The organism is Rhodocytophaga aerolata (assembly GCF_030503435.1).
GTDB lineage: Bacteria > Bacteroidota > Bacteroidia > Cytophagales > 172606-1 > Rhodocytophaga > Rhodocytophaga aerolata.
The window spans coordinates 1-44,857 of the sequence record NZ_JAUKPO010000040.1 but is presented as its reverse complement, the minus strand read 5'-3'; the positions used below and the strand labels follow the sequence as shown (position 1 = coordinate 44,857).

The 44,857-nt window shown below is 37.5% G+C and carries 42 protein-coding genes and 1 pseudogene; 5 read left to right on the top strand and 38 right to left on the bottom strand.

Annotation, left to right across the window (positions count from 1 at the left end; translation table 11 throughout):
• From Q0590_RS32425 to Q0590_RS32300, 26 genes are all read right to left on the bottom strand, one after another.
• Positions 1–291: hypothetical protein (locus tag Q0590_RS32425; RefSeq protein WP_302041826.1), on the bottom strand; the 291-nt coding region annotated here is incomplete at its 3' end.
• Between the two features lie 285 nt (positions 292–576).
• The gene (locus tag Q0590_RS32420) at positions 577–1,497 is read right to left on the bottom strand and encodes a nucleotide-diphospho-sugar transferase (RefSeq protein ID WP_302041825.1); all 921 of its coding nucleotides are present in this window, start codon (positions 1,495–1,497) and stop codon (positions 577–579) included.
• Between the two features lie 40 nt (positions 1,498–1,537).
• Positions 1,538–2,473, bottom strand: coding sequence for a glycosyltransferase (locus Q0590_RS32415; protein ID WP_302041824.1), 936 nt, complete (start codon positions 2,471–2,473; stop codon positions 1,538–1,540).
• Positions 2,474–2,532: 59 nt separating this feature from the next.
• The gene (locus tag Q0590_RS32410; protein WP_302041823.1) at positions 2,533–3,408 is read right to left on the bottom strand and encodes an alpha-1,2-fucosyltransferase; all 876 of its coding nucleotides are present in this window, start codon (positions 3,406–3,408) and stop codon (positions 2,533–2,535) included.
• Positions 3,405–4,151: a class I SAM-dependent methyltransferase gene (locus Q0590_RS32405; RefSeq protein WP_302041822.1), complete on the bottom strand. Its 747-nt coding sequence runs from the start codon at positions 4,149–4,151 to the stop codon at positions 3,405–3,407. The genes Q0590_RS32410 and Q0590_RS32405 overlap by 4 nt, the downstream gene beginning before the upstream one ends.
• 18 nt (positions 4,152–4,169) lie before the next feature.
• A complete protein-coding gene (locus tag Q0590_RS32400; protein WP_302041821.1) occupies positions 4,170–5,117 on the bottom strand; it encodes a glycosyltransferase family 2 protein in 948 nt (315 codons plus the stop codon).
• A gap of 26 nt (positions 5,118–5,143) precedes the next feature.
• Entirely contained in the window at positions 5,144–6,094 is a 951-nt protein-coding gene (locus tag Q0590_RS32395) for a glycosyltransferase family 2 protein (protein ID WP_302041820.1), read from the bottom strand.
• A gap of 53 nt (positions 6,095–6,147) precedes the next feature.
• Positions 6,148–7,185, bottom strand: coding sequence for a glycosyltransferase family 2 protein (locus tag Q0590_RS32390; RefSeq protein ID WP_302041819.1), 1,038 nt, complete (start codon positions 7,183–7,185; stop codon positions 6,148–6,150).
• Complete coding sequence (locus Q0590_RS32385) at positions 7,167–8,213, bottom strand: glycosyltransferase family 2 protein (RefSeq protein WP_302041818.1); 1,047 nt, start codon at positions 8,211–8,213, stop codon at positions 7,167–7,169. The genes Q0590_RS32390 and Q0590_RS32385 overlap by 19 nt, the downstream gene beginning before the upstream one ends.
• Positions 8,214–8,527: 314 nt before the next feature.
• Positions 8,528–9,469: a glycosyltransferase family 2 protein gene (locus tag Q0590_RS32380; protein WP_302041817.1), complete on the bottom strand. Its 942-nt coding sequence runs from the start codon at positions 9,467–9,469 to the stop codon at positions 8,528–8,530.
• A gap of 176 nt (positions 9,470–9,645) precedes the next feature.
• Complete coding sequence (locus Q0590_RS32375; protein WP_302041816.1) at positions 9,646–10,548, bottom strand: glycosyltransferase; 903 nt, start codon at positions 10,546–10,548, stop codon at positions 9,646–9,648.
• Between the two features lie 163 nt (positions 10,549–10,711).
• Entirely contained in the window at positions 10,712–11,584 is an 873-nt protein-coding gene (locus tag Q0590_RS32370; RefSeq protein WP_302041815.1) for a class I SAM-dependent methyltransferase, read from the bottom strand.
• A 153-nt stretch (positions 11,585–11,737) separates the two neighbouring features.
• Positions 11,738–12,706 (bottom strand): hypothetical protein, encoded by a 969-nt coding sequence (locus tag Q0590_RS32365; RefSeq protein ID WP_302041814.1) that lies wholly within the window; start codon positions 12,704–12,706, stop codon positions 11,738–11,740.
• A 63-nt stretch (positions 12,707–12,769) separates the two neighbouring features.
• On the bottom strand, positions 12,770–13,924 hold the full coding sequence (locus tag Q0590_RS32360) for a glycosyltransferase family 4 protein (protein WP_302041813.1): 1,155 nt from the start codon (positions 13,922–13,924) through the stop codon (positions 12,770–12,772).
• A gap of 145 nt (positions 13,925–14,069) precedes the next feature.
• Complete coding sequence (locus tag Q0590_RS32355; RefSeq protein ID WP_302041812.1) at positions 14,070–14,939, bottom strand: glycosyltransferase family 2 protein; 870 nt, start codon at positions 14,937–14,939, stop codon at positions 14,070–14,072.
• A gap of 135 nt (positions 14,940–15,074) precedes the next feature.
• Entirely contained in the window at positions 15,075–15,920 is an 846-nt protein-coding gene (locus Q0590_RS32350; RefSeq protein ID WP_302041811.1) for a DUF5672 family protein, read from the bottom strand.
• Complete coding sequence (locus Q0590_RS32345; RefSeq protein WP_302041810.1) at positions 15,920–16,822, bottom strand: FkbM family methyltransferase; 903 nt, start codon at positions 16,820–16,822, stop codon at positions 15,920–15,922. Before Q0590_RS32345 ends, Q0590_RS32350 begins: the two co-directional genes overlap by 1 nt.
• On the bottom strand, positions 16,809–17,774 hold the full coding sequence (locus Q0590_RS32340) for a glycosyltransferase family 2 protein (protein ID WP_302041809.1): 966 nt from the start codon (positions 17,772–17,774) through the stop codon (positions 16,809–16,811). The genes Q0590_RS32345 and Q0590_RS32340 overlap by 14 nt, the downstream gene beginning before the upstream one ends.
• A gap of 1 nt (position 17,775) precedes the next feature.
• Positions 17,776–18,957 carry a glycosyltransferase family 4 protein gene (locus Q0590_RS32335; protein WP_302041808.1) on the bottom strand — a complete coding sequence of 394 codons (1,182 nt, stop codon included), beginning with the start codon at positions 18,955–18,957 and terminating at the stop codon, positions 17,776–17,778.
• The gene (locus tag Q0590_RS32330) at positions 18,954–19,700 is read right to left on the bottom strand and encodes a class I SAM-dependent methyltransferase (RefSeq protein ID WP_302041807.1); all 747 of its coding nucleotides are present in this window, start codon (positions 19,698–19,700) and stop codon (positions 18,954–18,956) included. Before Q0590_RS32330 ends, Q0590_RS32335 begins: the two co-directional genes overlap by 4 nt.
• The gene (locus Q0590_RS32325; RefSeq protein ID WP_302041806.1) at positions 19,675–20,493 is read right to left on the bottom strand and encodes a class I SAM-dependent methyltransferase; all 819 of its coding nucleotides are present in this window, start codon (positions 20,491–20,493) and stop codon (positions 19,675–19,677) included. The genes Q0590_RS32330 and Q0590_RS32325 overlap by 26 nt, the downstream gene beginning before the upstream one ends.
• A gap of 21 nt (positions 20,494–20,514) precedes the next feature.
• Positions 20,515–21,789: an ABC transporter ATP-binding protein gene (locus Q0590_RS32320; RefSeq protein ID WP_302041805.1), complete on the bottom strand. Its 1,275-nt coding sequence runs from the start codon at positions 21,787–21,789 to the stop codon at positions 20,515–20,517.
• A gap of 3 nt (positions 21,790–21,792) precedes the next feature.
• Positions 21,793–22,719 carry an ABC transporter permease gene (locus Q0590_RS32315; RefSeq protein WP_302041804.1) on the bottom strand — a complete coding sequence of 309 codons (927 nt, stop codon included), beginning with the start codon at positions 22,717–22,719 and terminating at the stop codon, positions 21,793–21,795.
• Entirely contained in the window at positions 22,697–23,689 is a 993-nt protein-coding gene (locus tag Q0590_RS32310; RefSeq protein WP_302041803.1) for a KpsF/GutQ family sugar-phosphate isomerase, read from the bottom strand. Before Q0590_RS32310 ends, Q0590_RS32315 begins: the two co-directional genes overlap by 23 nt.
• A gap of 52 nt (positions 23,690–23,741) precedes the next feature.
• Positions 23,742–25,238: an N-acetylneuraminate synthase family protein gene (locus Q0590_RS32305; RefSeq protein ID WP_302041802.1), complete on the bottom strand. Its 1,497-nt coding sequence runs from the start codon at positions 25,236–25,238 to the stop codon at positions 23,742–23,744.
• A 4-nt stretch (positions 25,239–25,242) separates the two neighbouring features.
• Complete coding sequence (locus Q0590_RS32300) at positions 25,243–26,298, bottom strand: acylneuraminate cytidylyltransferase family protein (RefSeq protein ID WP_302041801.1); 1,056 nt, start codon at positions 26,296–26,298, stop codon at positions 25,243–25,245.
• A 287-nt stretch (positions 26,299–26,585) separates the two neighbouring features.
• Here Q0590_RS32300 and Q0590_RS32295 point away from each other — a divergent pair, with 287 nt between their 5' ends.
• The 4 genes from Q0590_RS32295 to Q0590_RS32280 all read left to right on the top strand — a co-directional run bounded on the left by Q0590_RS32295 (position 26,586) and on the right by Q0590_RS32280 (position 32,389).
• A complete protein-coding gene (locus Q0590_RS32295; RefSeq protein WP_302041800.1) occupies positions 26,586–27,929 on the top strand; it encodes a methylmalonyl-CoA mutase family protein in 1,344 nt (447 codons plus the stop codon).
• A 117-nt stretch (positions 27,930–28,046) separates the two neighbouring features.
• Complete coding sequence (gene scpA / locus Q0590_RS32290) at positions 28,047–30,191, top strand: methylmalonyl-CoA mutase (protein WP_302041799.1); 2,145 nt, start codon at positions 28,047–28,049, stop codon at positions 30,189–30,191.
• Positions 30,192–30,211: 20 nt separating this feature from the next.
• Entirely contained in the window at positions 30,212–30,790 is a 579-nt protein-coding gene (locus Q0590_RS32285) for a hypothetical protein (protein WP_302041798.1), read from the top strand.
• Positions 30,791–31,246: 456 nt separating this feature from the next.
• On the top strand, positions 31,247–32,389 hold the full coding sequence (locus Q0590_RS32280) for a hypothetical protein (RefSeq protein WP_302041797.1): 1,143 nt from the start codon (positions 31,247–31,249) through the stop codon (positions 32,387–32,389).
• 29 nt (positions 32,390–32,418) lie between these two features.
• Here the strand turns inward: Q0590_RS32280 and Q0590_RS32275 are convergent, their stop codons facing one another.
• The 6 genes and pseudogenes from Q0590_RS32275 to Q0590_RS32255 all read right to left on the bottom strand — a co-directional run bounded on the left by Q0590_RS32275 (position 32,419) and on the right by Q0590_RS32255 (position 40,813).
• The gene (locus tag Q0590_RS32275; RefSeq protein ID WP_302041796.1) at positions 32,419–32,928 is read right to left on the bottom strand and encodes an MOSC domain-containing protein; all 510 of its coding nucleotides are present in this window, start codon (positions 32,926–32,928) and stop codon (positions 32,419–32,421) included.
• 119 nt (positions 32,929–33,047) lie between these two features.
• Positions 33,048–33,860, bottom strand: coding sequence for an enoyl-ACP reductase FabI (locus Q0590_RS32270; RefSeq protein ID WP_302041795.1), 813 nt, complete (start codon positions 33,858–33,860; stop codon positions 33,048–33,050).
• Positions 33,861–34,563: 703 nt separating this feature from the next.
• A complete protein-coding gene (locus Q0590_RS32265; protein WP_302041794.1) occupies positions 34,564–34,884 on the bottom strand; it encodes a transposase in 321 nt (106 codons plus the stop codon).
• Positions 34,885–35,193: 309 nt separating this feature from the next.
• Positions 35,194–36,372 (bottom strand): IS110 family RNA-guided transposase, encoded by a 1,179-nt coding sequence (locus tag Q0590_RS32260; protein ID WP_302041793.1) that lies wholly within the window; start codon positions 36,370–36,372, stop codon positions 35,194–35,196.
• 392 nt (positions 36,373–36,764) lie between these two features.
• A pseudogene (locus Q0590_RS37800) lies at positions 36,765–36,952 on the bottom strand (IS3-like element ISLbl1 family transposase); the annotation flags it as partial.
• A 1,446-nt stretch (positions 36,953–38,398) separates the two neighbouring features.
• Positions 38,399–40,813, bottom strand: coding sequence for an ABC transporter permease (locus Q0590_RS32255; protein ID WP_302041792.1), 2,415 nt, complete (start codon positions 40,811–40,813; stop codon positions 38,399–38,401).
• Between the two features lie 570 nt (positions 40,814–41,383).
• Between Q0590_RS32255 and Q0590_RS32250 the strand changes: the two genes are divergently transcribed.
• Entirely contained in the window at positions 41,384–41,803 is a 420-nt protein-coding gene (locus Q0590_RS32250; RefSeq protein WP_302041791.1) for a BLUF domain-containing protein, read from the top strand.
• Between the two features lie 120 nt (positions 41,804–41,923).
• On the opposite strand, the gene Q0590_RS32245 is transcribed toward Q0590_RS32250, so the two are convergent.
• The 6 genes from Q0590_RS32245 to Q0590_RS32220 all read right to left on the bottom strand — a co-directional run bounded on the left by Q0590_RS32245 (position 41,924) and on the right by Q0590_RS32220 (position 44,565).
• On the bottom strand, positions 41,924–42,070 hold the full coding sequence (locus Q0590_RS32245; protein ID WP_302041790.1) for a hypothetical protein: 147 nt from the start codon (positions 42,068–42,070) through the stop codon (positions 41,924–41,926).
• Positions 42,057–42,431 carry a hypothetical protein gene (locus Q0590_RS32240; RefSeq protein WP_302041789.1) on the bottom strand — a complete coding sequence of 125 codons (375 nt, stop codon included), beginning with the start codon at positions 42,429–42,431 and terminating at the stop codon, positions 42,057–42,059. The genes Q0590_RS32245 and Q0590_RS32240 overlap by 14 nt, the downstream gene beginning before the upstream one ends.
• Before the next feature lie 63 nt (positions 42,432–42,494).
• On the bottom strand, positions 42,495–42,761 hold the full coding sequence (locus Q0590_RS32235; protein ID WP_302041788.1) for a hypothetical protein: 267 nt from the start codon (positions 42,759–42,761) through the stop codon (positions 42,495–42,497).
• 378 nt (positions 42,762–43,139) lie between these two features.
• Complete coding sequence (locus Q0590_RS32230) at positions 43,140–43,724, bottom strand: transposase (protein ID WP_302041787.1); 585 nt, start codon at positions 43,722–43,724, stop codon at positions 43,140–43,142.
• Between the two features lie 36 nt (positions 43,725–43,760).
• Complete coding sequence (locus Q0590_RS32225; protein WP_302041786.1) at positions 43,761–44,099, bottom strand: IS110 family transposase; 339 nt, start codon at positions 44,097–44,099, stop codon at positions 43,761–43,763.
• Between the two features lie 256 nt (positions 44,100–44,355).
• Positions 44,356–44,565, bottom strand: a complete 210-nt coding sequence (locus tag Q0590_RS32220; protein WP_302041785.1) for a hypothetical protein — start codon at positions 44,563–44,565, stop codon at positions 44,356–44,358.
• Between the last annotated feature and the right edge of the window lie 292 nt (positions 44,566–44,857).

Here is a 44,857-nt window from a genome sequence, read left to right as displayed (position 1 = left end):
GGCATTAAACGCTCTGGCTTGTATTTCATATTGGGTACCTCCCAAAAGACCACTAGGCGTGAAAGTATAAGGGCCGGTACCGGACTGCTGCAACACAGTGAAGACACTACCTGAATTGGCTACCCGGTATTCCAGCCACATAGAAGTTGCAGTAGGATAAGCTGCTACGGAAACATTGAATGTTGATGGCACTGTAGCTCCGCTACCAGGCGAAGTAATCTGCGGAGCTTGCGCTTGTGCAAACAAGGTTTGAAACCATAGTAAGCAAAAAATTTGTAAAACTTTATTCATCTAAAAAGTTATTAAGTAATATTTTCTAAATTCATTGACATTAATTGACTAATGTATTATAAAAGTAATTATTATAATAAACAAAAAATTAGATTAAAATAAATGGATTGTATATCTCCGTTACTAAATATAAATTTTATCACTTATCTATCTTGTATAACAACACTTTAATGGATTTTAAGTAAAGAGATTCTCTATATCTGTAGATTTTTTTTAGATTTCTTACTTAATGAAAACAATAGCATTGTATGTAGTGTTTCTACATCTAAATATACTAAACAATATTTAAATTTTCGAAATTAATAACCTTATATTCTCTGGAAGTACACTTTTTATCTTCCATCTGATTTTATCAATTAATGAAGGTAAAAAAAATGCCCCTGATTTAAAGAAAGTATAAAAGTCTGCTTGTTCATTAGCTTCCACTTTTTGAGCATGCACAATAGTACCTATTTCATAAACAGTCAGATTGGCTACTTTAAGATCTATATTCACAGTGTGTGTTGCTTCACTACCAAAACCAATATTGGAAATCAAATTAACATTAGATACAGCTGATAATCCATTCATATTCCAGCAAGCAAACATCCACTGGTAATCCCACATATCTTTACGCTTTCCCCCACTAAGCATTTCTAACTTACGATGCCAGAAAGCAACTTCTGATTTGTGTCTACACTTTTTTTCAATAAGCATTGTTCTCTTATACTCTTCTGCTTTGGATAGATAGAAGTCATAATACTGCCACCTGCTACGCCATGTAGCCCACCCACAAATATGTGTGTATTTAGAAAAATAATATGAAGCTTTTCCTCTTGTTTGCCCGTGCTGAAAATTATCTCCGGATATTTGGAAAACTTTTAAATTATCTCTGTAATGCGAAAGCAAATTCTCGCAAAATCCAAAAAAGCTTGGATGGGGCACACAATCATCTTCTAATATTATACCTTCTTCTACATGCGTAAAAAACCATGTAATATTTTCTGCAGGAGCAAGACCACAGCCCATATTTTTATCTCGAAACAAAGTTTTTACTTGGCAAGGCCAATCAATTTGTGTAGCTACCCTTCGCGTTTGTTCACATCTCTCTATTTCTCCCTGTCGGTCTGCTCTAGGACCATCAGCAGCTATGAATAAGTATTTTGGTTTTACTTTACGTATCTCTTCAAATACTTTAGCTGTAGTATCAGGCCTATTAAAAATCATAAATAGAATAGGTGTATAAAACATATTCAAAAATTGACTATTAATTTTTAGCAATATGATTAAATAATGAATAAAGATAGCCTATTCTAGCATGCACGATGCATTTGAACCAAAACTTTTGGGGGTTGGCTGGCGTATAGAATGGATATGCCAGATGAGCGGGATTGCGAATAAACCCATACAAATAAAAGCCAATTTTTTTTAGGCGTAACCTATAATTAGGCTTACTCAGTTTATACCACATGAGCGCTTCTGAATATCCACCCCAATAATACCTTTTAATAAACCATTTATGGGTAAGTCTATTTGCTGAAACATAGTGATCTACAGCAATATCCGGATGGTAATAAACACCCAAATTTAGTTTTTTTACACTTTCAATAGCGGCTGTATCTCCACCCGACAATAACTTATCACCAATTCTATCCAACCCATCAATAAAGCCTCCTATACTTACTAAAGCAGTTTTCAAAAAAGCCATATTGGCTCCTACAAGAAACTCCCGTCCTTGTAAAAATCTACTTTCTCCACCATAATTAATCATTGAAATAGCTGGCTCAAATTTAGGGATAAGCCAAGTAGGTTTCTCTCCTACCCAAACTGGAACAGTAGGTCCTCCGACTACTCCTGGTTGTGGTTTCACACTGGCAAATACTTCAATAATTTTTTTAGCCCAGTGCTCGTATGGAACTGCATCATCGTCTAAATATGCAATATATTCTCCTCGTGCTTGACAAAGGCCAGTATTTCGGGCATAATTTAAGCCTTGTTTAGGCTCATAGATATAAATCAGATTTTCTATAGATGTACTATAGCCTAATACTACTTCTTTCGTATTGTCGGTAGACTTATTATCCACTATAATAATTTCAAAGCAAGATTTATCTAACGACTGCTGCTCTAATCCCTTAAGTACTTTAGTTAAATAAAAAACTCTGTTATATGTTGGAATAACCACAGAAAGAGTTATACTCATAAATTATTGCTTCTTTGAAGAGTTTAAGGAGTTAATCATAATGCATGATAGTTAACAGATTACAATTTGCACCAGCCTTCCGGGAGAAGGTCTTTTGTTTCTATAGTTGTATCGTGATACCAGTTTATGGGTGCAACTACAATTTTTTCAGAATTAGAGTTTAACCAGGCTCCCCACCAACTAAAAGTACTATTGGCTATTATATTATGTTTACATAAACTCATTAACTGCATATCTTTATAGCTATTATTACCAGTATTGTGATTGATATAAACACATGGTTGAAAAAATTTAATACGCTCTTGTACCCATTGTATATCATCTGAAAAAATAAAATAATAAGGTTCTTCAAATTTTTTCTCAAATAAAGTATATGCTCTATGATAATAATCCACACTACAAGCACCATATTTTTTTGCATACTCTGGATCAGATACATAATCTCCTCGCCGAATGTGTACACTTACCGCATTACAGACTTTTATTTTATCACTCAAGCCTTTGTTTTTATGGTCAAGTTCGTATCTAAAAGTAAAATCTCTTCGGATTTGTTCTTCTATATTCACAAAATACTTTTCACTTTGCCAGTACCCTTTTACGTAAATATCACTTTTAGATTTAAATATATTTCTATCAAATGAGTTAGTTTTTTCTTCTACAATACTTCTTTTGTAGTAAGGCAAAAGAGGTTCAACTATACTCCGCTGAAATCTATTTATTAGAGAGGTAGTCATGTTAGAGGTAAAGCTTATCTCCTCCTCTGTTGCAATAGTTTCATTTATATTAAAATACTTCAATTCATAATTTCTGATACCTTTTTCGAACCAACGTATATCTAATTTAAGCTGCGTTTTGTGTAGATGAGCCAGGTGCTTTCCTAAAGCATATTGGAATAGTTGGTTTCCTAACCCCCCATTTAATCTTACAATTATCATCTCTTTCTTGCTAATACATGATATCCATAACACAATAATTCACTAGAATTAGTGTCGGCTTTACTTAGCTTATCCAGCATTAGCATTAGAGAGTTGATATATATTTTCTCTTCATAGTTTAATTTAACCTTGGCATACTTGGAAGCCACACCTGGTAAAAATTTTAATTCTTGAGCAAGGTATTCAAAAAAATTACCATTACTTTCTATTTCAATAATATCAAAATCTAAATCAGACAAATGTTTTTCATAAAAAAATCTATTAAACCCAGTGCTATAATGATATGGAGCAAAATGTGTTATACTGCAAAAAGGTGCAGTTATAATGAGTAAACCTTTTCTTTTAAGCAACCTACTAAGTTCACATATGGCTTTGACAGGATCAGGTACATGCTCTATCACTTCTGTACATAAAACAGCATCAAACGAACTATCTGGCTCTGGTATGTTTATTATATCGGAAACAATATCTATATTACCATAAGTCCAAGTTTCTTTTTGTATACCAACGCCCGAATTATTAGGATTATATTGTGAAAAGTCTTGTGAAACATAGCTTAAATGTGTGCAAAATTTTTTAAAAGGTTGTTCTCCTGCTCCTGCATCCAATATTCTATTTCCATCAGGTATATTTTGCAATACTTTTTCAATCCATTTGTGTCTATTTTCTTCATTGTTCCTGCCTACTGAAGAAGCTTGATTTGTTAAAATGAATTTTAAAATAACTTTTTTAAATAAATTCATAATCATAGTATCAAGAGATTATAATGTAAACCTTTGCAATAATCTCTTTATTAAACCTTTTAAGCTTTTCTTATTTGCCTTTTTCTTTATCTGAATAAATTCTACACTAGGGGTACCTTTCATTCCACTTTTCAAACGTATTGGTCTTTTTTGCAACTCATCTACCCAATGATATCGCCCTTCTTTACTTAAAATATACTCTACATCATCGTCTTCAATCAAGTCAAGAAAAGGAATAATAGCATACAACCCAGCTATAGAAACATTTCCTTTTTTAATTTCTCTTTCCCAATGTGAATTCGCAACACGTCTATGCAAATAATATGTTTCTTTCAATTTCACTAACTTAGTGCCTGTACCTAATTGATAAATTGTAAAAGTCCAGGAATCTAAAGTCTGATTAATCAAAAATGGCTCGAAGTATCTTCCTGCTTTTAGCCAACTTTTTTTTGTGAATAAATAGTTACCGCTGTGTCCAATACTATAATATGTACTTAGAGCATCAGCAAGTGTGAACTCACCACTTTTGAAGACGGTCTTATATACAATTTCCTTTATTTGTTCTGAGACAGTTGTAAAAAAATGAATTTCTCCGAATGCTGCTGCATCAGCATTAGTACTTAGCATATACTGTTTTAATAAATTTATGCTACCAGATACTAATACATTATCTGAATCGAGACAAAAAATCAAATCATTCTGTGCATTTTCTATACCTGTGTTTCGAGCCGCTGCCGCTGTTCCTTTATTAATCTTGTGCTTAAGGATTTTTATGGCAGGGAACTTACTTTGCAACTCTTTAGCAATTTCAAGAGTATTATCTGAAGAAGCATCATTCACTATGATTACTTCGTCTCCTTCCATAAAATTTCCATCGCATATTGAATTTACCGTTTCTGCTAAGGTTTGCTGGCAATTATAAGCTGGTATAATAAAGGAAATTGGATGCTTTTGATCTGAAAACATTATGTAGAAGAAAATAGTCAGCTAAATTAAGGGATCATTCCGACTTTAAATAGTTTCTTCCGGAGAAATAAATAAATCACTCTTTTTATAAACAGTTTATTTGCTTTAAATCCTTGCCAAAGAATTTTTGCTGCGACTTTAGCTGGCAGGGGGGCTTCTTCAGTCTGATCTGACTGCGAACAGATAAACGTATTCGCATAGTTTTTTGTTTTATTTGTATATATTTCTTTCGGAAGGTTGGCTTTTTGTCTGAGTAATTTAAGAATATGTAAACCCTCTATGATACCTAATCCATTCTTAATGGCAGATACGGTTACTTTATTTCTATGTAAGCGAAAGTAATTCATTTCTTCACATATATGAATTATATCTGACTTTAACAGCAATTCACACCAAAACCACCAGTCTCCAGAAAATTTGAATTGAGTATAAGTGCTATCTATCTGTTTGGCTATTTCTTTTCTGAATAGTACCGCACTAGCATTTGGTATTAAATTGGCACCTACCATATAATTCAATACAACGTCTCTTCCATTGAATACTTTTCCACAAGCTATGCTAGGATACAAATCTTTGCATGAGCATATTACTGTGTTATGTTCATCTACACGAAAAGATTGACAGTAAGCAATTCCTACCTGAGGATATTGTTCTAATCGAGCTACAAGAGTTTCTAAAAATAATTCATCTGCATAATCATCGCTTTCTGCAATCCATATATATTCTCCTTCAGCTACATCTATCCCCTTTTGCCATTGCAGAAAAGTACTACCACTATTAATAGTATTAAACAAAACCTTACATACTTTTGGATGATGTAAATATTGGTTTAATACTTCTCTGCTCTTGTCAGTAGAAAAGTCATCCATTAAAATGATTTCAAAATCTTGGTAAGTTTGATGTAATATACTTTCAATGCGTTTATTTAAATAAGCTGCGTGATTATAATTTGGTAGGATTATAGTTACTTTACTCATGCATACACTTTATAGAAAAGTTTGTAAGATTACCACATCTTAGTATATCTTTCTCATTTAATTGCTAAAGTATCTCCTTTTAATTTGTTAGTAATAAGTTTAACCAAAGCATGTGAATGAGTTAAATAATAAAACAGTATGACCAGCCTTTTAGGCATGTGTTTTACTAATTCACTGTTAATTAGAAATTGAATTTGATTATAATGCCTGAATAAAGTTTTAAACTTATCAGATCCTTGAATCGACTTTCCCTGAATGCTATCGTTCCAGGCATATCTACTCAATGATTTCTTAATTCTTTTCAGAATAGAAAGATTAAGCTTCAAAAGTTCTGGGTCATGCAGATGCTTACCCATTTTCTCCCTAAGCTGAAGTTCTGCGTAATGCATTTTCCATTTATCTTTACTCATGCTACTGGTATGAACTCTGTATAAAGCGTCCGTTTGTTCTGCAGGTAAATACTGAAAATTTATTCCTTGAAAAGAACATCTCCACCAGAAATCCCAATCTTCGAGAGATTTAAAGTTTACATCAAACGTCTTTACTTTTAAGAATATTTTTTTTCTAAGTATGGGAGCATGCACAGCTGTTATATTACTACATACTAGTTCTTTAACTAAACTTTTGCCACCACCTGAAAAACCTGAAACTTTGTATTCTTCTTTGATGAGAATTTTATCCGGATAAATTAGATCAAAATATCTTACCCTGCCATAAACAACATCAATGTCTGAATTCAATTGAAGAAATTCAATCTGAAATTTCAGCTTATTGGTTTCTAACAAATCATCGGCATCCAAGAACTGTATATATTCTCCAATACTACAAGATACACCTGTATTCCTGGCAGCAGACAAGCCTTGATTAGTTTGATAAAAATACTTAAACCGTATGTCTTTTTGTATATACTGCTCTGCTATTTGTCTGGTATTATCGGTTGATCCATCATCTACTATTATTCCCTCCCAATTTTGATAAGACTGATTAAGTAAACTATTTAACGTTAGTGGCAGAAAATGGGCATAGTTAAAACAAGGAATGATCACTGAGATCAAGGGAAGGTTACTATTATTTATACTCTTGCTTTCCATCCTATCAAACATTTCAGAACAAATTTAATTTGATAGCCTACCTCAAACCACCTATATGGCTGTGTAGCCGATGTATAAAATTCATGTAATAAGAACAGATTATAAATTTTCTGATTTCTAAATTTTTTTTTGCGGTATATGCTGTATACTTCTTGTTTGCATGTATCAAGCATCAATGAAAAATGTGGTTCTGCGAATATCCTATTTTTTTTATTTGCAACTTTTAATCTCTTTATCCAGCTAGGTATGCCTTGAATGACCACCTTATCCGCATTAAGGTAATTATTAATTAATACTTTGTGGATTGCTTCCTCTTCAACAGCAGGTACGATGTTTAAATATTGTAGCTGTAAAAGCTGTATCGTATATTTTTCATTATCCACTACATCTCCATACGTTTCCGTCATTTGATTATTGTGTAAGCGGTAGAGCACCAGCACTTCACTTATGTTAGCCAACCGGAAAAAAGCATAGCATCTAACCCATAATTCATAATCCTGTGCATAACGATAATCTATATTGTAAAGTAGTCCAAAATTTTTGAGAAAGGATTTTCGCATCATTACCGTAGAATGCCCAAATGCATTATTGCATAACAAGTGCAGCTTAATATCCTCAAAAGAGTTCGGGCGCTCAATTATTTGATTAGTATTAATTATCTTAAACCAAGTTCCACAAACTCCTATATCAGGATTCTGATCCAGAAATGTTACTTGCTTTGCCAGCCGTTCCTCTAAGCTTACATCATCTGCGTCCATCCGGGCAATGTATTCACCTTTAGCTAGATCAATTCCCTTATTAAGTGTTGCTGTTAAACCAATATTTTGATCATTATGTATAAGCCGTATTCTTTTATCTTTAAATGATTCAATAATACGAACGCTAGCATCAGTTGAGCCATCATTGATGATAATGAATTCAAAATCAATAAAAGTTTGATATAAAATACTAGTGATGGCTTCTTTAATATAGCTTTCTCCATTATACACTGGCATCACCACGCTAACTTTTAGAGGGCTTGTCTCCATTCAATAAATGGTCAAAGTATATACTTAATATAATAATTGATTTTAAAAAATGACCTTTCACTGCTCTTATTCATACTCTTTTTCTTATTCGATTCACTGAGATAGTATTGCTTAATTATATGACAAACATTTCTAGTGAAAAAATATATAATATTAAGTTGTTTCTCAAAAGGTCAATTATCCATAATATCCATTAGAATAGCTGTTGTCATATAATTTGGCAGGGAATTTTTATTGATTAGAATTCTCCTTTATATGTTTATCTAATTATCTATGCACAATTATGTAAAAGAAGTAAAAGTAATATACTATACTTATAATAAACTCTTGTTCATGCGTATATTTTTTAAACAAGATTTTAATCTATCTGTATACCCTATTATATAAACAATGAATGAAATTTTATATATTTTATAAAGACCAATTTGCTTTTCATTTTCTAAACATTTTTTTCTGTATAAAAGCATTTTGTGTTTTGCTTTCGTTCTCACTGTTGAATCCAAATGCTTTTGCTTGTAAACAAAGTACATTATTTTAAAGTATTCATAATATTGAATCTTCTTTGTTTTGGAGCGTACATTATTATTATGAAATCTAAAAAAATTTAAAGGTGGATAGGAAAAGCAGATAGGGCTATGTAAGCCAAACTTTAGCCACATAAGCCAGTCTCCTGCCTGTATATAGCTTTCATCCGCCCTACCTATTTGTTCAAAAACACTTTTTTTAAACAGCACAGCACTGGCATTTGGAATAAAATTATAATCCATAAACAAACTTGCAATAACGCTTTTTGACTCTAAAGTAAAATCTCTTTGCCATGGAAAATAAGGGCTTATATTATTCATTACTTCTGTAAGAATACCTAAATTGTTAGAATATTCATCAACCATATATGATTGACTAAATACTAACGCAGCCTTAGGGTGTGCATCTAGCTTTTTTACAAGTACTTCTAAAAAATTTCTATCAGCATAATCATCACTTTCCGCCAACCAGATATACTTACCTTTAGATAATCTTACGCCTTTGTTCCATTGCTTAAAGGTACTACCGCTGTTAGTAGGATTGAATATAAGTTTGATTCTTTTATCTTTTTGCGCGTACGTCTCTATTATCTCACGGCTGTCATCGGTTGAACAATCATCCATTATGATAACTTCAAAATCTGTAAAAGTTTGGTTTAGAACACTCTCAATTCGTTTTTGTAGAAACTTGGCATGATTGTAATTAGGTATGATAACAGAAACTTTATGCATTACTTTTTATCATTTTGTATAATTGTGGATTATTAGAAATGCTAAAAGTTAAGACTTAAACATAGATCGCATTTTGGCTTGACAACATTTCTAATTATGCAACACTTTATCACAATGAAACTGTTAAATCTTCTGCTTTTGTATACTTTGAATTTTAAAAAAAAATTGTCAAAATCTCATGCTTCTCTGCCCAATAATTTCTTTTGGATGTTTACTGGCAGAACCCCTTTTATATAGTCTTTTATCAATTTGCTAAAGGTATATCCATTGGAATTGTAGATGAAGTATTTTGCTAAGTATATAAATAATACTCTTCCTTTGATATTTTCACTCAGTAATATAGTTAGAAATTGTTTGCAAGCCTCATATTCAAATTTCCTTCTTTTATTAGTATGATATTTTTCTATCGACTGTGGTAAGTTACGGCTCCATTTTTTTGAAAACTTAATACAATTTCTTATCCAGGATTTATTCATGCTTCCTGTAGATAAATGCTCTATAAAAATATTATATACTACTAGCACTTTATATCCTTGCATGTGAATTTGCATAGAAAAATCTAAATCATAGAAATGAAATTCATTAAAAGTGACTTGATCAAATTTATTTTGTTCCCAAACTTCTTTACGGCAGCAGAACCATACGCCATCTACTGTAATAACAGCACTTTGTACCTCATTTTTAGGGTTATTGTATTCATGAACTTTATTACCATTCCAAGTGTGTTGTAAAATATTAACCCGGTTGTAATCACTCGCATAAACAAACCAACTTGATGGGTTTTTAGGTTTCACTGTTCCCCCGGCAACACCAATCAAACCTACATTCATATCTTCAAGAAATTTGCATACTTTACTTCCCCATTCTTGGGTATGAAACAATATATCTTCATGCATAAAACATAAATACGGATACTGACTTTTTGAAGCACCTATATTATAGGCTTCACATATTCCATACTTGCCTTCGTTATTATTTATGGCTATTATTTCATAAGTTATACCTATAGTTGACGCTATACTTGCTGAAACTTCATTTAGAAGATTTTCACTTCTTGAACAAATAATTATCGATAACATACCAATTTACAAACAGTACCATAATTCATGAAAACATAATATTACCCAAAAAGATATAAAAATTTCTTAAGTGGGTGCATTACAATTACAAATCATTTCACTCCTTTTTGCCGCATAACTGTTAGAAAGTAATTTTTTTAACTTATTTCTTGCTAATTTAAAGCTATTCTTTAACTGGATTATAAGTTTGATATTTTGCGAGAAATGGGCTATTATCTGCCTTATTTTTTTGTTTTATGCCTATTACAATAATGTGACAGGGTTTTACTAAATCCATTGCTTTTATTTGGATATTACAATAAGAGTATAAATCTATAACTAACCCTGCATCAAATACATGATGATGTAAACACCTGTTTTCAAAATTTTGATACGACCGTTTTTCAAAATTTGAGAAACTTCCTGCCTGCGGATCTCTAGCTAGATCATGTAACTGAAGTATTTCAGGTAAATGCGTAAGATCATGTTCATCTACATTATTATTAAAATCTTCAATTAAGTGATGCAAAGTTGTAACTGGACGCTTATGGTCAAAAGTATATTCTTTATTTGGAACAACCATAAGTAAAGCTCCACCTTCCTTTAACGCCCTTAGCCAATTGGTTATAGCTTTTAATGGATTGGCTATATGTTCAATGCTATGTGAGGATAATACAAAGTCATAGGTTTCAGAAGGAATCGTGCTTAATTCAGATGCCTCACAAATAAATTGGTAGCCAGGCTTATTTTTGTTATAGTAAAGATAGGTATGGCCTTGTTTAATTTCGCCTTCCCAGACAGTTTTAGCGCTGAAATTACATCCATCCAGCTGTTTAATAATTGGATAAATAGGTAATTCATTCTTTCTTCTAAATATATCGCTTGGCCCTCCTATTTCTAAGCCCTTTTTTCCTACTAAAAGTTTATGATAAATTTTAAAATTTTGAATGTTTGGGGGCTGTGCTACAGGAATTCTGTTGGGAAAGATTTTGTAATAGATAATTTTAAGAATACTTCTAAAAGTATTCTGTTGTATAGCTTTTACTATATTTACCATTTAAAGTATTTTTTATTGCGAGTGTACGATTGAAATAGAGAGAACTCAATTTATTAGAATAAGTATATCATTTTAACTTTATATTGATATATCTTAATATTTTTATTTAGACCTAATTAGCGGCGCGTATCCAAAATTTGTATTACAAATACACTAAAGCATTTTTACTTTATTTAATCCTTCTGCTATAAGTTGTTGTGTATGGGTAAGTTCAGATGGATTCCATAATTTATAATTGAACGTTGACATTGCATCTGAGGCTTTTTTGAAATCTTTTAGATGAATGTAGGCCATTACTTTTGCCAGATATACATTACCCTTATTCTCATCTGTTACTAAGCCTAAAGAGTAATCAAAGGCATCATCAATGTCCTTCTCAGTAAAATCAGAAAAGGAGTAAGTATATGCTATTAGATGGTCAGGTATTCTCTTAGTATATTTAAAAACCGTACTCCCACTACTAGGCACATCGTATATCAACGTAAAATATTCCCGGAACTTATATTGAATCAAATGTATCCAGGGAGTATAATAATGTGCAAAATCTTGGTGTAAAATGTAACTTTTATTTTCTATTAGACAAGGGAAGAAATCGTTTACTATGCAGTTAGCCAAATCCCACGATTTCATGGCATCAATTAGCAGAAACTCAATATTATCTCCTCTCCAGCTGAGCTTACAGAGATCGCCATCATTCACAGATATGTACTCAGAATAGTTTGCTGTTCGCCTGATGAATTCATCAACAAAGCTATCCCCTGGCTTATACTTACCGTCAATATCCGTATTGGCTACATTCATCCATGATTCCCATATAAAAATATCATAGGCATGAATTTTTTTTCTTGATTTAACGAAGCGTTTATTTTGAATCAAGCCTTCCAGAAGAGGTATGGTAGTTGAACCAAGCCAACATCCCAAATCCACTATTTCTCCATATCCTGCATAAATATTTTTTCCATAATATTCAAAATAATCTCTCTCCTGGTTTGTAGTCATCCCCAGCAAGTATGCATGCTTACTAGTAGAAGTATTATTTTTTTTCTTTTTGCCCTTTATCTTAACGTACAGGCCTACAATAATTTTGCTTTTCTTTAAGTATTGCTTTATACTACTTATCATAATTCATGTATTTAATTATTCTGCAATGCTATATCTTCAATACATATTAACACACTGGTTGCCTTATACTAAAAGCTTATGGCTCATCAACTCTTCCCATTTCTTTACCTGTACGAGTATATCAAATTCTTTAGCCCGGTTAATTGATATGGACGAATCTAAAAATACCTCTCTATTCATTATCATTAACATTGCTTTACTCAATGACTCAATATCTTCAGAATCTATGACTATACCCATCCCCTCTTTTACAAATTCCTTTACACCTCCTGAATTAAACGATACAATTGGTTTTCCTGTAGAAGCCCCTTCTATCATGGCTAAAGGAAATGGATCTTCTCTGGAAGTTAGTACGAATCCATCTGCTAACATTAAATAATCATAGTAATCTTCTTGCCGGAAACCCGTTATAATTACATTACCTAAGGAATAATGCTGCAGTTCTTGTTCAATAAAATAGCCATACCCTGAATTAGCTGTTCCCAGACAGATTATTGTAACTTTATTACCCAGCAACCGGGCTAAAGCAGGAATTCTATCTATTCCCTTTCTATAATCTATGGCACCGGGCATAATCCATACAAAAGACTCCGGATCAATATTGAGCGTTTGTTTAAGGATGTTAATTTTTTCCACATTTCTGCCAGGCAAGTTGGTATTGGTGCATTCGTATTGTAAAGCTACATTTTTTCCTCCCATTATAGTAAGCTTATCACACACACATTGTGCACAACCAATTAACAAGGTAGCTGTATTGATTATTGCCCGGAGGTCCTGATAACTAATAAACTGATACAGGTACAGCATATCGTGAAAATGTACTACATAGGGAATATTCAACTCTACAGCCATACTGGCAGCAGAACTCATATAGATAGTGTTGATATACCAGATATCCGGTTTAAAATCTTCATGTACTTGCTCCAGATAACTTTTAGGTTTTTGCTGTGTTATAGCCCTTTTATTAAATAAATAGTTAATTAATCTACGTTTTATTTTTCGAGTTATAGTTAATTTATGGCTCACCTCAGGGCTCACCGACTTTTTTTTCGGATAGTAGCATGGAATATGACTTGGTAATTCGCTAAGTAAAGGGCCTTCTTGTGGGCAGTATAATGCAACTGTAAACTTATCAGGATTAATATGACTGATCAGGTAAAACAGCAACTTTTCAGCTCCATTTCTTTCAGCAAAAGGAGTACAGAATAAAATTCTCATTCAATAATTAATGTAAAATAAAAGTAAAATCTTAGTCAATTGCCTTTATCCGAAAGGCAATATGTAAATAGCTAGATTTGTTACTGAATTTGGGTTTAGATTGCATTTTATTAGACACAGGTATGCATACTAAAAGCCCCGCTTATTATAATCTATCAAAAAAACGTTCATTAAAATACCTGTAAAACTTGTTAGGATGAAGCAAATAGTATTTACAAGTATTAAAAAAATATATAATTTTTCTTGTTCCAGGCTTGGCCATGAATATGGATCCACCTTTTGTCAAGGTAAAATACTGCAATTGCAATCTTTCGGTAAGGGACAAGTTTTTTCTGTATTTTTCTAATATTGCTTGCTGTCTTCCCACTGTATTTCCTGCTTTGGCATCTTCAAAAGATTTAGCTCCGGGAATAACTCTATAATTTCCAAAGTCTATATCGATGTATTTAAGATAAGCCCGTTGCACTACCCGCATAATGAAATCAAAATCCATTACATAATGGTCTTGTTCATCGTACATTCCAACAAGTTTATGCAAAGAGGCGTGATAGAAATAAGCCGAGGGATTGTGCGGAAAATTAGTAAGATCTTTATATATGTTGTATAAACTGATATTTACAGGCTTATTAACAAATAATATTTCATTTTTTTCTGACCACACCTTACAATTACCCACCAAGAAACTATTCTTTGGCAAGTTTTTAAAAATTTCTATTACTGTATTCAATGTAGTTGGCTCATAGTAATCATCTACATTGAGGAAACCAATAATACTGCCTTTGGCCATCTGTATTCCTTTATTCATGGCATGTGATTGCCCATTATCCTTTTCAGAAATCCATCTGATGTGCGGATAGCGCACTGCATAATGTTTGATCACATCCAATGTTTTATCCGAAGATCCTCCGTCTACAATTATGTGCTCAACTAATGAGCAACGCTGGTTAATCACATCTAAAATGCAAGATTCAATATATTTTTCGTTATTAAAAACAGGGGTTATCACACTGATCATTACAGATAATTTTTAAGAATATTGCATTTTTCTATTCGTATACCACTTACTGTTTAGCAATTATCTTTTTAACATACTTTAAATTTGTTGTAGCTTACTCTCTAAAGCAACCATGCTTAATACAGTAAACATCTTTTAACTCTTGTACTTAATTATTCGTTGCCAGAAATCAGGTTCGTACTTCTCCCAGGCATGACATCCAAAAGGCAATTGATGATTAAGAAGATTATAACAAGCATGTGGCTGTGTTTCTATGGAAAAAGCCATTGCTTTATTTTCTTCAGCAACTTTATAAAAAGGAAAATAATTGGGTACAGCAATTGACCAGAATAAATCCTCATAATACTTCCACTGCTTTACATATTGCCTGCACAAATATAGTATGGCCAAAGCTGTCTGGATATTTCTTAAAGAAAGGCCTCCATTGCCTACCCGCTTTAATGGATACCTGTACAACTTACGTAAGCAAATCTCATATATATTGCCGCTTTGTGTTATTTCTTTCTTTATTTCGTTATCTAACTCTGCAGGATTAAAAATATGCTTATCCATCCAGATTGCACCAATATAATCATAGCGTTGATTGCACCAGTAGGTTAGTTCATCCTTAAAAATAAATGCATCTAACTGGCAGATAAGCATATACTTATACTGTTTAAATCTTTTAAAAAATAAGGTGGATAGCAGTAAACGGTTATATCCGTTAATATTTGCAAAGTACCAATCAGCAAATTTCTCTATCTGTACATGTAGAGCTCTCTCATTAAAAAAATTTTGATACCAGCTAACATTAAGACTATCAGGAATAATGACAGTAATGGGATACTTTTTCAATACGGTTACTGACTGCGTTAGGGAAATAAGTTCTAAAGGGGTTGGTTCCGGTTTATAAATAGGTATAACCACCGTTACCAAATGCCTGGGAGGAGATACAACTAACTGAGCGATTGCTTTTAATGTATTAAAATTCAGTTGAAGCATTAGATTCTGTAGCCAAATATATCTAACTGTAAATCCATCCCTAGCATTAATTCGCGCTGTACAAATGGTTTTTGCTGCGTATATGCTTCATGAATATGATACCTAAAACCATTATTGGTAAGAATAGTTAATATTTCATTCAGCGTTTGCTTTTGCGTAATATGTGAATGGTACTCAATAAAAATATTCTTTACATTCTGCAAAGTATCGGAACAATCTTTTAGTACTTCATATTCAGCCCCTTCTATATCTATTTTGAGAAAATCTACTGGCTTATTTAATAAATCTTTGAGGCGGCGGGCTTTTACCCGGACAATATTGCCCTCTTCTTCGTTTATAGGTATCCGGCCTGAAAAGCCGCCTTCTTGCTGAAAAGTTATCTCCCCATCCGCTTTCCAGATCGCCTCCTGGTGTACTTCCACATGGCTTAGTTCATAAGTGCGTACATTTTTTTTTAATGTGTTACAAATCTGTTCATCTGGCTCAAAGGCCATTACTCTGGCATCAGGATATTTATATTTAAAGTATAGTACACTCAGGCCAATGTTGGCTCCGCAATCAATAATGTAGGGCTGCTCATTATCTGCCTGGAAATCATAAATTTCCTTCACCCATATTTCATGGTTGCCTCCCAGAAAGGTACAGGCATCTGCTAACTGTAAATCCCTATCCCGAAATGGCGTGGTCGTTGGAGTGTATCTGGGTAGTTTCAGCAGTCTATTTTGTTCAGCAATCTGCAATTCTTCGGCAGTCGGTTCTGGGTCTTTCTGTGTAACCGGTTCTGGAACGATTACTGGCTGAGGTTTATACGGTTTAAGTACTCTTTTGATGCTATTAAGTATACCCATTCCCTTTAATAGAAGTAGAGGTTTATTTTTATTTGTTCCATTAAAAATAAACATTTAACAAAGTTTTAATTTGCTGCAATTTACGTTTTATTTTCTTCAGCATATTTATATTCTTACCATTTGCCAAGCTATTATGAAATTCTTTACTGCCGGATTCATAATACTCTTTCATCCTTTGAATAATTAAATCTAATTTGACTATGGGTATTTTTCTCACCTGTATTTGTGCGGCCAAAAGCTGGTATGTAAGCCTTTCATTTACATCACAGTTTTCTCCTGTATTGTCATGCCCTATGTTTCGGACTAATGAATAGCGTGGATGCAAGCAATAGCCTTTTTTCAAATACATGCTTGTATGCCATTTTATGGCCCAAGTATACAATTTACCTTCCAGGTTATCCACTAGTTGCTGATAAAATGCATTTCCCTGACCTCCATTAAAATCTAGTGTATTAAAATCTGCTTGCTTAGATAAATTATTTAACAACTCTCTGGTGTTTCCATTATAATATTTCCATGCTCTTTGCCAAGTTGCCCATCCCCAGCAGGAATTTACATTATAGAAAAAAGTTTCGGGTAAGCCTTTTGTTTTTATAGGATAAATAAATCCGGATATTTGCATTACCTTTTCCTCATCCACATACAACTTCAATGCATCATTCATATACTTTAAGAAGCCCTTAGAAGTAACTATATCATCTTCTAATACTATTATTTTTTCATACCTGTTTACTATATTAGTAACACCATTAACAATCGAATCTGCCAGCCCTTTATTAGTATCAGATTCGATAATATGTACTTCTTTACACCACTGTTTTTCTCTGATTGTTTGGCGAGTTTCTTTTATTTTTTCCAAATCCTCTATGGATGGATTAACTTTTGGACCATCAGCATAAATATACAAGATGGATTTATCAGCTAATATATTCTTAGATAAAGCTTCTAGAGTTTGTTTAGCATGCCAGGGGCGGTTATATACAAAAAGTACGATGGGTGCTAGCATCTTATGTTATATTTATCAAACTCAATAACGAATCTCGTTCTTTTTCCCAGCTAAAACACTGTTCTAATCTTATTCTTCCTTTTTTACCCATGTGTTGAGTTAGCTTTATATCAGTTGCCAGCTTTACAATTTTTTCAGCCATTAAAACAGAATTACCTTCAGGGACTAATAATCCTGTTTGACCATCTATAACAGCTTCAGGTATACCAGAATGTAACGTTGAAATAACTGGTAATTCATGTGCCATAGCTTCAAGTATCGCTACTGGAAACCCCTCCTGGTCACCAGTATCAAAGCAGGTAACAGAGTGTTGCAAAAATATATCTGCTTGTTGCATAAATTGCAATACATTCCCATTATCCAAAGCACCATATAAAGTGACTTTATCATGTAAATTAAAAGCTTGTATATATTGCTTGACTGCAGGCAACAAATCGCCTGCACCCACATAATCTAAATGCATGTCTGGATATACTTCTACTGCCCTCCTGAACGAATCCATTAAAAGAATAGGTGCTTTTTTGGCAACCATTCTACCAACTGCCAGGCATTTTACTTGTGAACCTTTTTTTAAATATTCTTTTTTTTTAGGAACAAGTACACCATATGGAATGGTATGTAACTTTTCTTCTTTAATGCCTATTTTTATTAAAGCTTGTCTACTATACTCATTCATCATAATAATACCATCAATTTCATTCAATGCCAGGTACTTTTTCCTCCATTCCTCATTTTTTAATCTAAGTGATACATCATAGCCATGTGCATGGGCATAGAATGGAATATTAAGTTTTTGTGCGATATGGATGTAATCCAGACTATGATCTAAATACTCACTTAAAATAGCGCCAACGTTATGCTTGACTAAAAAATATTCAATTGCATCGTCTACAGCATTTCTTTTAACTTGCCTAACAGGTTTTCGAAACCCTATTTTATATAAAGCAGCTTGATAGATTTGCTTCTTTAAACTTACTTTTGTTTGCGAGACAACTTTATCTCTTGCAACAATATCTTGTATAATGAGCGTTGGACTATCTACTTTCCAATACCCGCAATATGGAGGTTTGTCGGATAAAGCAATAACCACCGTTCGGCCAGGAAGTAGGTCCTCCATATGGCGCTGAATAAATATTTCTGACCGGGCACCTAAGTTTGGTGCAATTACAGCTAAATTTTTCATTTAACTGCTACTCCTTGAATACCAGTAATCATGGTACTTTCCTGAAACTTTACAGGTTTAACATCTTTATTGATAAGATACTTAATTAATGGTTTGGCTATCCTTGATACTACTTTTCTTTTAAAATCAGACATTTTTCTTCTTCTTACCCAAAGACCCAACATTTGTGCAAGACTTGCATCCCAGCCACCCAAAGCAGTTAACTTTATAGCCTTGAATTGGGCATTTTTGAGAAGCCTTTCTAAGGCAAAGGGTGTATACCTAAATTCATCGTAAGGCACCTCATGCAGAGGCCATAAAAAGGGAACTGTAAAAAACAACATTCCTCCTGGCTTGAGCACTCGATTTATTTCATTCAGCACGATTGAAAGATCAGGGCAATGTTCAAAAACTTCAGTAGCAATAACACAATCTACACTTGCATCGGCAAGTGGCATTATTTTACCATCCCACCATATATCCGCTTTGGATGTATCATGAATTTTACTCACTTCTAAATCCAGTCCTATATATTTTTCCACCTGTTTACTCTCAAGTATCAAAGACCGATAAGGCATTTGGCCACAACCTACATCCAACAATGTTCCTTTAAAGGTAGGAATGTTTTCCTTAAGAGCTTGAAGGATAGAACTTCGAACATAATATCTATCAAGAGTTTCAAAATTTAAAGGAATATTTATAAAAGTATTTAACACACAATTTGATTTAGAAATAATATTATCTATTGTTCTTAACTTGATCAAGCCAGCTTTCACCTAATTTCTCATTAATGAGTTTAAGCCTTTCTTCAATTTGAAAGTTGGGTGAAGTTGATTTTTTTTTAAGTTTCTCTTTTAACTTACTTTTCAATTGTTCTCTAAGTGTAGGCAGGCGCCCTCCTCTAATTCTGTCACTTTCAGGCTTCCATCCTATTCGGCTACCTAATACTGCATGAGCATAGTCTCCTGCATGCCAAACACTTAGCTCTTTATACAATATTACTTCCTTATTTATTTCTTGAGCAAATTTTGAGATAGTTATGACATCTATATCTTCATCAATTGGCTGAATATTAGACATATCATGCATCCGTAACCAAGCCAGATGTCTAGGTGTAGGAAAAGAAAGGATTACTTTACCCTCCTCGGTGATTAATTCTTTGATTGTTTTATGTAAAGTTGCACGTTCTGAAATGGCAATATGTTCATATACATCTATAAGAAGTATAAGATCAAATTTACCTGATAACTTTCCTTTATCAAGAGTACCTTCAATAAATTTTAGTTTTGAGGATGCAAATAATTTTGTAGCCATTTCTATAGATCTACTACTAATATCTAACCCTACAATTTCAGCATCGGGCCACCATCTACTCATTCTCCAGCTTATATCTCCTATCCCGCAGCCGATTTCAAGAATTCGTACCGGATTTTTTCCATAGTCAACAATTGTTAACCAGGCTCTTTCTACACGCTCATTAGTATAAACAAAACCTTTTAATTTGTTGATAGTATGATCATCATAATACTTTTTCACTTCCTCTAAAGAAGGATCCATAATTTTATATCTTAATATTAATTACACTTTTGAGTATTGATCCATACAAACTACTGACCAATCGCAATCCTCTACATACATCGCATTTCCAGTTCCCCAATAATAATCCCTTATCTCACCATAAACTCCTACTTCAAAGGGGCAAATCCGTTCTATAGTTTGATATTTTTGCTTTGAGAACCTATCAGCAAAATGTACTTTTAGGGTATAGTTACCTGGATAAAGTCTAACCTTAGGTATATGACATTGTAATTCAAATAAACCTGACTTACGAGCTATAGGTATTTCAGAATCCATTACAAGCAAGTGGGTTACTGGTTGATCCATTGAATTCATAACCTGAAAAGATAAAGCTGCACTTTTTATAGGAGATGGAGTTGATATATTAAATAGAATTGTCATGGGTTTGCCATATGCCTGAGAATTAGAAGACTCTGAAGATTCTATTTCGACTTTTGTAACTTTGGGCTCAAGGTTTGAAGGACTATCTATATATATTAACTGTTCTAAAGCAGATGGATCTGACTGTAAATATCCTTTAATCACTTCTTGTGTAAATCCCTGGCTTTTTAATTGACCGTTTTTCAGAAAAATGCAAGTATTGGTAAGAGTTGTTACCGCTTGCATACTATGACTTACAAATAAAATCGTTCTGCCCTGTTTATGGGCGACATCATCCATTTTACCTAAACACTTTTTTTGAAATTCAGTATCACCTACAGCCAATACTTCATCTAATATGAGTATTTCTGATTCCAGGTGAGCAGCTACGGCAAAAGCTAGCCGCACGTACATGCCAGAAGAATATCTTTTTACCGGCGTATCAATAAATTTTTCTATACCGGAAAAATCAACAATCTCATCAAACTTAGCTGCTATTTCCCGTTTGGTCATGCCCAGGATAGCTCCATTCAGAAAGATATTATCTCTTCCGGTTAAATCCGGGTTAAAGCCGGTGCCTACTTCCAGTAAGCTGGCAATGCGGCCTTTTATTTTTACATTACCGATAGTAGGGTTAGTAATTCTGGAGAGGATCTTCAGCAACGTACTTTTACCTGCGCCATTTTTTCCAATTATTCCTACAGCTTCCCCTTGCTTCACTTCAAAATTAATATCTTTTAGCGCCCAGAATTCTCCATTCTGATGTTGGCTTTCATCACCTATCTTTGCAAAAGGGTCTTCTTTGCCCCGCATTCTGGCCCACCATCGGTTAAAGTCACCTTTTAGGCTCTGTGTACCAATGTTTCCTAACTGGTATTTCTTGGATACATTTTCTACTCTTACTACTACTGTCATAAATCAAATGGTATCTATGGCTGTTTTTTGCACTTTGTTAAAAGCGAGTATTCCAAAGAATAACGACACCAGCATAAAAATCAGGCTATACCCTAAATTATTCCAGGAAAAGCTTCCGGTTCCTAACCAGCCATAGCGGAAAGTTTCTACAATAGAGGTCATAGGATTGAGCATAATAATAGGTTTATATTTATCTGGTACTTTAGACAAGGGATAAATGATTGGCGTAGCAAACATTAATAGTCGCATACTTACCCCTACTAACTTAGCTATATCCCGGTATTTATTCGTAACTGATGAAAGCAGCATGCCTAAACCTAAACCAGTGCCTGCAATCATTATAACCAATAATGGAGTAAGTAAAGCGTATATGTTCGTATTTATATTTTCTCCTCGTACATAATAGAATAATACCAGTAAAATAAACAGGATGAATTGCATTCCCAAGGCAATCATGCTGGATATTGTGGTAGTGATGGGCATTACTAACCTGGGAAAATATACCTTTCCGAATATATGTGCATTGGCATTAAAGGTACTGGAAGTATTTAACAGACAATTAGAAAAATAGGTCCAAAGCATAATGCCGGATAAGTAAAATAAAATACGGGGCAAGCCATCGGTAGAAATATTGGCAATACCTCCGAAAATGAATGCATAGGTTAATGTGGTAACCATAGGTTCAGCAAAATGCCATACTGGCCCGAGTACCGTCTGCTTGTAGGCAGATACAAAATCCCTTTTTACGATTAAGGATATTAAATCGCGGTAACGCCACAGTTCTTTGAGGTTTAAATCAAATAACCCTGGATTGGATTTAATCTCCATCGTCCATTCTTCCGGCTCTGTACTGGAAAGAGGTACGCTGCTTTCTATATCTTTATTTTCTTTTACACTATATTCCATCTTATAACTTTCCAATAATATCATGTATCCGTATTATACCTATGGCTTCGCCTGTAGACGTTACTACTGGTAATACGGAAATTTGTGAACTTCTCTTTTCCATTAACTGCAGGGCGGTATAGGCTAGCATCTCCGGCTGGGCTACTATTGGCTGCTTAGTCATGATTACACTGGCCGAGAGTTTTTCCAACTCATCCAATGGGGTACGTTGCATGGTTCTACGCAAATCGCCGTCGGTGATAATCCCTAGTAGCTTTCTTTCTCTGTCAATAATGCTTACGGCGCCTAACTTACCTTGATCGATGGCATCTACTATTTCTTTCCAGCTTGCTTGTGCATATAATACCGGATTATTCTCTCCACTGTGCATCAGGTTTTTCACCCGTAGTGCCAGGCGTTTACCCAGTTTACCCGCCGGATGATTGATAGCAAAATCTTCTGCACTCACTTTTTTCACCTGCATAATAGTCATAGCTAAGGCATCGCCAATAGCCAAAGCAACTGTAGTACTGGTTGTAGGAGCCAGATTTAATGGGCAAGCCTCACGGCTAATAGAAGCATCCAACACGGCATAGGCATGAGTAGCCAGAGTAGAATGAATATTTCCTACAATTGCTATAATGGGTACTTGCCGTAATGAAACGTGTGGCAATAAAGCTGTAATCTCCTCGGTCTCCCCACTGTTGCTAATAGTTAGCAGCACATCGTTTTTATGGATGATCCCCAGGTCCCCATGCATAGCATCGGCGGCATGCAAATGAATGGCTGTAATACCTATACTTGCAAATGTAGCAGCTATTTTGTGGGCCACTATTCCCGACTTCCCTACCCCAAGCAATACAACTTTCCCTTCACAGGTTAACAGTAACTCAACTGCCTTACTTACCTCTTGCCGGTCAAGTTGCGCCATGGCACGCATAATGGCCTCAGCTTCTATGCGCATAACTTCTGTTAAGTACTGATGGTAAGTGGTAATCGTTTCCTGGGTTTGCATGTATATTCAGCAGGCTCTTCTAAAAACCTGTGAAAAGGGTTAAACATAAAAATTAAAACGTATCCAGTACGGTTTTCCGTTGAATGGGGTCCAGTACCGATATGCGTTCATCCTGGTAATAGGAATCATTCCGGTAATGGGTAGTGGATACTTCTTCAAAGATAGCCCCTTTTTCTGAGAAGAAGGAATGCCAGGTTTCCCGCTCTATCAGGTGCATATCTCCTGGTTTCAGTTGAAACACTTTTTCATCCAGTTTCAGGGTCAGGTCGCCGCAAAGCAGGTGGAAGGTTTCCTCTTTGCGTTTATGCTTGTGCAGCGGATGGGTTTGTCCGGGTAGCACCACAATCAGCTTTTTGCAATATTCCCGGTTCATTAAATTTACGATCAGGCACCCGGTCTGTGGAAATTGCTCCAGGCCATAATGGTGGGAGAGCTCTACTTCAAACTCATTGCCCAGATTGATCTGTGCTTCGGTAAGCATGCCTTTTGCCTGGTGAATAATAGCCCGTATATTTTTATATAAATCCGGCTGTGATTGTTCGAATATGCCTTCTTTAGGTTTATAATTTCTGCTTGCTACCCATTTTGTCCGGTACTGCCCAAACTCTCCGGAGGTTAATTGTCCTTTGGCACATGGCATGGCAAAAAACACATCTTCTGCTGTAATTTCCTGTCCTTTTTTAATTTCACGCCGGGCAAAAACACCTCTTTTTAAAGAGAGCAGCGAATCTACTTCTTCTTGTGTAATGGCTTTATCCGGACTTCCGCAAATTGTTCGGGCCCGTTGTGCAGCGGCTATCCAGGTATCTACCTGCGCAGGGTTCATGGAATAGGCATTCAATTTAATTGTATCGGTTGGCAACCCAACATGCCGTTCAAATATACAGGCTCCTTTGGCCACAGCTATCTGTACTACTTCATAATTGTCCGGAGCTTCGTGGCCGGAATAGCCGATAGTTACCCCCGGATACCGCTTGATTAACCGTTCTACATAGTTCAGGTGCAATACCTCATTTGGACTTGGATAAATGCCTACACAGTGAAGAATAGCAAAGTTATTGGTAGCTTTATGAGACAAAAAACTTACCAGATTATCAATTTTTGGCAGATCCAGGCCACCAGTAGAAGCAATTACCGGTTTGTTGGCTTTTACTATTTTTTTCAGCAAAGGCCAGTCGTCGGCACTGCAGCTAGCTACTTTGATTATTTCTATGCCCTGCTCTACAATCAGGTCTACCGACTCTTCATCAAAAGGAGTACAGATGGTAACCAGACCTTCTTCTCTGGTAGCTTTTACCAACGTATGAAATTGCTCTTTGGTTAGTTCTGTGCTCAGAAAACGGCTGATGTGCTTGGCTTTTGTATCGTGCCTGTAGTCGGGATGAATAAAAGTATCCAGCTGGCGGTACTGGAATTTTACACCAGCATTTATAGCATATTTTCTTTTTATCTCACCCATTGCTTTGATAATGGCCAGTCCATGGTTTACATCGCCCTGGTGGTTATTGGCCATTTCAAAAATAAACAGGTCATTGAATAGCTGATTCATTGTTTTATAGCTTTACAATTTTTTCTAAATCGTTTATGGTGATCATGCGGTCGTCTATATAAAAATCAGCCGCAGGTTTTCCGAATTTTAACTCATGGTATTTTACGCCCCATCGGTGCAACTGCTCTTCTGTGGTATTCTTCCAGTCAATGCCGGTTTTGGTACCTCTGGCAGTAAAAAGAATGATGTAATGCCCCTGCTCGTATAAGGTATTAATGATATCAATGGTAGAGGTATGGCAATCGGCTTTGGCATAGTCGTTATCTGGGGTGAGGCAGGCAATTACGCCATCTATATCAAAACAGAAGATTTTACTTTTGTTTTCTCCATGCCCGTTTGTAACCAGTTGTGTTGCTACCCTGGTCAGCTGGCTTTCATAATCAATATCAAAATTCTCTGCCATTACATAGCCATAAATGGCATCGCCAGTCATAGAGTTTTTTTCCAGCAGCGTACTGGTACGAACCACATCTACGGAAGCATTTTGCAGATAGGTTACCGGTAGTTTTTGCCTGGGCATATTGTAGGCTTCTTCAATCAGCTTACCTTGCAAGTCCCGTTGCACGATAGGTTTCAATAATCCCTCTTCATCCCTGAACCACATTTTATAAGGGGTTTCCAGGTTTGCTGCTACCGACCGTACAGCATCCAGACTGGGATTCTCCATCAGAATTTCTATCATGCTATCTATGTCTGCTGCTTTTCTTACCGGCGAAGTAGGCCGCAGGTGCACACAGATATCTGGCACATAGTTTTCACTCTCCTGCAGCCATTGCAAGGCATGCTGAAATACTTCCAGGTCTGTGGAATGATCTTGAGATATAGCTTCCGGACGTAAAAAAGGCACTTCTGCACCGTAACTTCTTGCTATATCTGCATAATAGGCACTATCTGTACTTACAATGGTACGGGTAATCCGCTTAGCCAATAAGGCATGCTCTATAGAATAAGCCATTAGTGGTTTCCCTCCTACCGACCGTATGTTTTTATGCGGGATGGATTTAGATCCCTGCCGGGCAGGAATAATGGCTAATATATGGGGTATTTTACGGTTAGGCATAGGTTTATTGCACAATACAATCCGGCCAATCCTAACAAATCTACAGGCTAGCCATGCTCATCTAGTGAGGTGGCTACCATATCCGATAAATAGTTGCTTTATAAGCTCACTAAGTGCTTATGCGCATAGCCGGGATGTGGCAAAGTTAACAGGAAACTTTAATAATTAAGTATTCGAAAAAATCTTTACAGATGAAAGGTTTGAACATTCTAAAAAACGTTAAACTATGCAGCTATTGTATGCGTCTGTAAATTTTGTTATACATTACAGCTATAATGCAAGTCTTTATGAACGTACCTGACGAAAAAAATCTTTCCTTCCCTGAATTTTCTCCTTCCGATAGCCAAGCCTGGAGGGCACAAATTCTGCAGGACATCCGGAAGGCAACCGCTGAGGAGAAAGAAGCGGTGTATGAAGAGAAAATGCGGTGGAAAACATATGAAGGAATCACCATAGAACCTTTCTACACGCAGCAAGATATAGCCAGTATTCCTGAAATACGTTTTCCTGCACCTGCACAGGGCTGGCAAAACCGGCAATACATAGAGGTAAGAGGAGAAAAAGAAGCCAATGCACAAGCACAGGAAGCTATTAGTGGAGGAGCTGATGCCTTGTTACTGGATCTATCAAAAACTACTGGCCCGATAAATCTTTCACACCTGCTGCAACATATGAAGTTATCCCAAACGCCGGTAAGTTTTCAGGTACAGCATTTCTCCATTGATTTACTTACTCAATTGCAACAGATAGCTCCTTACTTATGGAAAGGAAGTGTGTATTACGATCCACTGGCAGCATATAGATCAGGCAAAGAAGGCGATCTGGATTCTGCTGTTGATTTGCTGGCACAAGCCATTCCATTTACTAGTAAGCATCCTCAGTTCAGAACACTTACGGTCAGTAGCCATCACTTCCACGAAGCAGGAGCCTCAGCGGTGCAGGAACTGGCTTTTCTATTAAATTCTTTTGTTGAATATGCGCATCAGCTCAGTGAACGCGGCATAGCCATCCAAGGTATTTTTGCAAGTACTGAATTTTCTGTATCGGTTAGCACCAACTACTTTATGGAAATTGCCAAAATCCGGGCCTTACATCTGTTGTGGCAACAAGTATCAAAGGCCTATCAGGTAGAGTCAAATCCTGCATATATCCATGCCCATACCGCACGGTGGAATAAGCCCGCCTCAGATGCGTATAACAACATGATCCGGGCTACGATTGAAGCGATGGCAGCAGCCTTAGGGGGAGTGGCCAGTATGACGGTTATGCCTTATAATAATAACCCAAACGATGCCCTGGCAACCCGTATTGCCAAAAATGTTTCGCTCATTCTGAAAGAAGAAAGCTATTTTGACAACGTGCTAGATGTAGCCAGCGGCTCGTATTATCTAGAGAGCCTGACTCAACGTCTGGCGGCAGAAGCCTGGAAACTATTTCAGACCGTAGAAGCCAGCGGGGGATATAGGCAAGCTGTAAAAGACGGCTTTATCAAAGAACAACTAATGCAGGTACGCAAAGCCAAGGAGGCAGATCTGCAAAGTGGAAAACAAGTGTTGGTAGGCGTAAACAAGTATGTGCCCAAGGAAGTTTCTGAGCCAGGCTTTTCAGTATTTAAAAACCGGCCGGATTAAATGTAGGTAAACAGCTTACCTATCAGGTATATTCGTATTCCTATAGCTACTATTCGTAGGTAAAACTCTTAATAAACCCCCATAATTCCTAAATCCTGTTAACCCAGGTGCCAGACGATGAAACCAGACTTTTCAACGATACAATTTGATATAAGCCAGCTAAAAACGCAAGCCAGTGCAGCATCCACAGCTAAACCCTGGAAAACAGCAGAAGGCATTGCCGTAAATCCGGTGTATTCAGCCAAAGATATATCAAACCTGCCTCATATTCATTTTGCAGCCGGTATTCCACCCTACCTGCGGGGGCCCTACGCATCTATGTATGTAACCCAGCCCTGGACCATCCGCCAGTATGCCGGTTTTTCTACCGCCAAACAATCCAATGCCTTTTACCGGCGCAACCTGGCAGCTGGGCAAAAAGGCTTATCTATTGCTTTTGACCTGGCTACCCACCGGGGCTACGATTCAGACCACCCCAGAGTAGTAGGTGATGTAGGAAAAGCAGGAGTAGCGATAGATTCCGTAGAAGACATGAAAATCCTGTTTGATGGTATTCCGCTGGATCAGATGTCGGTATCCATGACGATGAACGGGGCAGTAATTCCCATTATGGCATTCTATATTGTGGCTGCCGAAGAACAAGGCGTAAAACCAGAACAACTCAGTGGTACCATCCAGAATGATATTCTGAAAGAATTTATGGTACGCAACACGTATATCTATCCTCCTGCGCCTTCTATGCGTATCATTGCTGACATTTTTGCCTATACTTCCCGGCATATGCCCAAGTTTAATTCCATCAGCATCAGTGGCTATCACATGCAGGAAGCCGGGGCTACTGCCGACCTGGAGCTGGCGTATACGTTGGCAGATGGCCTGGAATATATCCGCACTGGTATTGCAGCTGGCATCGAAATAGATCAGTTTGCCCCTCGCCTATCGTTCTTTTGGGCTATTGGTATGAATCATTTTATGGAAATTGCCAAAATGCGGGCTGCCCGGATGTTATGGTCAAAAATTGTAAACAGCTTTCAACCTAAAAATCCTAAATCCCTGGCTTTACGTACCCACTGCCAGACTTCCGGCTGGAGCCTGACGGAACAAGACCCGTTTAACAACGTAACCCGTACCTGTATTGAAGCCATGGCAGCTGTACTGGGTGGCACGCAGTCGCTACATACCAACTCTCTGGATGAAGCCATTGCCCTACCCACCGATTTTTCGGCCCGTATTGCCCGTAACACCCAGTTGATTATAGCAGAAGAAACCAATATCCCTAAAGTGGTAGATCCCTGGGGCGGTTCGTATTATGTAGAATCACTTACCCATGAATTGGCACAAAAAGCATGGCAGTTGATACAAGAAGTAGAAACACTCGGAGGAATGGCCAAAGCTATTGAAACTGGCTTACCCAAGATGCGCATAGAAGAAGCGGCTGCCCGGAAACAAGCCAGAATAGATTCTGCCAAAGATGTAATTGTAGGGGTGAACAAATACAAAGTGTCAGACAAAACAGATATTGAATTACTGGAAGTAGATAATACAGCTGTACGAAACTCCCAGATAGTCAGATTAGAGAAATTAAAATCCGGACGGGATACTGAAGCTGTAGCAAAAGCTCTGGAAGCTATTACCCAAGGTGCTGCACAAACTTCTACTTCCGCAGCTAACAATTTGCTGGCATTAGCCGTGGATGCAGCCAGAAAACGTGCTACCTTAGGGGAAATATCGATGGCTATGGAACAGGTATTTGGCAGACATAAAGCTACTATACGTGCTATATCTGGTGTATATGCCGGAGAAGTGTCCGATGACGAAAACTTCCGCATTGCCCGGGAGATGGCCGATCAGTTTGCCCAGCTGGAAGGCAGAAGACCCCGGATTATGGTGGCTAAAATGGGCCAGGATGGCCACGACCGCGGAGCCAAAGTAATTGCTACGAGCTTTGCCGACCTGGGCTTTGATGTAGACATTGGCCCGCTATTCCAGACGCCGGAAGAAGTAGCCCGTCAGGCGGCAGAAAACGATGTACATATTGTGGGAGCCTCCAGCCTGGCTGCCGGCCATAAAACACTGGTACCGCAGTTGATAGAAGAACTAAAGAAACTTGGCCGGGAAGATATTATGGTAATTGCCGGAGGGGTAATTCCCCCGCAGGACTATGATTTTCTGTACAAAGCGGGCGTTGCTGGGGTTTTTGGCCCTGGTACCATAATTTCTGTAGCTGCACAGCAAATCTTGAAAAAGCTTATGGAAGAGTAGTTATCTAATATAATTTGATAATGCTCTATCTTGAAAATTGTGCAGTTCCTTCGCCAGTGATGTTTAACTGCCTTAAACATCACTTGGGTTTTATTCATGAATTTATCCTTACTAGTGTTGCCAATAAGAATATAAAAGCACTTTCCCCTCAACTACGCTTGATTGGCGAATCTCAGATGGACTTATATCTGGGAGAACTCACACCAATGTTGATTGCTCATCAAATCATTGAACAATTACATGAAAAAGAGGCTTTCAGAAAGGCAGCGTATATAGAGTTTATTCATACACAGAATATTGGCTACCAAACTTTGATTCTTTCGGATACATCCGTATGGATATTGAGAATAGGCGAAGTGGAAGGCAGGCATATTCACATTCATCCGGGAAGGTATTCACCCCATACTATACGCGTAAAAGCCAGTACCTTGAAAACAGCCATTGCCCTTTCGGTATGGATGAAGCTACACAATTACTCAGAAGCTACTGTAGAAATGCTGAACTTTGTACGGAAGGATATTTTAGGTGCATCACCAGTAAAATCATTTGCTGCAACAGAGGGATTTGGTAAGATATTCAATTTAATACATTCGGAATAAACTACTCCTAGAACTAGTATTTTTTGACTAGGTTTTTACTTTAAAATTTGGTTTCCTCCTATAGCCAACTGAGCCCTGAGTGTAGCAGCGTAGTAGTCTGAAGGCGATGCCTTTAAAATAAACCTAAACTTGTTAGGTTTTGAAAACCTAACAGGTTTCTTCTTTCATAATTAGCTGATAATTAATACGAGAGAAAGAAGATGTATCGGGCCTACAAATACTCTTACAAAAAAATGCAATTTTTAAATTTACAAATTTTCACATTTCCACATTTTCAAATTATTGAAAACTTCGGAAAACGTATACAGGTATTTAAATATAAGAAAAAGTTCATTGTATGCAGTTAGCAGAATACATTAGTGCATATGTAGCCACTATAGAAGACAAGCGTTGTAAAAAAACTTTATTTCTCTTTGTGAGCGCATAGTGCAGCACCAGCATATTAACATATGGACCTTGAGCCAAAACAAGGCTGAGTTTGACCGCTTTAAAGGTCTGCTGGATGGCACTTTACTTAATGGGGTTCAAGCTCAAGCTATCAATCAGGTGCTTATAGAGCAGGCCAAGTCAGTAGTGGAAGGCAAGCAAAGTATGGTTCTAGTACACGATATCTGTGATCTGAGAAAGCCATACAGCCAATCTATGCAAGAACTAGGAAAGGTGCGGAATTTGGAGGGAAAGTGGATCAATGGCTATCGCAGTTTTGATTCTGTTGCTATCGATGCAGATAAAAAGCAGTTACACTTGTTAGCTTGTCAGGTAGGTAAACTAGACACAGACTTAAACCATGCCGGATTAGAGCAAATTGTTAGTTTGCATAAAGGCCTCAAAGAAGCCAATGCTGATGTGGTACTCTGCCACGTGTTAGACCGGTGGTTTGATGATGTAGACTATTTTCAGGTATTAGATTCTCTGCCTGATAGCCGATTTGTAATCCGCATCAAGAACTGGCGTAATTCGGATGTAGAAGGACATTTTCAGCAGGAGGAAGATGAAATTAGGCGCTTAAAATGGGGACAAAAGACTTTACAAAAAAGCTTTACAAGGGTGTATGAGAAGTTTTCCTGGGGAGAAAAAGTGTATCATCAGGTCAATGCTCATTTCAGTTATGAACCCATTGTGTTAAAGGCAAACAAGTATTGTCTGCTGAAAGTGGAGTTAACCACACGTAAGGGTGAAAAAATATTCAAACAGCCGATGCTCTTGTTAAGCAACTATGGGATCAAAGCAGAAGAAATGGCTTTATGGGTTTTTCACCGCTATTTAAAGCGCAGCAAGATTGAGGGTGTGTTCAAGTTCTTAAAAGAGCATCTGGGATGGGAAGATTTCCAGGTAAGGGATTTTACAAGTATAGAAAATGTAATTGTACTGGCTTACTTCATTGGCGGCTACTTTTATGAAATAGAATCAGCCCTGACACATAACCCGGCTATGCAGCAAATCTGTCAGTTAGGCTATGGGAAAGGGAAAATCACCAAACTGTATTTTCTGAGAGGCTTAGCTAAACTGGCTGCCTGGGAAGAGATGCAATCTTTGATTGACCAAAAACAACTCTCAACAGATCAAGTCAAGAATTTGCTCAAGTACTATAAAACCTAAACATGTTTTCCGAAGTTTTCAACAAATTACTACTTCCCTGCTTTTACATACACCTCATCTCCTACCCTGATTTTTCCACCTTTAATAATCCTGGCCGTAATACCTCCATGGCCCCGCATTGCATTGTAGCCACCTTCGCCTAAGATTTCTTCCATCTGCGAACAAGGATGGCAAAGCCCGGTCATCTCCAACAAAGCTTCTCCTACATAAAATTGCTTGTCTTTCAGTGCCAATAAATTGATACCTTTCACAACGATATTGCGGCGAACAAGGCCAGGGTCCAAATCCGGTATATTCATAAAAGAAGAAACCGCTGCCAGATGCTCTGCCTGAATGAGGGTAACATGCCGGGTACTGGATGGAGTACCTTTGTAATGATCGCCAGCCAGGCCCCGGTTTTGTATGGCGTCCACTTCGGTCAGAGGTTTTACTGGCGACCGCCTTTCTGGCCGCACACTAATCCAGACTACTTTTCCAGGTTTTACCGGTGCATCCAGTAACTTACCTATGATAGACTCTTTGGCTGTTGGTTCGCTCATAGATGATAAACTACAAAAGTAGGTTTTTGTGTTCGTTTCGCTTAAATTTAAACAAAGCAAAGGGCCAATAATTCTGGGTATACCCCTATTATTGACCCTTTGTATATATAAGGCTACTCTTACTGCTTCATTTTTTCTACAATCTCCTCGGAAATACCAGAGCTGGAGAACCCACCATCGTGATACAGATTCTGCATGGTCACCTTGCGGGTAAAATCTGAGAAAAGAGTAATGACATAATCTGCACACTCCTCAGCTGTAGCATTGCCTAAAGGAGACATTTTATCGGCATAATCAAAAAACGCATCAAATCCACCTACGCCAGTACCTGCCGTTGTTTTGGTGGGTGACTGGGAAACAGTATTTACCCGTACCTTTTTCAGCTTACCATAGCGGTATCCATAACTGCGGGCAATTGACTCTAACACTGCTTTTGCTTGCGCCATGTCTGAATAATCGGGAAACGTACGTTGGGAAGCAATATAGGATAGCCCGACTACTGACCCCCATTCATTAATAGCATCTAATTTCTCAGCGACCTGCAACATTTTGTGAAAAGATAACGCAGAGATATCTATGCTTTTTAAAAACCATTCATAGTTCAAATCACCATACGAACGGCCTTTTCGTACATTCGGACTCATACCAATAGAATGCAGCACAAAATCTACCTTACCTCCCAGCACTTCCATAGACCGGGTATATAGTTTCTCAATATCTTCTACGGAGGTAGCATCTGCCGGAATAATTTCGGCACCACATTGCTCAGCTAGTTTATTAATCTGCCCCATCCGCATAGCAATAGGTGCATTCGTTAGTGTAAAGGTGGCTCCTTCTTCTTTCGCCTTTAAAGCAATTTTCCAGGCAATAGATTTTTCGTCCAGTGCGCCAGAAATAATTCCTTTCTTCCCTTTTAATAGATTGTAGGCCATTTTAATGAGTTTAAGATGTTGAGTTAATTTATATGTTAACGCGCTAAAGTTAAATGTTAAAGTTGAAAATTAAAATAACCGCTTTCAGATGTGTTGATAGATAGGCCATTGATTAATATACGGAAGTTTATGCGTTCACAAGAAAAATAATAATTGAGTTTAGTAAAGTTTATTGAAAAATTTGAAAAAGTAAAAATACAAGTGTGTTGGCCCGGAAAAACAGGGGGGTGTGCGTAAGTCTGTAGCGCAGAAGCTTTGTCAACACCTTCGGTGGCAACCATCGCATTCACATGCTCGGTTGTGTTGGTTCCCTTCGCATTCGCATGCTTGGAAAACCTAGACTTTTTTGTTACTTAAGGCACTAGGCTGGCTTAAAATGTGCATGCACACAAGCTGGCTCAAACATTCGCATGTTTGTCCTACCCTGTGGCAATGACAAAAAAGTAAGAAGATACGGCCAACATCATCTGGTTTAGTAGATAATTTTTGACTAAAATTATGAAAGTGTTAGAGGCTGTCTAAAAAAGTAATTTAAAACTGTTTAAGCATAAGTCGAATCATGGCTATGTGAATCATAGCTTCTGAGGATTTAACTTTTTGTTCATAATCTACACTCAATAGTCGATGAGCCGTTAATCAACTGACCGTGCGTTCTACAATCCAACATTTAGGTAGCACTTGAAAAGTTTTCATACCTAAAGGCTTACGCACACTGTAACATCCATCGGAAAGTCTTTCTAACAAAAGCTTCAAATTCACCACTATAGCCCCCGTCAGCAAAGATAACAGACAGACCAGGAAAGAGTTTCTTCAGTTTACAGAGTCGATTCAGCACAAAGCCCGCCCCTTTTCTCTCATCAATGTCTACCCGGTGTACCACCACTGATAGAAGTAAGCCTAAAGTATCAAGCAGAATATGACGTTTTCGACCTTTGATACGCTTAGCCGCATCAAAGCCGCGCTGACCACCCACAAAGGTGGTTTTTACACTTTGGCTATCCAGGATGGCGGCTGAAGGGCTCACTGGAATTGAAACAGTTTACTGGAGGATTTTTCAGGTATCCATTCTAATTTCTTCTAAATACGATTGATACTGCACTGGACTTCTATTGCCTAATGCAGAGTGCTTTCTTTTTCTATTGTACCATAGCTATTGATCGTAAATGATCAATTCATATATTCAAATATAGCCAGTTTAGCTTGTTCTTTTGTAGCATAATAAGCATGTTATATTAATTCTATTTTCAAGGTTTTAAAAAAACTTTCTGCTATTGCATTATCCCGGCCGATCTCAGGTACTGTCTTAAAAAGCAAGTAATAAAGTAGAAATATTTTAATAACTTTGTTCTACCGGAAAGAGAGCTTGCGGCGACTTATTGCACGGAAGTTCATCTTGTGTAGCCCTGCTTGTCGGGGCTACTTCTTTTTTCTCTACCATGGCTACTTGGTTTTTTTCAAAAACCACCGGAAAGAGAGGCTTCGGCTCATTATTACCGGAAGCAGTTTTAATTTCGTGGTGAGCATTATAGGGTATATCTTTCTTCCATAGGGTGTACATTAATACTAACAGCTTCTTTTGTATGGCTACATAGGTCTGCATTTTCTTTTTTCCATTATTAATTAACCGATCAAAAAAAGTTTTAAACATGCCTCCTTCATAGCGAACTACATTAAATGAAGGTAAATGTAGTATGCGCCTGATGCGGTAATTCCCTTTCTTAGATATTTTAGTTTTTCCTATTCGTTTGCCGGACTGCTTTTCTATCACATCATAGCCGGCATAACTGATCAGCTGTTTTTGGTTCTCAAACAAGGCAAACCCATTGGTTTCAGAAATGACAGTGACAGCAGTCAACAAACCTATGCCCTTGATCTGAGTGATATAATGCAACTTTCTTTTCAGCGCTGCATCTGATTCGACTACTAATGTAATTTCTTGCCTGATGCTTTCAATTTGTTTGTCTATTAGATTCACCATTGCCTGAAGCCTTTTCTGAGTGGGTTTACTCTCAAACTGAGCATGAGCTAAGGCATGTAGTTGATTGTTAAGTACATTTTTAGACTGCTGTAAGTTTTCATGCTCACGAGTTAAAGTGCGCAGATGGCAGAAAACTTTACTCATAGGCTGCCATAAAGAGAGGCTTTGCTGAGCACCCATATGAGCCAGGCCAATAGAATCAATTTTGTCATTCTTGCTTTTAAGTCCTAAGCTTTGAGCATACTGCCGCCCCTTATTGGGTAGTATCACACTTATTTTTTGCTCTTGCCTATATAGAAACCAGGCCAGCTGTTCATAGTAAACACCAGTAGCTTCCATCACATAAACAATAGGCAGGGACGGATCGCCGTGTTTAATAACCCACTCATTAAGTTCTTGAAAGCCTTTGATTTGATTGGCAAATTTACGGGTAGCCTTGATAGTTACTTTTTGAGTAGTATCAATAACTGAAAAACAGACATCCAGTTTGTCCTTGGATAGGTCAATGCCTACTGATTGTTTAAGGTTGCTCATGGAGAAAAGGTTAAAGTGAAGATTTAAAATATCAGATTCCGATTTCCTTTCTAACATCTTTTCTCATAGTTTATGAAGGATTAGTTTAGCTGAGAAACTATCCATAGGTACTGTTCTGATTCTGGAAAGGAAAGCAGAGAGGTTATACCTGAGATACAGTATCACCTATAAAAGGTGTACTTGACCAAGACCTGGATTTACCCCTTCTGCTTTCGGTCTCTTGCATGTAAAATTGCATTTTCTTGATTTATTCCCAAGATATGAGACCAAGCCTGATTGGAATCCATTCCCTTTTCTGCTCATACTTTGCAGTATAGGAAGCCTTTTGAACAGCTCTCTAAATTCATTGCATGCATGCAAACTTGACGATGGCTCGACATCGAGTTTGATTGTATGACTCTGTCGGAGTGAAATAGCAGGCTCTGGCAAAGAGGTCTATTTTTAATGGCCAGGCAGCGATGTTTGTATCAGCAGTTTTCATAGTATCACTAAGCGCTCATCCCACTACCTTTTGGTCAGCTAGATCAATAATAGCCGTTAAATATAGCCAGCCTTCTTGAGTTCGAATGTATGTGAGATCCTACACCCATTTCTGTCAGATGTTTTGGCTAAGAAATCCCTATTTAGGTGATTTTCAGCTACAGCATACAACTACGTTGGCTTGCTTAGGCTCACACCTCGCAAGTGTTTAGAATCAGTAATCTGTACCCGATACTTCTTTCTGAACATACTCTTGATATTTGCTTTTTTCATGAACCTAGCCCATCCTAAGCTATCGGAGGTCCAGTCTAGCTTATACTCTATTTATATCGACTAGTAACCTTTCTTGTTTAATTGTTCGGGAACCAATAGGCTGTTTCAGCCACAATGGAGCCGAGAGGGTACGGAGGCGATATAGCCGAACGTACCGAACGCAGTTCATTGTGCTCGTAGAGCTAATACCCACTTACACTTACGTTATCTGCTTACACATCTTTTCAACAGAAAATATCTCCCTTTGCTCCTTTATAAATCTGAATATTTGCTGGCTCCCTCGAAAAAGATGCTGACCGTCTTTTTGGACCTGCCTACGTTGTGAGCCATCGGCTCCAATATATCACGTTCTAACTGGGCCACCTTGAGCTCCCTCTGTAAGCACCTGATTTCTATTTGCTCTGCAGTAAGTAGAGATTTTTCTTTTGATATTGTCTTTCCCAGAGTTTGTTTTGCCGCCACTTACTTAATCTACCCGGATCTATTTCTAATTCTTATGCTGCTATTTTTACGGAGCCTTTTGTATTGGATAGTTCTATGGCCATCATCTTGAATGCATTATCGAATACTTGTCTTTTCATGTGGTCAAATTTAATACATTATTAAATCTGCCTATCTTTTCCCTCCACTCAAAGGAAGCAAGTTCACTATAGAGCTGCGGCAGTGTCTTTCTCTTCCCATTTTACATCTGACATGACGGAATACGCATCTCCGGTCTTAGGATGAGAGCTCATAGCCTTTTGAGCATAGTGCTTTTGAAAGGCAAATTTCTGGTTCTGGCTCTTGCTATCTAGATCTTGAGTTGATACACATGGACAAGGAAAGCATAGGTAGCCCAATAGGTAGAAGCTTATTGTAGAGCCAGTTTAAAGTAATGTTCGACGGTATCTGCGCCTTCTTTGGTCCAGATATGGTCGTAATAAGCTTTTTTGAAATATTCAAAGGCTTTTGCATTAGCAGAACTCACCCGGCTGGCATCTTTATAGTAGCTATAGCCTCGCTGTGCAACAACAAGCAGATGTTACTCACTAACAAAAGCAGGCAAAATGCTTTTTTCATAGCTTATACTGTAGACCGATGGTAGTCCTTACCCTTCTTTTATCAGTACATTGAAATGTGATCTTACCTGTTAGTAGTTAAAATATGGCTCTTTATGAAAGCAAGCAGCGTACAACTGCTAGTAATACGTTTTAAACTTCACAACATAGGGCAGCTGTATTGATTTAATTTTCCCTATGTTGAGAAGTTTAAGCTTATCTTACCCACCCTGCACTCATTCACTTCTTAAACTCTGTACCGGATTGGCTAGTGCTGCCTTACTGGATTGTAAGCTTATCACCAATAGGATCGCCACACTCAGCAGGACAAGAGTAGCTAAGAAAGGCATCAAGGTAAGTTCCACTTGGTAGACATAACCCGAGAGCCATTGCCGCATCAACAGATAAGCCATTGGACAGGCAAGCAAGGCCGCCACTAGCGTAACTCCTATAAACTCTTTGGTAAATAAAGCTATAATGTCCACCACGCCTGCTCCCAGCACTTTTCTGATGCCTATTTCTTTTATGCGTTTTTGAATACTTAACGAAACCAGACCTAAAACGCCTAATAATACAATTATGAAGGCTAGCAGTGTGGCTAGATAAGCTGCTTTTTTCAACTGCAGTTCCGTTCTATAGACTTTGGCTAAGGTATCATCCATAAACGTATACTCGAAAGGGCTAGCTGGCATTGAACTAGACCATTGTTTTTGTAGAGTAGCGAGCGTTTGACTTATATTGCCTGGCTTTATTTTAAAGGTTAGATAGCGAAACGTATTGGTTACGCCCACATGGATGAAAATGATCGGCTCAATGGCTTTTTGCATCGAACCAAAATGAAAATCTTTCGTCACTCCGGCTATTACTCCTGGCGGCCCCCCATCGGTAAACCGGATTTGTTTGCCTACTGCTTCCGAGCTATTTTGCCATCCTAAGGCTTTCGCTGCTATTTCATTGATGACAACTTTAGAGGAATCAATAAAAGCTCCTGGGGCAGCGTAAAATTCACCGGCTACCATGGGTATATCATAAGTTGCCCCATAATATTCATCGCTCATTAAGAGAAGGCAGGAAATAGCCGTTGTAGAATCGGCTCCTACCCGGTAGATAGGTACACTTCCGCTATGATTTCCATCCGGTACTTCATACGACAGGGTTACATGGCTTACTTCCGGCATGGCGGCAAATTGCTTGCGTATACTTTCCATATTTCTGACGCCTTCGGGTGTCCAGTTGCGGGGCAGTTGTGCTGACAAAATATAGTCTGTACGATAACCCAGGGTTTCGCTAAAAAACAAGTTGATCTGTTTAGCTATGATGATGGCACTGAAGCCCACCACCATAGCTGTCCCAAACTGAAAAGCAACTAAGCCTTTACGCAGCAGTATATTTTCTTTGATGGAAGTAACTTTTCCTTTCAGTACCTCTACTACCTTGAGCGAGGATAAGATAAATGCCGGATAAACACCTGATAGAATACCTAACAGGAGGGTTAACAAGATAGGGTAGATAAAAAAGTAAGCGGGAAACTCACTTAGCTCAGGTAAGGGTTTGCCCAGCATGCCACTAAACAAGTTTCGGCTGATCTCATATCCTAAGATGGATAGGAAGGTGGAGATAGCTACTAGCAGGATAGATTCTGTTAAGAATTGGCCAATGATCTGCTTTTTTACTCCTCCTAATACTTTACGGATGCCAATCTCCCGCATACGGATGGTAGAGCGGCTGACAGTCAGGTTGATAAAATTAATCAGGGCCATCAACAGAATAAAGCAGGAGATTGCTGATAAGGCGAGGAGCATTTTTTTTACAACGCCATTATTAGCCAGTAGGCTGTATTCGCTGAGTGATACCAAGTAAGGTTTCAGGTTAGTGGCTATTTGAGCGGGGGCGTGCTGCGTTAGCAAATAGTGCATCGGTTGCTCCAATTCTTTAGGGCTTACCTCTGGCTGCAGCTCAATATAGCTGATGATAAATGGATTGGACCAATCCATGTTTCTGCCAAAGTAAAACTGGTTGGCTGTAGAGATAAACACCTCATTATCGAGGCTCTCATTGATCGAAGCAACACTAGTTACCGAGTTTCTCCCTTCCTTAGCCAGTACACCAGTTATAAGAAAGTCATGTTTTGTGCCCGAGAAATTTTGCAGGGAAAGGCTTTGTCCCACTACATCGGTTTTGCCAAAGTATTTATGGGCTAGTTGGGCTGTGATCACCACTTTGAAAGGTGCATCTAAAGCGCTGGCAGCATCTCCTTGCAAGAGCTTGAGCCCATACATAGTTAGCAGGGTACTATCACAGATAGCAACTGCTTCGCGGAAGCTCTTCTCGCCTGTAGAAACAATGGTTTTTACCCCATCCCATCGGAAGTAATTAGCCACCAGGTGTGGATAATTCTCTTTTAAAGCTTTCGCTAAGGGGCCAACTGAGGTAAGTTCATGACCCATGGTCGCATCGCGCCACTTACTTTGGATAATATATTGGTGGTCTACTCCCCGTAAGTGTGCATTAACTTGAAATTCACTCCAGACATAAGCCGCGATCAAAAAGGCGAAACAAATCCCTGTAGCAAGACCTGCAATATTTAGCAAGGAGTAAAAGCGGCTTTTTAAAAGATTGCGCCAGGTAATAAGGAAGTAGTTTTTGAGCATGGCCGTAGAGAGTTGAAGGTTGGACGATGAGATGGACTACTAAAACTCAGGGATGCGCAGTAATTAGAGTAAATACTGATTACTGCTTTCTAAAAATGGCTACACAAGCAATGCCACTTATTAAAATATTGAAAGTCAATTAATTAACTTGCTATTTAAGTATACTTACTGTCCGGTTTTGATACGATTGCTGTCTGTAAATGGACAAGTAGGATGAAAAGCAAGGCCAAGCGGCCATTTCAAAAACGGGCGGCTACTATAATAAGCAAACCTCGTCCCTTTAGAGAAAGCAATGGTCTTTTCTGGCTATAGATTTATAACAAAAGATTAAAAATGTTAATTTCTCTTTGACTCCAGTAGTGAGGTTTCATAAAAGGAGGTAGTTGGCCCAACACCCTTTCTAAATTTTTTAATATATCTGATTTATTTGGAGTAAGTCAAGCAATAGCAGAATTTGAAAGGAAGCCTTCCACCAACAGGTATCTCTGGTTACTTATGTAAGGGGTAAATGATACATATGTAAGAAAACAATAAATACCTTATATTTTTACTCATTAAACTATACACCACATGCTTGCTCAATTAGTTTACGTCAGCTCAAGAAAAAGTACTTGCAGCGATCAGGAAATAGAAAAAATTCTATCAGCTTGCCAGAAGAATAATCCCCATGTGGAAGCCACAGGGGTACTGTTATACTCTAAAGATAAGTTTATTCAATACTTAGAAGGAGATTCCAAACAATTACTTAGCTTGTTTGATAAGATTAAACAAGATTCAAGACATGAGCAGGTAAGAATGATTTCTTATGGCCCGATTAAAGAGAAAGCCTTTCCGTCCTGGCATATGGCAACTAAGCAGCTTTCAAAATCAGAGGTAGAATATAAAACCCATATCTCGATTGAGGATAAAAAAATTTTTCATCAACTGCTCAAAGGTCAGCAGCAAGAAGGATCAAAAGTATTGTCCTTGCTTAAACAATTTTTTAATTGATAGACATGCTGCTTCTTCTACATAAAGCCTCTTTCTGTGAGGCTTTTTTGTTTATTATACCTTGATAAGGGGGCTGCTAGTTAAATAGTAAAACAATAATGCTTGCTTCCAATAAATAAGTTATTCAGGATATGAGGGCGAATTAGTTTTTAGAGTTTTACCAAAAGTAGCTTTTAACAGACCTTCTTTAATTGTAACTAAGCTGGTCATATCCCAAACTCCTACTAAATCGGCTGTAGCAGGATTTGGAGTTTCAGCTACTCTCATATATTTCATGGAACATGGCTTTTTTTCCATCAGGTGTAATAATAGCTCCATCTTGATGAAGTTTGCCCCTTTCTACTTTTAAGGTAAAATCTGTTTTATATCCATCCGTTAAGGCTTCTACATACTTATTACCTTTAAGTTGATATGTACCTACATCTCCCCCTCCTCTCAGAGAATCTTGGTTGTAATTGATATACATCCAGTGGGTAGGGGTCAGAATCTTGTACTGGGTGTTTTTCGATAAATCTGTTGTAAAGGCTACACCATCTATAAATATTCCTTTTTGAGAGATGAGCTTCCAGGTGCCTACTACTTGGGAATGGAGATTGGCTTGGCTTTGGGCTAATATCCCTTGCATCATGAGAAAATGGAAGAGAAAACAAAGAATAATTTTGATTTTTATCAGAGTATAAATTAAAGAGTTTTATTTAGTGGAAACTGTTTTAGCGGTTTGATTATCTGACCTTTCCATTACATCTGCTCGCTGATAATGAACTTTATTGTTGCTAAATTGGCCAACATTTACTTGTACTTTTCCATCGGCCACTGGTTCAAAGTTTAACTTTGTATTAGATGGCAATTTGTGAGAAGAAAATTCTGGCGCACCACTTACATATTTTCTCCTTCTTTCTTGTAGGGAAAAATCATTGATTGAAGAACTTTCGCATCTGATTTTCTTATTTGGAACCATTATGTAGAGGTAATGATGCGCAGGGTTTGTAGAGATGAATCAGAAGAAAAATCTTTTCCATCCGCCATTTTTGAATCAATCACTTTCCAAGTACCTACTATTTCTACTGTGCCTTGCGGAGAAAGATTTACTTTGGTAAAGACATTAGTTAATGGCTGAACTCTTCCATGGGTAAAAGTGACTGAACCTGTTTGATAAAATTTATCTCTTGCTACTTTATAATCAAAAGCCAGCTTTTTTATTTTTATCTAATAGGGTATTGCCTGTTTCAATTTCGATATACTCTACATATTTTCCATTTTCGATAGAGAATGAACTGTGTTAAAAAACAAGGATCAAAGGGAAAAAAAGTTTTAGGCACCCAAATAAAGTTTGGTTTTAGTCCGCAATTAGGTTAGGTGCTAGATATGCTTTTCCACTTTTAGCAATCGCAAAAGCCTGTTTGAGGAGTTTATTGGCTACAGCAATTAGAGTTAATTTAACTGGCTTGCCTTTCGCGCGAAGCCTATCAAAGAGGGTTTTGCAAGCCAGATTACAGCTTTTGGCTTTCAAGGCACATAGATAAAGTAAGGAACGAATACGGCCTGTACCCATTTTGCAAATATGCCCCTTCCCTTTAATAGAAGTACCCGATTGATAAATACGTGGGGCAAGGCCTACATAAGAAGTAAGCTGGTGGTGATTGGAGAAAGTAGTGAAGCCTTTGCCCACCATAATCAGGACAGCAGCTGTTTTAGGGCCTATCCCTGGAATGGAACGTAAGTTAGATATTAACGTTGAATCATGATTTTTGATTTTCTCATAAGTGCTTGTTTGTAGTTGGTCGATCTGCCAGCTAAGTTCCTCTAAAAGGGTGAGTAAAGCATTTTGAGCCTTTTGACTTTGGTGAGGAAGTTGTGCAAAAGCATCTTGTTGATTTAACAAGGCCGTACGTTGTTTAATAAGTTGCTCGACCAAAGTCATTTCTTGAGCTGCTTCCAGGAGTAATTCCGGTGTGGGCTACCACAGAACTGGCTTTTCTAACTGAGCGTATTGGGCAATCAAAATGGCATCTGCCTTATCAGTTTTTGCCCTGACAGGGCGCATCTGTGTGAAACGTTTGATGACAAGTGGGTTAACTACCGATACAGGTATTTGTTTTTGATAGAAGAAAGTAGCCAGACGGCAGTAATATGGCCCGCTTGCTTCCATTAAGCAATGACTGCGGTGGGGTAATTGGGTAAGTAGGCTAGCGAATCCATCCTCTGTATTGTCAAGCTTAATGACCTGATACCCTTTCTGGCTTGGTAGAGCTACTTCAAAACTAGCTTTGGCACAATCAATTCCAATGTAATTCATGCGGTTAAAAGAAAAAAGTAAAACAAACTTAATGCACTAGATTAGGAAACCTTTTTATCGCTTTAGCAATCTTACAAACAGGCTCGTCGGCCTACTGAACTGTCCAAAGTCGTAAAAAGCAGATGGAGGGACTAGCATACTCTACAGTCTCTAAGGAGCAATGAGCCGAGAAAGTCTTTATCTCCGTCCGTTGCCTTTTCAGCTTATTGGCAAAATAATATTTGGTTTTATAAATTCAATCTATTTTACAACAAACTTAAGATGTGCCAAAGCCTGTATAAATCATGGTATCTCTTTTCGTATCCATGCCCATACACCCCACTTGGGTAGGAGAAATTATTTTGGTTTCTTTGATGCCCCTTTGGGGATTTCCCTTTATCCAAGTGCCTACTAAGGCATGGGGTTGGGCCAGTAATGGCAGGTATAATACCAGTAATAGCACAGAGAAAAGTAATTTGATTTTCATTTCGACTTAGGGGTTATCTAGTGGAGGCGGTTTTGCTAATTTTTCCATTTACTTTTTCATAGACATCATGCCACATGTGTGTACCTTCTTTGTCTGTCATTTTTCCAACCATATTAGCATACCTGATTCGATGCGCTCTAAGGTGGAGAATCCGGAGTATGCTGACCCCTTTTGAAGCCCCGGATTCCGGCAAGTAAGTAGCTAAAAAGCTACGGATTATGTCATTCCGGCAGATGTTGTTGGTTCAGCGTCAGATTAGGTGAAAAGTAGGAGGATTCATCGTTAAGTAAGG

What these genes read in the sequence shown, in the direction of transcription:
- Q0590_RS32420 (WP_302041825.1), bottom strand. Translation starts at nt 1,497, where the DNA reads ATGATTTTTAATAGGCCTGATACTACAGCTAAAGTATTTGAAGAGATA.
- Q0590_RS32415 (WP_302041824.1), bottom strand. Translation starts at nt 2,473, where the DNA reads ATGAGTATAACTCTTTCTGTGGTTATTCCAACATATAACAGAGTTTTT.
- Q0590_RS32410 (WP_302041823.1), bottom strand. Translation starts at nt 3,408, where the DNA reads ATGATAATTGTAAGATTAAATGGGGGGTTAGGAAACCAACTATTCCAA.
- Q0590_RS32405 (WP_302041822.1), bottom strand. Translation starts at nt 4,151, where the DNA reads ATGAATTTATTTAAAAAAGTTATTTTAAAATTCATTTTAACAAATCAA.
- Q0590_RS32400 (WP_302041821.1), bottom strand. Translation starts at nt 5,117, where the DNA reads ATGTTTTCAGATCAAAAGCATCCAATTTCCTTTATTATACCAGCTTAT.
- Q0590_RS32395 (WP_302041820.1), bottom strand. Translation starts at nt 6,094, where the DNA reads ATGAGTAAAGTAACTATAATCCTACCAAATTATAATCACGCAGCTTAT.
- Q0590_RS32390 (WP_302041819.1), bottom strand. Translation starts at nt 7,185, where the DNA reads ATGGAAAGCAAGAGTATAAATAATAGTAACCTTCCCTTGATCTCAGTG.
- Q0590_RS32385 (WP_302041818.1), bottom strand. Translation starts at nt 8,213, where the DNA reads ATGGAGACAAGCCCTCTAAAAGTTAGCGTGGTGATGCCAGTGTATAAT.
- Q0590_RS32380 (WP_302041817.1), bottom strand. Translation starts at nt 9,469, where the DNA reads ATGCATAAAGTTTCTGTTATCATACCTAATTACAATCATGCCAAGTTT.
- Q0590_RS32375 (WP_302041816.1), bottom strand. Translation starts at nt 10,548, where the DNA reads ATGTTATCGATAATTATTTGTTCAAGAAGTGAAAATCTTCTAAATGAA.
- Q0590_RS32370 (WP_302041815.1), bottom strand. Translation starts at nt 11,584, where the DNA reads ATGGTAAATATAGTAAAAGCTATACAACAGAATACTTTTAGAAGTATT.
- Q0590_RS32365 (WP_302041814.1), bottom strand. Translation starts at nt 12,706, where the DNA reads ATGATAAGTAGTATAAAGCAATACTTAAAGAAAAGCAAAATTATTGTA.
- Q0590_RS32360 (WP_302041813.1), bottom strand. Translation starts at nt 13,924, where the DNA reads ATGAGAATTTTATTCTGTACTCCTTTTGCTGAAAGAAATGGAGCTGAA.
- Q0590_RS32355 (WP_302041812.1), bottom strand. Translation starts at nt 14,939, where the DNA reads ATGATCAGTGTGATAACCCCTGTTTTTAATAACGAAAAATATATTGAA.
- Q0590_RS32350 (WP_302041811.1), bottom strand. Translation starts at nt 15,920, where the DNA reads ATGCTTCAACTGAATTTTAATACATTAAAAGCAATCGCTCAGTTAGTT.
- Q0590_RS32345 (WP_302041810.1), bottom strand. Translation starts at nt 16,822, where the DNA reads ATGTTTATTTTTAATGGAACAAATAAAAATAAACCTCTACTTCTATTA.
- Q0590_RS32340 (WP_302041809.1), bottom strand. Translation starts at nt 17,774, where the DNA reads ATGCTAGCACCCATCGTACTTTTTGTATATAACCGCCCCTGGCATGCT.
- Q0590_RS32335 (WP_302041808.1), bottom strand. Translation starts at nt 18,957, where the DNA reads ATGAAAAATTTAGCTGTAATTGCACCAAACTTAGGTGCCCGGTCAGAA.
- Q0590_RS32325 (WP_302041806.1), bottom strand. Translation starts at nt 20,493, where the DNA reads ATGGATCCTTCTTTAGAGGAAGTGAAAAAGTATTATGATGATCATACT.
- Q0590_RS32320 (WP_302041805.1), bottom strand. Translation starts at nt 21,789, where the DNA reads ATGACAGTAGTAGTAAGAGTAGAAAATGTATCCAAGAAATACCAGTTA.
- Q0590_RS32315 (WP_302041804.1), bottom strand. Translation starts at nt 22,719, where the DNA reads ATGATATTATTGGAAAGTTATAAGATGGAATATAGTGTAAAAGAAAAT.
- Q0590_RS32310 (WP_302041803.1), bottom strand. Translation starts at nt 23,689, where the DNA reads ATGCAAACCCAGGAAACGATTACCACTTACCATCAGTACTTAACAGAA.
- Q0590_RS32305 (WP_302041802.1), bottom strand. Translation starts at nt 25,238, where the DNA reads ATGAATCAGCTATTCAATGACCTGTTTATTTTTGAAATGGCCAATAAC.
- Q0590_RS32300 (WP_302041801.1), bottom strand. Translation starts at nt 26,298, where the DNA reads ATGCCTAACCGTAAAATACCCCATATATTAGCCATTATTCCTGCCCGG.
- Q0590_RS32295 (WP_302041800.1), top strand. Translation starts at nt 26,586, where the DNA reads ATGAACGTACCTGACGAAAAAAATCTTTCCTTCCCTGAATTTTCTCCT.
- scpA (WP_302041799.1), top strand. Translation starts at nt 28,047, where the DNA reads ATGAAACCAGACTTTTCAACGATACAATTTGATATAAGCCAGCTAAAA.
- Q0590_RS32285 (WP_302041798.1), top strand. Translation starts at nt 30,212, where the DNA reads ATGCTCTATCTTGAAAATTGTGCAGTTCCTTCGCCAGTGATGTTTAAC.
- Q0590_RS32275 (WP_302041796.1), bottom strand. Translation starts at nt 32,928, where the DNA reads ATGAGCGAACCAACAGCCAAAGAGTCTATCATAGGTAAGTTACTGGAT.
- Q0590_RS32270 (WP_302041795.1), bottom strand. Translation starts at nt 33,860, where the DNA reads ATGGCCTACAATCTATTAAAAGGGAAGAAAGGAATTATTTCTGGCGCA.
- Q0590_RS32260 (WP_302041793.1), bottom strand. Translation starts at nt 36,372, where the DNA reads ATGAGCAACCTTAAACAATCAGTAGGCATTGACCTATCCAAGGACAAA.
- Q0590_RS32255 (WP_302041792.1), bottom strand. Translation starts at nt 40,813, where the DNA reads ATGCTCAAAAACTACTTCCTTATTACCTGGCGCAATCTTTTAAAAAGC.
- Q0590_RS32250 (WP_302041791.1), top strand. Translation starts at nt 41,384, where the DNA reads ATGCTTGCTCAATTAGTTTACGTCAGCTCAAGAAAAAGTACTTGCAGC.
- Q0590_RS32245 (WP_302041790.1), bottom strand. Translation starts at nt 42,070, where the DNA reads ATGAGAGTAGCTGAAACTCCAAATCCTGCTACAGCCGATTTAGTAGGA.
- Q0590_RS32240 (WP_302041789.1), bottom strand. Translation starts at nt 42,431, where the DNA reads ATGATGCAAGGGATATTAGCCCAAAGCCAAGCCAATCTCCATTCCCAA.
- Q0590_RS32235 (WP_302041788.1), bottom strand. Translation starts at nt 42,761, where the DNA reads ATGGTTCCAAATAAGAAAATCAGATGCGAAAGTTCTTCAATCAATGAT.
- Q0590_RS32230 (WP_302041787.1), bottom strand. Translation starts at nt 43,724, where the DNA reads ATGACTTTGGTCGAGCAACTTATTAAACAACGTACGGCCTTGTTAAAT.
- Q0590_RS32225 (WP_302041786.1), bottom strand. Translation starts at nt 44,099, where the DNA reads ATGAATTACATTGGAATTGATTGTGCCAAAGCTAGTTTTGAAGTAGCT.
- Q0590_RS32220 (WP_302041785.1), bottom strand. Translation starts at nt 44,565, where the DNA reads ATGAAAATCAAATTACTTTTCTCTGTGCTATTACTGGTATTATACCTG.